The organism is Ensifer sp., from assembly GCF_035999135.1.
Classification (GTDB): Bacteria; Pseudomonadota; Alphaproteobacteria; order Rhizobiales; family Rhizobiaceae; genus Ensifer.
This window is the reverse complement of record NZ_DASYGZ010000079.1, coordinates 1-53911: the sequence shown is the minus strand read 5'-3', so window position 1 is coordinate 53911 and position 53911 is coordinate 1. Positions and strand designations below refer to the sequence as shown.

Sequence of the window (53911 nt, the reverse complement as noted above, 5' to 3'; positions counted from 1 at the left end):
CGTCTCGTTTGCCTGCGACTGGGGCCCGACCGACATGATCGCCGACGGCGAGGACGGCATCCTCGTGCCAGACGGCGACGTCACCGCGCTCGCCGACGCCCTCTCCAGCGTGATGGGCGACGAAACCCTCCGCACCCGCCTCGCCGCAAACGCCCAGGCCAACGTCCAGCGCTACGACGCAGAACACGTGCTTTCCCAGTGGGACGCCGTGGCGCTATCGGCTCTGGAACACGCAAGCGCGCGCAAAAAGCAGGTAAATCCTTATCCGGCCAAGGCGGCAGGTTAGGCAGCCAGATAGTCGCGGTCTACCGGCAGTCTGGCACTCAAAAAGTGAAGCCCCGCAGGGGATAGCGGGGCTTCGTGGTTGGAAGGTCGTCAAACCATAAAACGCAATGAAACAACAATAAGGTAGTGGGAGCACGCAATATTTCCACAACTGCAGAACAGCGTGGCGTGCGGCCACAGATGCATAGTTGCAGAATTTTGCCGGTTACCGCAATTAGGCCGAAGGGATAGTTTGCGTAATCAATTTGGATTACGCAGCAGGGCAGTGCAACGACGCTAGACGCACAGACACGCTCAGGACGTCTGTCACCCCGTGGGGTCTGGCAGCTGATAATCGGCCGGCCAGGAAAAAGGACGGGTTCATAGCAGTTTTCGAGCACGATAGATTTGCAGTTATCTCCGGTGCCTGGGACCCTCTCGCCGTTGGAATATAGAACGGCAGAATGAGCAGATTAGGAAGATGCCCCTGAGACGTAAGCCGACGAGTGCGGCGTATACGCTTGCGGTCTTTCTGCCCTCATTCCCGACGATACTTTACGCGATCTTCTGTAACGGCCGTTTCGTCAATGCCGCCCTACAAACCCGCATTCCGCCCGTTACACCATCTGTTAGAACATGCGTGCCGCTTTCTGGGCAATCCGTACAGCCAAGCAAAACCTCGGTCGGCCACCGCGGTTTCTCGGTTCCGCTGCAGATGCAGAGAGCCAATCTGGCTTCAGCACTTATCAGGCGACGGCCTGAGCACCGGTGATTTCCACCAGCGATCCACACATGAAGGCTGCCTCATCGGACGCGAGGAAGGCAACCAGGGCGGCAACCTCCTCCGGCTTGCCGATGCGACCGAAGGGCACGAGCTTGTCGAGGTCTGCGATCGTACGGCCTGAACGCTTTACGCCTGCCTCCAGCATGGGTGTGTGAATTTCGCCCGGGCAGACCGCATTGACGCGGATCTTGTTTGGCGCGTAGTCGCGGGCAAGGTTCTGCGTGAAGCTCGCGACAGCCGCCTTGGTCACATTGTAGGCAATGTGGTTTGGCGCCGGATACAATCCCCACTGAGATGCCGTATTGACGATGGCGCCGCCGCCCGCCTTGATCATATGGGGCAACACGGTCTGGCACAGATGGAACATGGCGTCGACATTGACCGCAAAGCTCAACCTCCAATCCTCCGGCGTCAACGAGAGAAGATTGCCGCGGCGGTTGATACCGGCATTGTTGCAAAGCACATCGACGCGCCCTTCAGTCGAGATGACATTTTCGATGATGGCACGGCAACCGTCAGCGACGGAGATATCGCTGGCGAGTGCTCGCGCGTTGCCGCCCTTCCCCACGATCTCGGCGACAGTGGCCTCCGCGCCCTCCTCATTCATGTCGGTTACAATCACCTTGGCCCCCTCGGCGGCAAAACGGGCGCTTATCGCCCCGCCAATACCCCCTGCCGCACCGGTGACGATAACGATCTTGTTCTCGAAGCGCATGGAGTTACCTCAGATAGCTGCCGCCGTTCACGTCGAGCACAGCGCCATTGAGGGAGGCCTGTGAGGGACGGAAGGCAAATGCGGTGATTTCGCCGATCTCTTCAGGTCCGGCCATCCTGGCGATGGGGATGCCGGCCAGTGCCGCAGCCTCGCCATGTTCGGCAATGTAGGCCTCGGCCATTTCCGTGCGCACCCAACCGGGCGCGAGCGCCACCGCCGTCACGCCTTCATGGCCGTGACTTTGCGCGATGGACTTGGTGAGGTTGATCAGCGCCGCCTTCGAGGCGCCGTAGGCCATGGCGCTGGAGGTGTAGCCGCGCTGTCCGGCGCGGCTTGCCATGTTGACGATCCGCCCACCGCCATGGGCGCAGAAATGCAGGATGGCAAGTTTCGACAGATCGACCGCCGAGAAGAAGTTGATGCGCATTTCGCGGGCCCACACCCGCTGCCACTCATCCATGGGCGCATCGATGGCGACCTCGGAGCGAATGCCGGCATTGTTGACCAGGCCGGTAAGCCTGCCGGCAACGGAGACGGCCTGATCCCACAGGGCTTGAGGGCCGGCCGGATCCGCCAGATCAGCCGGCACGCACCAGCCCCTGCCGCCAAGCGCGTTCACAAGCGCCTCGGCCGCGTCGCGGTTGCGGCCGTAGTGCACCACGACATTCGCGCCATCGGCCACCAGCGATTGGCAGATCGCCTGCCCTATGGCGCCGGTTGCACCCGTTACAAGAATGGTTTGTCCCAAGAGTTTCATAGTTCCCCCACCTGCGGCCCCCACGTGTCCGACATGGCAAAACCTTGCGAGAATGGATCATGCGGGTCCAGCCGCAACTGCTGGCGGCCGAAGACGTAGCCCTGGCCCGTGATGCGCGGCAGAACCGCGGGACGACCACCGACTGTGGTCTCGCCCAGGATTTCGGCGGTGAACGTACCTCCGATGATGCTGCGCGAAACACGCTTGTCGCCAACCCGCGCCTGCCCCCTAGCATGGAGGACGGCAAGATTGGCGGAAGATCCGGTACCGCAGGGCGAGCGATCCACGCGACCGGGCTTCAGCGTCGTGCATGTTATCACTGAGCCATCCTGCTGGTAGTCGCGGAACATCACGTACGCGATCTCGTTGAGGCCGGGGATATCAGGGTGGCTTACCGCGACCTGATCGGCGAGCAGCGACTTGATCTCGGTTCCGGCCTCGGCAAGCGCCCGGGCCGCATCCGGTGCTATGCGAAGCCCGATCTGATCCACGTCGATCTGGGCATAGAAGACACCGCCGAATGCGATGTCGCCGTTGATCCGCCCCCATCTCGGCGTGTCGATCGCGACGTCGAGCTGCTGAACAAATGCGGGAACATTGTCGAGGCTTACCGAAAGGCATAGACCGTTTTCGCAATGCGCCCGCGCAACGATCAGCCCGGCGGCCGTGTCGAGCCGCACGACCGTTTCCGGCTCACGCATTTCCACCCGGCCGCTTTCCAGGAGTGCGGTGACCACGCAGATGCAGTTGGACCCCGACATCGGATGAGCGCGGTCCGGCTGTAAGACGATGAAGGCAGCATCCGCGTCCGGCCGCGTCGGGGTGAGCAGCAGGTTTGTCGTATGGACGACCTGTGCCCGCGGCTCGCGCGTCAGGAACAGGCGCAATGACGGATCGACGTTGTTCAGATGGTTCATCTTCTCAAGAATGGTTCCGCCCGGAATGTCGGGCGCACCGCTGATCAGCACATTGCCGCTTTCGCCCTGGCAATGGACAAGCAGGATATCGAGAGCCTTGTCGAAGGTCATTTCAGGTACCACCCCCAGGGCTCATCGCTGACGAGGCGGGTGATCTGTTTGGTCTCGAGATAGTTGTCGAGGCCCCAGCGACCAAGCTCGCGACCGATGCCGGACTGCTTGTAGCCACCCCACGGCGCCTCGGTGAAAGTCGGCTGCGAGCAATTGATCCAGACGATGCCCGCCCGGAAGGCTGAGGCCACACGCTCGCAGCGTTCGTCATCGGCCGACATGACCGCTGCCGCAAGGCCGAAGCGGGAGTCGTTGGCGAGGCGGATCGCTTCCTCCTCGGTCGCGAACGGACGGATGCAGACCACCGGACCGAAGATCTCCTCGACCCAGGCATCACTCTCGAGCGTCATGTCGGTGAGGATGGTTGGGGCAACCCAGAAGCCCTTGTCGAAGCCGTCGTATCTGCCACCGCAGGCAACTTTCGCGCCCTGTTCGACGGCGCGCTCGATATGGCCTAGGACATCCTCGTACTGTCCTTTGTTGACGAGAGGCCCGAGTAGCGTGCCCTTATCGAGGCCGTTGCCGATCGTGATTTTCTTGGCTTCCTCGACCAGCCGCTCCAGGAGCTTTGGATAGAGCGGTGCTTCCACCAGCACCCGCGAGGTCGCCGAGCACACCTGACCCTGGTTCCAGAAGATTCCGAACATGATCCATTCGACGGCTTTCTCGATATCGCTGTCGGCAAAGACAACGAAGGGAGACTTGCCACCGAGCTCGAGGCTGATGCGTTTGATGTCCCTGGCGCCGGCGGCCATGATGCGGGAGCCGACCGGGCCTGATCCGGTGAAAGCCACCTTGTCCACCTGCGGATGCTCGACCAGCGCCTGGCCAACGACCGATCCCTTGCCGGAGAGGATGTTCAGCACGCCTTTGGGAAGGCCAGCGGCCTCTGCGATCGCACCCAGTTCCAGCGCGGTCAGCGAGGTCGTTTCGGCGGGCTTCAGGATCATGGTGCAGCCGGCCGCAAGCGCCGGCGCCACTTTCCACGAGGCCATGAGAAGCGGATAGTTCCAGGGAACGATGGCGACAGCGACACCAAGCGGCTCGCGAACGGCTTTGGAGACGAAGCGCTGATCCGCAAGCTTCACCTCCTCTGCCTCGCCATCGAGTTCCTCGGCGAGATCGGCATAGAAATCGAAGCAGCCAGCGGCGTCCGCCAGGTCCCATTCGGACTCCGGAAGCGGCTTGCCGTTGTCGCGGGTTTCTAGACGCGCCAGTTCGGGCAGACGATCACGGATGCCCCGCGCCATTGCGCGTAGATATGTGGCCCGTTCCTTGCCCGAAAGCCGCGGCCAAGGCCCATTGTCGAAGGCTTCGCGGGCCGCTCTCACGGCCGCTTCAGCCTCTGCAGCGCCGGCAGCGGCGATGTGGTGAAAGACCTCTTCGGTCGCTGGATCGATGACGGGAAGCATGCTTCCGTCAGCTGGTGCGGTCCATTGTCCGTCGATGAAAAGCTTATTCTGCATGGTGTCCTCACTGGATGCGTTTGCGCGGCTGCCTTTCAGAAGCGGTCGACGCGATATGGGCGCATGTCGATGGGCGGCGTGCGGCCGGTGATGACGTCGCCCATCAGGCGTGCGGTCGTTGCCGCATAGGTGACCCCCAGATGACCGTGGCCGGTGGCGTAAAACACGCCGGGTGTTTTGGCCGAGGCCGACATGACAGGCACGGTGTCTGGAAACGCCGGACGATGGCCCATCCACTCGGTAAAGTTCTCGCAGCGCAGGTTCGGCAATGCCGTTTGCGCCCGCCGCACGGTTATCTTCGAGCGGCGATAGTCGGGAGCGGCATCAAGGCCTGCCATCTCAACCGTGCCGCCAACACGGATACCGCCTGCCGTCGGCGTCACCATGAAGGCCCGGGCTGGCCAGATGATCGAGTGGCGCATGGAGACGCCGGGAGCCATGATCTGGGTGTGATATCCACGCTCGGTTTCGAGCGGCATCGGTTCGCCCAGCATCTTCGACAGCAGACCGCTATGGGCGCCGGCGCAAATCACGACCTCATCGGCAGAGATCGGGTCTCCGCCGACGAGGCGGACGGCGGTGACGCGGTCGGAGCAGTCGAAGCCAGCCACCACACCGCGGCGGAATTCGCCACCGAGTGCCGTGAACTTTTGCTCAAGGCTCGTGACCAGGCGGAACGGGTCGCGCAGGCTCCGGTTTTGCGGAAGGAGCACGGCGATGCCGATGCTATCCGAGAGTTCCGGCTCCAATTCCCGCGCCTCGGCACCCGTCAGGCGCCGATGCGGAAAGTCGAAACGTTCGAGGATTTCGATATGTTCACGATCGGCGCGGAACTCCGTTTCGTTGCTGTAGAGCGAGAGGCAGCCCTCTTCCGCCAATTCACCTTCCAGCCCCGTCTCGCGCAAGAGAGGCAGGAGGTCGTCGTAGACGCGCTTGCAGAGAACGGCACCCTCGGCTTCGAGCTGTCTGAGCTTGGCCGGCCTTGAGGCGGCCACAAAGCGCGCAAACCAGGGCAGCAATCTGGGCATATAGCCCGGGCGAACACGGACGGGCCCCTCCGGATCGAGCATCCAGCCGGGGATCTGCTTCCAGATCGACGGGCGCGATGCCGGCATGAACTCCGTCACGGCGATCGATGCCATGTTGCCATAGGATGCGCCGCGCCCGACCTCGCCCTTGTCGAGCAAGATCACCCGCCGCCCGCGCTTTTGCAGTTCGTAGGCAATGGTCGTGCCGATGATGCCTGCGCCGACAACCACGGTGGTCATGCTGGCCTTGCTCCTACTCGTTTTCCCTGGATGACGGCCAGACGTCAGCCCGGCCGCACTCGACTACCAATTGAGGATCGGCTCCATGGCGGCGCGGAATTCGGCCTTCTCCTCGTCGGTCAGCGCCCCGAGCGGTGCGCGGCATTCGCCGACCGGTGTGCCCTGCACTTCGCAGCCGTATTTAAGCTTCTGCACAAACTTGCCGGATTCCAGGATGTTCATCGCCTTGTAGAGCGTCGCCATCTGCTTCTTGGCCTTGGCGAGATCACCAGACTTGAAGGTCCGGTCGAGGTCGCAGACGGCCTTGGCCATGCAGTTGGCCGGACCACAAATCCAGCTCTCGGCACCCCAGATCATGAAATCGAGCGCGATGTCGTCCGACCCGGAAACTAGCTGGATGCGTCCCTCGTAGCGGGTCGCAATGCCGATAGCGCGCTGAAGCGAGCCGGAGCTTTCCTTGATGCCGATGATGCGTGGATCGTCGGCGAGCGCGTCGAGAACCTCCCAGCCAAGCTCCACGCCATCCTTGTCCGGATAGCTGTAGAGCACGATCTTCATGTCGGTCGCCTCAAGGACCGCCTTGAAGTGTGCCACCAGTTCGGCTTGGGTGGGCTTCGTGTAGAAAGGCGTTGCGAGAAGCACGGCGTCGTAGCCCATCGCCTTGGCGCGAAGCGTGTTGGCTATGACGCCGGCCGTCGACGGCGCGTTGGTGCCGGCGATCAGGATCTCGCCGGGCTTAGCGAATTCCTTGACGAACTTCAGCACCTCGTCGCGCTCTTCGTCGGACATGAAGCTGTATTCGCCCGAGGAGCCGCAAGGCACCCAACCCGTGACGCCCGCTGCCCGCAGATTGTTGAGGTGCTTTGCGAACGCCCCAAAGTCGATCTTGCCTTGGCGATCGAAGGGAGTGACGAGGGCGGGCATGACGCCTGAGAGTTTCATGGGAATGTCTCCGTTCATGGGATTGAAGGTTGGCATCAGACGGCCAGCCGTTTGAGGATGCGTCGCTCGATGATCGTGACGGCGCGCGTCAACGGAAAGGCGATGGCGAAATAGATGAGGGCGACGATCGTCAGCACTTCGATCGGCCGGGCGGTGTTGTTGGAGATGTTCTGGCCGACAAACATGAGATCGGCCATGCCAACCGCCGAGACGAGCGCGCTTTCCTTGAAAAGGCTGACGCAATTCGACAGCAGCGTCGGCACGGCGCGCAGCACCGCCTGCGGAAGGATGACGCTAGTCGTGCGCGCCCAGGAGGAAAGCCCGAGCGCTACGCAGGCATCAAGCTGCTCGCGACCCACGGATTTGAGCGAAGCCCGGAACGTCTCGCTGCTGATTGCACCCATGTAGAGCGTCAGCGCAATCACGCCGGACGTCATGTTGGACAGCTCGACGCCGAGGATCAACGGCAGACAGAAGAAGATCCAGAAGAGTTGAACGAGCACCGGCGTGCCGCGGAAAAACTCGACATAGACGCTTGAGACGCCCCGTAGGATGGCACTCTTCGATGTTCTTGCAAGTGCGAGGACGAAGCCAAGGGCACAGCCGAGCACAATGCAGATCAAGGTCAGCTTGAGCGTCATCCAGAGGCCGAGAAGAAGAGCCTCCTGGAACTTGAAGACGACGGCAAAATTGAAGGTCATCGTTGTCTCCTCAGCTTGCCAGGGCTTCGCGGCGCCGTTCCAGATAGCCAACGATCTGGGAAACCGGGAACGACACGGCGAAATAGAAGAGTGCTACGATCGTGAAGGTCTCGATCGGACGATAGGTCTGCGTGGCCAAGGTCTTGCCCTGGTACATCAGGTCCTGGACGGCAACGATTGCGACCAGTGCGCTCTGTTGGAAGATGCCAATTCCGTTGGTCAAAAGAACCGGTATCGAACCGCGGACCGCAGTCGGAAGCACGATGTAGAGCACCCTCTGGAACGGAGTGAGGCCGAGCGCCACGCCGGCGTCGAGTTGCTCCCTTGGCACCGCCTGGATTGCCGCGCGATAGGCCTCCGCGTTGAATGCCGCGAGATTGAGCCCAAGCGCCATGATGCCCATCGTGACCGATCCGAGGAACACATTGAACAGCATCGGCACACAGTAGAAGAACCAGACAATCTGGATGATCGCCGGCGTGCAGCGGAAGAACTCGATGAAGAGCGTGACCGGCAGCCGGACCAGCGGAAAACAGCTCATCACGAGCAACGCGAGCACGAAGCCGAAGGTCAGCCCGATGGCATTGGCGGCGATCGTCAGCTCGATGGTGACGAAGAGGCCATCCCACAGCGGTCCGAAATTGCGAAAGACGGACGCGAAGTCGAAACTGTAATTCATTGTCCGCCCCTTCAGTGCTTGATGTGGAAGACCCGCTCGATGAACTCGCGTGTCCGCTCTTCCTTCGGCGAGCCGAGCACCTGTTCTGGAGGTCCGTCCTCGACGACCACACCGCCGGCGCAAAAGATCACGCGGGATGCAATGTTCTTGGCGAACCACATGTCGTGGGTCACGATCACCATCGGCATCTGCTGCTGCGCGAGTTGCAAGATGACTTGCTCGACTTCGGCGACGAGTTCCGGATCGAGCGCCGATGTGACCTCGTCGAACAGCATGAGTTTCGGATCAAGCATGAGGGCACGGGCAATGGCGACACGCTGCTTCTGACCGCCGGAAAGCTGCGCCGGGTAGAAGCTGGCCTTCTGTGCAAGTCCGAAACGCGTCAGCAAAGCCATCGCTCTCGCCTCGGCCTCGGCCTTCTTCTCACCCCGCACCTTCATCGGCGCGAGGATCAGGTTGCCGATCACGTCGAGATGCGGAAACAGCGTGTAGTGCTGGAACACCATGCCGATGGAGCGACGGACCTTGGCGTCGATTGCCGTCTTGCCGGTGCCGTTGGTGGAGATGTAGGGCTTGCCGCCGAAGACGATGGAGCCACTGTCGATCTGTTCGAGCCCCATCAGCACGCGCAGGAGTGTGGATTTGCCGCCGCCGGACGGACCGATGACGACCACGCGGTCACCCGCTTTCATCTCGATGTCCAGGCCCTGCAGCACCTTTACGACGCCGCCGTAGCTCTTGTGCAGTCCTTCGATCTTAACCAGCGCAGCGGTATCCGACATCGTCCAACTCTCCACCTCAGGGTCCTGGAAGGGCAGCCGCCACCGGCGGCTCCCCATGCTCGGCGAACGGGCTCAGTTGCCAGCCTTCAGAACGTCGTCCACGGCCTTCTTGATCAGGGCGTCCACGTGGCCGGTCGCGACCCGCTCCTCTAGGAAGATGTTGACGACTTCGACATCTGACGCCGAAAGCTGATGTGGCAATCCGAACGCGACGCCCTGCTTGGCGAGCGCCGGCGCCGGATTGAGGGCGACCGCCCAGTCGGGGTTCGACTGAGTGAAGAGCTGGTTTGTGTCGGAGGCATCAACGAGGATGTCGGCACGACGCGAAACGACCGCAAGGCGCGTTTCGTCGTTGGTCGGCAGGCGCAGGATCGTCGCTGTCTTGACCGCGGCGGAAATCGCCTTGTCCTGGGCCGTGCCGGACATGACGGCAAGCGTGACATCCGCCTTGTCGATGTCGGCGACGGAAGCCGCACTCGCTGGGATCTTCGGGTTTTCCTTGTTGTAGGCGAGCGAGATCTGGTACTCCATCGCCGGGACCGAGAACTGGACCGCCATGGCACGGGCCGGCGTGCGGTTCAGCGCCAGTGAAACATCCCATTTGCCGGCCTGAAGGCCGGCAACGATGTTGTCCCACGTCGTGTCGACAAATTCGGGCTTCACCTGCAGCACTTCGGCGAATTCGCGGCAAAGGTCGGCAAAGAAGCCGGAATATTCGCCGCTTGCCGGATCGCGCATCACATAGGGCGGCGCAACGGCCGCTCCGCAGCGCAGCGTGCCGCTCTTTTGAACTCCCTGCCAGTATCCCTCAGTCATTTCGGCCATCGCCGTCGTTGAGAGCCCAACCGCCAGGGCGAGCGCGGTCGTCGCCCGCAGCGCGGACGTCATCACATTTCTGAGCATGTGCATTCCCCAATTTTGAGCGCGTGAGACGCGCGGTTCCACCTGTCGGCTTCGGCCGTTCTTAGTGTTTTCTTGTCGGCTCCGTGTCGACTGACGAAACTATGTCGTCTCCGTGTCGACAAAGTCAAGCGGAAAGTTTACGATTGCTGCGTGCCGATTTTTCTGGCCCAATGCCCCGGAGAGACGGAAAGGGACCTAAGTGTCTGACGAAATTGAAATGAAACGCGTGCGCGGCACTGGCTGGAAAAGCGTCTACGACACGTTGCGCAACGAGATCCTTGCGCTCACCCTGCCGCCGGGCCAGTTGCTCGATGAGATGACGCTCGCAGAGCGCTTCGACATGTCGCGTTCACCCGTGCGCGAAGCCTTGATCCGGCTCGCAGGCGAGGATTTGGTGGTGACGCTCTCCAACCGCAGTACCATCGTCGCCCCGATCGAGGTGGCAAGTTTTCCCAAGTATGTGGAGGCACTCGACGTCGCCCAGCGCATGAACACCCGGCTCGCTGCTGCGTTACGAACCGAGGCGGATCTGAAGATCATCGCGAAGCGGCAGAAGGAGTTCGAGGCAGCCGTGAAGACGGGCCAGCATCTCAAGATGTCGGAAGCCAACAAGCAGTTCCACATGGCGGTCGCCTATTCCGGCAAGAACACCTATCTCGCGGCTTTCTATGAACGGCTCTTGAACCAGGGCCAGCGCATGCTCCACCTGCATTTCGAGTATCTGGAGCGAACCGGCGACGGGTATCTTTTGACCGACGAGCACGAACTGATGCTCGAAGCCATCCGCGAAAAGGATGTCGAGCGTGCCGACGAGCTGGCGCATGCCCATACCCGCCAGTTCCAGGACAATTTCATCGCGTTCCTGCGTGAAAACTACACGACTGAAGTGTCTTTCGGGCCGCTTGCGGCCGCGGAGTAGCCATGTCCCTGCCCGAACGCATAGGCTTTATCGGCACCGGCGCGATCACAGATGCGATGGTGCGCGGCCTTCTGGCGGAACCTGCGGCAATTCCGCGGGTCGTCGTGTCTCAACGAAGCGCGGACATTTCGGCCAGGCTTGCCTCCGATTTCCCGCAGGTACACGTGTCTCCAGACAACCAGGCGATCATCGACGGCTGCGACACGGTGGTGCTGGCAATCCGTCCGCAAGTCGCCGAGGAGGTCCTTCGTCCTCTGCAGTTTCGCGATGGCCAGAAAGTCATCAGTGTCATCGCGGCAACCGACAGGCACGCACTTCTTGAATGGATCGGCGCAGGCGTGCATCTGACCCAGGCGATCCCCCTGCCCTTCGTTGCCCATCGCCAAGGCGTCACCGCGGTTTTCCCGGCGGACGCAGGGACCGCTGCCATCTTCGGCGTGCTCAGCAATGCCGTCGAATGCGAGACCAAGGCGGAGTATGAACTCCTCGCCGCAGCCAGCGCCTTGATGGCCACGTATTTCGGAATCATGCACCGAACCACCGAATGGCTCGCAGAAAATGGCCTCCCGGAAGAAAAAGGCCGCGCCTATCTCGCGCCGCTGTTTGCCGGCCTTTCCGAAGCAGCAGTTCTCGCCGGCCCAAAGGTCGATTTCATGGAGATGAGCCGCGAGTTTGCCACCAGAGGCGGCCTCAACGAACAGGTGTTGCAGGATTTCGATCGGAAGGGTGGAACGGACGCACTAAAGCGCGCCCTCGACAGGGTGCTCGAGCGTATCACCAATCGTTGACGGCACCATACCATAAGCGGAGGTGCATAGGGACAGCGGAACGGGAACCGGTTGGATCCAGTCGATACATTATGCGATCTTAGTGGCCCAAAGAGTGAACATCACAGCAACAAAGCTCGCAGGGCTCGTGAAAGCGGCCATCCGGGAACGCCGGGAAGATTGACCTGACTGCCGCCGCCATTGCCGCCCGAACGCCAGTGCCAAAGCATCCTGCCGCGGTTGGTGTCCGAACTGACGTGAGGTGCCCCTCAAGCTTCGCCAACGACACCTTCCTTTTTTGTTTTTTTGGAAGCTTTTTTTGCGTAATGCTCGACATCGGCCAACGCCTTCTGGACGTACTTCACGTATTTGCTCCGCATTGGTTCAGTGTCGTAAGGATTGTCGTCGCCCGTTTTCAGAAACGCTTCGTACAGATCCCGCATCTTCCGACTTTCGGCATAGCGTGCTCCAATAACTGCCATCTGCCGATCATAGGCAGCCTTGGTGGTTGCGACCTTCTTTTCCAGTTGCTTGCGAGTCTTACGCAGCTCATCTTCAGCCTTGAACCAAGCGCTCTGTAGGTGGGCCGCCTCGATGTCATAGGCGTATGCCAGACAATTGCGCTGATATTGCTCGAAGGTTAAAGCCGGCGTGCAGTCGCCCTCGGACGCCACCTTTTCGCCCGCGCGTGGCGGGCCATTAGCCTTTTCCCAGTGTTTGACGGCCAATGAAATAGCATGTGCGTAAGGCGTTGGGCGGCCCTGCTCCAGGCCGCGATAGGTCGTTAGCACTATGCCAAGCTCTTTAGCGGCTGTGGCCTGCGTCAGGCTATGTCGCGTTCGCCAAGAACGGAGATATTCGCTTAAATCCTGCACCCGCATTTTCCTTTCCGTTGCAGGATCACCGTTATCAGCAATTTGCGCAGTCAGCAATATGCTCACCTAGCTTCGTACCAGTCTTTCCAGCGCCACTTGCGCCTGGGTCGTTTCGGCTCGGTGCGCCAAGTCGGGAAAGGCGGAGTCGATCTCAAGCTTGCCCCAAACGACACGGCTCCGTATGCGGCACTGCTCGGGCATCCTCGCGGGACATGCCGCGCGGCATTGACACAAGCTGAATAAAACAATGACCTTTTCCTTCGAGAGCAAGGGAAAGGCGTGAGCATCGAGACCGCAACGATCAGACGAAGTCTTCAGCTCTCATCGTTCGCCAGTTTGTCACTGTGGTCCGATATCGACGTATTGGAAATGCGGGCCTGTCTATGCAGTTGACACGTAGCGAACTTTACAGCCGGGTATGCAACGCACGCCTGAGCAAGCTTGCCCCGGAACTTGGTCTCACCGGCACGGCATTGGCCGCCGTGTGCAGGCAACATCAGATACCATATCCCGGATCGGGTTACTGGACACGCAAGTCCCTTGGCCTTCCCGCGGAGCTGCCTGCGCTACCTGACGGCTCTGACGAGGTCATCGAAATTGTGCCGGTGACCCCGAAGCCGCGGAAGCAGAAGGCGCCTGAAGCCAATACACGCCCAAAGACGAGATCCGTTGTGAGGACCCGCCGCCTCGAGCATCACCCGTTGCTTATTGGCGCCGAAGAGCATCTGAGGAAATCGCGCGCTGCAAAAGACGGAGAGTTCCTTCGGCCCTACAAGCGAATTCTGCCAGACGTGATTTCATCAGAAGCCGCCCTGCTTCGAGCGCTATCGATCGCCAATGACCTATACCTCGCGCTCGACAGGCAGGGCTATCGGGTACACATCGCCCCGGCCGGAGAAGACCACCGCCGCATTCATGTTCAGGAGCAGGAGGTTGAGCTGAAGGACCGAAAGTACGGTCGATATAATTTCGGCAGTATCTGGAGACCAGACAGGCCAACGATTTTCTACATCGACACAGTGCCGATCGGTCTCGCTATAACTGAAATGACTGAGCGGGTGACGATGCGGTATCTAAACGGCGACTACCATCGTGAGGACAGCAGGCTCGTCCGGTCGTGAAGGCCTGGCAGCTGACGCACTCCTGGACAACCGAGCAGGATATGCCTTCAGGGCGCTTCCGGATAATTGCCTATTCTCCGAAGAATGGCGTTGAATGGTCTCTGAGCTGGCAGGATGCGGAAACGGAGCCACTAACCAAAGCAATTCCGAATATTGTCGAGACGTTACGGGCAGCGGGAAACAAGCTGCAAACCCTTATGACAGCAGAAGATGAAGCTGAGGCCAGAAGGAAAAAAGAGCGGCAGGAGGAGTGGGAACGCTACCAGCGGCGCGAGGATGAACGCAAAGTTGCCCAGGCGATCAAGGATAGCCAGCAACAATTGGCAGAGATTATCGAGAGCTGGGGCAAGGCGATGGTTGTTGAACGCTTCTTCTCCGATGTCGAGCAACGGCTGGAGGGGGTCGATGAAGCGCTACGACAGCATCTGGAAGAACGGCTGAAGCTCGCTCGCCAGATGATGGGTAGCATAGACCCACTGGACTTCATGGCAAACTGGCGGGCACCTGACGACAGGTACCGGTCTAAATATGACCCGTCGTGTCAACCGCCGTCAGGCGGGACCCACAAAAGAGCAATGAAGAGTACCGGAGAAATCAGCATGGCGCCGCCTCTGGCGGGATTTCGGGAGTTCTCGACACGGGACAGACGGGAACAGGCCAGCCGCAGGAGCTTCAGCATAGCGGTCGCCAGAGAAGCGGGACCGACTGGCCCCGTATGTCCCGTTCCGTTTGCCGAGCGGCGAGCCCGAAGCAGGACCGTCACACGGTTCTGTTGAAAGCCTCCGGATTTATAGGCACCTGGAGGTGCTCAGGGATCCTGCCGCGACCGGACGACGGCGATGAAACCGGCGACATCCATCAGCCACGCCTGTTGCGTCAGCCGATAGGTGTTGTGCAATCGGCGAGGCAACACGAGCTGAAGCTTCTTGGCCTGCATCTCATCTGTCTGGTTTTCCGATATGGCGGGCTCAAGGGTCAACAGGTGCTTTTCAGAAATCCTGGTGGCCTCTGACAGGACCTGACGCCAACGATCCTTCAGCGTGGATTTGGCGCCCAGCATCGTCAGTCTTGCCTCGGGGAACAACGGATCGCGGTATTGCGGTTGCCCTGGAAAGAGAAAATCTGGCCTGTTGCGGTTCTCGGTTTCGGCGCCTCGAACATAGCGGATACGTTGGGCTTCGAAAACGGCCTCGAGGTGGTTCTCCAGTGCCTGCCCCGCCCTCGCCTTCCGCCGGTTCTGCACACTCAACGAAAATGAAAGGAAGCCATCGACATCAGCTCCGCCAGATCCTCGAAAGCCGTCTCCGATTCGCGCTGCGACGATGCGCCTTTCCAGCCGCCTGAACAATTGTTCCTCCCGGTCCATCCATGCGACAAGAGCCAGATCAGGATCATCGGCTGCCGAAATCTCCGGCATTGAGGAACGGGCGAGTTGCGAAAAGACCCGTGTCTTTGGAAACTCCAGGCCGAACCGCTCGATGATGCTATCCAACCGGTGCGCCTCCGGCTCTTCGGGCTCGATGCCGAGTTCATCGAGAATATATCGGGCGACGAAATCAAGTTCCGCGTCGGTATCCGTCCCGATTTCGCGCGGCTCGAACACGAGACCAGGCTGCTCAGCCAGTCCAAACAACCAGATCAGCTGGTTTTGCATCGTGCTTCCATCAGGAACCACGATGAAGAACAGATGATCCTGAGGTGTGCGGGCCACAAACAGCGTATCACCCGGCCGCATCATCTCGGTAACCGCGTTGGTCTGGTAATAGAGTCGCCACTCTGGGGAGCGCGTCGCATCGTTGCGCCGGGAGTCGTACCAGGAAAGTCGGGCTTCCTCCGTGAGAGCCTCCTGCTCGGCGCCAAGCCAGATGTATGTTGCGAAGAAACGTGTATCCTCGCCGCCTCGCGGCTGTTTGCGATCCCTGTCTCCCAGAATTCGCAGCAGTGGTTTCGAGCCCGTCACTTCATGCTGATTCGAAGAGGAGGCATCCGCATCGACTGCTGCAAGTCGCTTCGCGCCCACTCCGACAAAATAATCCGACAGCAGCCCTCGTCTCACTCCTCTCTCCCCCTGATTTCAAGTCGCGGCCGGTCAGATTTCAGCCACTCGGCGCAAGACAGAATTACCTCTTCGAGTGGCAACCGCGTTTTGCCTTTAAGCGCGCACTCCCAGACGGTCGCCTGTCGCCAACCCGCCTCCGAGAGGGCCGCATCCGCCCTCTCATCGACCGTGCGGTTGCGCGCTATTTTCGCCTGCCAGAACTCGGGCCGGGTTGATGGCCATTTGAACAGATGGCAGTCGTGGCCATGCCAAAAGCAACCGTGCGCGAAAATCACGGCTTTATAGCGCGGCAGAACTATATCCGGCTTCCCAGGAAGCGAGCGATCATGGAGCCGGAAACGAAAACCAAGCGCGTGAAGCCCTTTGCGCAGCTGCAGTTCCGGTTTCGTGTTGGTGCCGCGAATCCCCGACATCATCCGGCTGCGAACCTCAGCCGGGACGATATCAACCATGAGCGGATACAGGCTCGCGATCGGGGCGGGTGACGGTTACCGGTGCCTCCATCGAACGGCCCGCCTCTCTCAGAAGAGCGGATTCGATGAAGGGTTTCATGGCATCGGCAAGGAACTCGACTACCGGCACGACCACAGCATTGCCAAACTGGCGATAGGCCTGCATATCGGAGACCGGTATCTTCCAGCGCCGCTCCCCACGATCAAAACCCATGAGACGGGCGCATTCCAGCGGGGTCAGCCGGCGTGGTCGTTTACCGGGCTGTGCCACAAGGATTTCTGATCCGTCCTTGTAGTAGCGGGCTGATAGCGTCCGCGTGACATCATCTGGGCCAAACAGGCTGTATCCAAACCCGTTGCCTTTTGACGTGTGCTTCTCCTTATATGCCTGCAGATACTCCCAGAGGCGAGGCGTCAGGGTGTATTTCGGATCGACTTCATCGTGCGGCTCGAGGATGCTGCCAAGTGTCGGTCCGTTATCCGGGAGCTTGAGAGATTTCAGATCGAAATCGGTCGGCTCGCGGAAACCGACAATGAAAATGCGTTCGCGACGCTGCGGCACCCAGTGCTCGGAGCTGATCACGCGTGTCTGCACATGATAGCCAAGCTCGTTTGTCAGGACGTTTATGATCGTCGCGAACGTCCGTCCCTTGTCATGTCTTTCGAGGTTCTTCACGTTTTCGAGCACGAAAGCTGCGGGCCGATGGTGCGCGATGATCTGGGCGGTATCAAAGAAAAGCGTACCTTGCGTATCACACAGGAAGCCGTGAGGGCGACCAAGCGCGTTCTTCTTCGAAACGCCGGCAATCGAGAACGGCTGGCAAGGGAAGCCGGCAAGCAGGATGTCGTGCTCCGGAATCAAATCAGGGTTTTCGGAATATTCCCGGACATCTCCCGCCAGGCGATGATTGTCACGGAAATTCAGACCGTAGGTCTTCTGGGCGTTGTGGTCCCATTCCGATGTGAAAACGCAATGCCCACCGATGCCCTGGAAACCAATGCGCAGACCGCCAATGCCCGCAAACAGATCGACGAAGCGGAATGAGATCGGTTCCTTGCCCGCACATTTGCGATCGGCCAAATCCTTGAGAACCCTGAGTGCAAGTTCATTCGGGCGGCCCTCGCCGTTCACGTAGCGAGCAACAGTGCGATCGGAAACCGAAATGAAGGAAGCAGCTTCAGCGGGCGTCAGTCCGGCTCGCTGACACAAATGATTGAACTCGTTGTCGTCCGAATGCGTCTGCTGCACGAATCACCTGCCATTCTCTGGGTCATTTTTTGCCAAGCTGACAAAAAAAATCCTAGATAGCAAGGATTGTTCTTCAAATGTTCCAGGCCATCCAGAGAAAGATGGCGTCAGCCAAAGATCATGACAAGGGCGGCTCCGCATTGCGATATCGTCAATGCACGCGTCGAAACCCCTGCAGACGGATCCGGCCGAGCCCAACGTCGGCGTCGGCGAGGTGGATAACAGACCGAGATCTTGGCGGTCGTCCGTCTGGATAACCTGTGAACACAGCCCACAGCGTCGGCGCTGCAGCATTCATCTCTTGGCGGCTAACTCGCCAGCGCCACGCAAGACTGTCAGCAAAGTCATCATAGTCGTCACGGGACTGCTCAAACGTCTCACTCGCTTCGTCCCACCAACGCAGCCAGGTGCCGTCCAGCCAGACGTGCAGGCTGCAAAATTCTCGACCTACAAGCACGTCGTTTAGCCAAGCAAGGAGTATAGTTTCCTCGCGCTTGATCGAAGAGGCGAACGTGCCGAGCTCTTCGCCAACTTGGTGGAGCGTCATCCGTTCGCGGGCCTCCTTTCCAGTGCGGCGCCGGAATATTTCGACGGCTCTCACGCTGACTTCATGGCCTCGCAGTAGGTTCTCAGTATCCTGCGTCAAAGTGCGGACGAAATCAGCCGGCGTTGCGGGCACAGTCTTAGGCAGGCAGTCGAGTTTGAGTATGGCCCGATAACCGGCCCAGTCTACGCTGCCTTCATTGAGACAGGAGGCAACAAGGTTAAAGTGATCCGTAACCCGCTTGACGGGCGCGACGCCCATTCTTTCCAAATCACCTGAACGGAAACTGTGAACGACATCTCCAAATCGCTGCATTCCCGCCTCTGCTAGTCGGATAGCAACTTTGTCCATGCGCAGCTTCAGCACAGGAAGATTGTTCAGCTCTCCGCTGCCCTCTGTGAACAGTCGCGGGTCGAGCGCAGTAAAAGCGCGGAATCCCGGTGCCATTTGCGGCTCACCGGTCACGACTGCCACCAGCGCGGGGAGCTGTTTCATGACGGCTGCCTGAGGGATGCTCCATACGTTGGAAAGAAGCTTCACGAAGTTTTCAACGTCTATTTCCTCAACGTCTGCAAGGGCATCCGCGGCCTTCCGCCACCAAAAGGCAAAACCGGGATGAAAGTGGATCCCGAGACCTTCGTAGGTTTCATTGAGCAGTCCGCCCGTGATCTGGCCCAGCAATTTGCGTTCCTTCTGTCGGACGCGTTCCCGGGTTAAAGCCGGCACAGCCGCGGCGCCGATCTCCTCGAGCGTCTTCTGGCTGGTCGTGGGTTTGGAAATCCTGTCCAGAAGAATGGTCGCGAGGATTCTATCATCCAGGGCATCGGCTAGCGCTGCGAAAAACGAAGGAAGGCCCGCGAGGAACTCGCCGCCATTTACAGGAGGCCGGGTGGGTAACAGCGGAATTCCCACTGCCGCGCAGTAGATCTCCCAGTTAACGGAACCATCCCTGTCTACAGCGTTGAGCAGCGCGTTGTGATTGTGGACAAACTCATCGACAGTACGGCGTCCGACCGACGGTATTTGAGAGAGCAGCGTTGCATCCAGGTCTCTTACGTCTGCCAGCGTCAGGAACCCGGCTTCCTCAAGCAGCCTCGTCTTGGCTCCTAGATGAAGGACGCCGATTGTTAGGTTATCGACATCGTTTGGCTGTGCCGGGGCGACTGCCTGATCCAACTGGCTCGCTCCCTCAATACACGCGCTGCCAACCGCGCAGGCGAATTCGAACAGGCGCCGACGGCTCGGCTTCAATCGTATTATTTGGGTTGCGAACCGAGACATCGTATCGCCAGGTGCCAGGCTTGCCCGACAGCACAAGCATATCTCCCGCCGCTGCCCCCGCAGACCGGAAAAAGCCCGTCATATGAGTTATGCGGAATTCATCACGCGTGCCACCGGGGTCGTGATGGCTGTTATTGTAGTGGATGTACCGGAAGCGCCAGACGACACCTGCGTTATCCTTCATCTCAATCCATGCATCGGGGTTTTTGATTGAGGGGTCTAACGGAGGCAAGAACGAGAGCAGGTCGATTTGTGATTTGGGAATGTGGACCCCTGCCTGGTGGGCGCCCGTCTCGCCGGTATCGTTGGCGGTGAGCTCCTTCTGATAAGTCTGGATTGTCATTGCCCGTTCCTTTCCGGCCGTATTGTGAGGGCGCGCTGCAGATCGTCGGCGTCGCGCGTCGAGACAGGCACGGCCTCGTTGCCCATCTCGCGTCGCCACGCCGACCGGTCGATCATGACCCGCTCGACGGTGTTCTCATAAAACAGGCGGTAGACGCGGACAGGCTCGGTCTGGCCGCGGCGGTGCGCGCGGGCACTCGCCTGAGCCTCAAGCGCAGGGTTCCACGCCTGGGTGTAGTGGATTACAATCGTGGCCGCTGTGATGTTGAGGCCCGCGCCCGCGGCTTTCGGATTGAGGAAAAGGCAGGCAGGCCCTGAATGTGCCGTAAAAGCATCGACGATCGCCTGTCGGTTATTCTGCGGAGTCGATCCGTTGATCGCATCCCAGAATGCGGTAGGAAACCGATCTCCGACGGCTTCGCGGATAATATCACCACAACGGTTGAAGATTGCGAAAACAAGCACCTTCTGGTCGGTGCGGAATGCCTCATCGAGAATGGCGAGAGTCCGCTCGATCTTGGGCGTAACAAGCGGCAATCCCGGCATTCTACGGCAAGATGCGTCATCGTTGCTATCCGCTTGTCCATCCTTCCCCTGGAGCCATGGATGCGCACAGAACAGCTGGAGCTGGCCGGTCGCGACCAGAGCCCCGGCCACAGGATATTTCTGCAGCGTATCGGCAAGCACTGCGTCGTAGAGCACCGACAAATCCTCGCCGAGCTCGAGGGGTAAGTCGATGTCGATGCGCTCGGGAAGGTCACTCGCTACATCCCGTACCTTACGACACAGGACAACCGGATCTGTCAGGTGCGCGAGCCGGCGGGCTGAGTCTTCCGAATCAGAGAACTCTGCCTCAAACCCCGTTTGGCTGCCCAGCAGGCCCGGAATGGCGAGATCGGCCAAGGACCACAGGTTAAGAAGTGAAGTTTCCACTGGCGTGCCGGTCATTGGAATCGTCCGCCGCCGCGGAATAGCTGCGATCGCCTTGCGACGGGCAGAGTCAGGGTTCTTGAGCGCCTGAGCCTCATCACAGATCACCCAACTCCAGGTCATGCCGGAAAAAACCGCGATGTCGTTCACGACGGTGTCGTATGTTGCAAGCACGATCTGCGCTCGCTGCAGCCCCCTCGTGATACCAGCGCGATGAGGCCCGCGGTGAATGAGCACCGACAGCTCGGGACCAAATTTCAGGATCTCGTTGCGCCAATTGGCGATCAGGCTTGTCGGACAAATGATAAGGGCCGGCTCGTCGTTCGACGGCTGGTCACCAAGCAACAACGCAATGATCTGGATCGTCTTTCCGAGACCCATCTCGTCTGCGAGAATGATGCCGCCGGTGTGACGAACCGTCCGGCCCATCCATTCGACCCCCTGAGCTTGGTAACGGAAGAGTGTCGCATTGAGACCCGGAACGGCCGCGTCGTCAGCCAGCTCTGCCGCTGCCTTGCCAGCAGGCTGAAAAACATCTGCATCGGCAGCGACCGGAATGTGTGGGTTATCGATCCGCAAAAGGCGAATGACGTCCGCGAAAACAAGATCCTCGGGGTCCGCATCACCTAGCATCTGCTGCACCAGTTGCGGGGCATCGCGGGGGATCGGTCGGATCACCGACCCATCATCGACCCAGTTGCGATCGCGACCGGTCACGTACCAGATCGCCTTTTCGCCTCGAACCGTGCGGGTACCGGCAAGCGTTGCGACAAAGCGTCCACCCAAGCGACGTACACGAAGCTCCGCCTCCACAAGCCGGTTGGACAGCTCCCTGCCAGCCGGAGGGTGCAAAGCAAGTTGCCTGAAGTCGGCGGGAAGGTCCGGAGGAAGGTCAGTCATGACACATCGCCCGGAGTTCGTCTGGGCTCCATGGTAGCGGGCGCTTGGTGTGAGCTGCGCGGTGGCAGTTGGGGCAAAGCGGGATTAGATCCACGGAAGGGTCGTAAGCGCGCGGCTCCCCCAGCGAGGATAACGGCTGGATGTGGTGAACTTCGATAATCGAGCGGAGACCGGGATATTGGCGAGCCGGATCGAACTCGCAAACCTTGCAACGCTCACCATGAATCCGGAGTGCGAGCAGGCGGTTTCGCGGATTTCGTTCGCGTCGTCTAACGACCGAGATCGAAAGCGCACCCTCGATCTCGCCTGCCGGCGAAGCTGCTTCTTCTATCGGATCGTAGCCGTAAAGTTCGGCCATCGCTGCAAGAATAGGGATGACAAGTTCGCGACATGTAGTCGCGAGCGCATCGTCCTCAAAGCGCTCAACAATGTTGCGCTTTTCGGCGGTAAGCGAAAAGCTACCATCGTGTATGCGCCAGGTGTCGAGCGACTGGTCTCCCGCGAAGCGTACAACAGCACTGTCGGCGATGGAGGCCACGAGGGCGCGGGCCAACTGCACTTCCTCGGCATCGGCACGGTTCATCTGGCCGATGGTGTCTGACGCAAAATTTCCAAAGGTGAGCATCGCCCGGAACCGGTTCAGGCCCACGGGCCGCAAGGTTACGATCGGGCTATGGGTTCGTGGAAGATCCGCGAACCAGAGCCGCAATCCGGCCTGCATCCCGGAACGATCCTCCTCAAGTCCGATTGCCGCCCCGGTCCCTTCCTCGACTTCGCGGAGAATGAACGACTGTTTTGCCGCTAGCATCTCAATCCTCGTCGTCCTCACCGCCGTTCAGCTCGTTTTCGTCGGGCAGCGGAACATCGCGCAGCAGCTTCCGGAGATTGGTTGAAATCTCGTTGCGGATATCCTCGAAAATCGGCTCGAGTTCTTCGTTGATATTGTTGTTTTCTGCGACTGCAAATGCCCAGAGCAGCAGATCCATACCTTCGACTGCATAGCCGCTGGCGGCCGCTCTCTGGTAAATCTTGAGATAGAAGTCGTGGTGCTTGTTGATGCGAACACCCGCGACAAAGCCGGAATCTCCGTCGCTGCGCATCGCAGGCTCCCAGAGATCGCCCGACGTGATGGTCTCCACTGCCTCGACGTGGATGTTGCCTGGTCGGACGTTGGTATCGACGGGAACGCGCAACTTGATCCCGGACCCCCGATTGTTCGAGACAGTTGCAGTCTTCTTCGATGGATCAGCGGATACAACGCTCGGTCTTGCCGTCGCTGGTGTGTTGTCGATGGCTTTATTCGCGCTGCCATGATCCACGCCACGCTCGACCGCTGCCTTTCTTTCGGTTCGGCGGTAGCGGTTCCCTGCCTCACGATAGACGGGTTGCAGAAGCGTGCGGAGTGCCTCCTCAAGCGCCGGGTCGAATAGTATCTTCGACTTCTTGACGTCGACCTTGAATGCTTCATCGAGTTTGTGGGTAAAATCAAACTCCACCCTTAAAAGCGAATAGTGCGGTTCGATGACACCAAAAACGCCAAGCCATCCGCCCTGCTGAATGACGCGTCCCTCGCGGTAGATGTAGAACCCCTGCCCGCGATTGGTGATGTTGGCGACCTTCTGCTCCTCTTTCGTCATGTCCCGGCGATGCGGCAGGATCCATGCCTTGATGTGCGCGGTTTCAACGCTACCGTCCTCAAGCTCGATCTCCAGCTGCTGCTGCTGGACCGACAGGACTTGGTCCGACTTCTCGGGATAGAACGGGTTCCAGGCCCGGACAGGTTGACCATTTACCGAAATCGAGACCTTGCGCTCGCGGGCGTCGCCAGCATCAAGAAACCGATGGTAAATCAGGGCGACATGCTCGATCAGGCGCTCACCTAGGCGTCTGATTGCAGCCTGTTCGCGTGCCCCGCCTGGATCGTCATATTCCTTAGCGAGCAGTCGATCACACTTGGACCATACGACGAGCGTTCCTTTTTCTCCGCAAAGCTCCTCAAAGATCTCGTATTCGTCAGCAGTGATCGGCTCACGCAACATCTCCCACTGGTTTTGCTTCTCGACGTGCTCGAGATCCCAGGAAAGCTTTGCGAAATCGGCATCGGGCCCGGTTCGCGAGATCACCGTAAACTTGATACAAACCGAGCTTGAGGCAGTTTTCAGGCCGAGACCGAACTTGCCGAGGCTCGCAAGATTAGCGCGCGCGGGGGCACCGTATCGCATCGCCGAAAACAGTGTAGCGCCGTTCATGCCGTCACCGTTGTCGCCAAAAAATACAAATTTGCGACCGTCCTCAGCAAGCTCGATCCTGACACTTACTTCGGTGGCCCGGGCAGCAATGGAATTGTCGATAATGTCAGCGGCCGCGGTGTTGAAGCTGTATCCCGTGTCCCTTAGTCCATAGATAAGACGCGGTGCATCAGGCTGATTTATAAGATCGTCCACTGAACTTGGCTCCCTGCGCCACCGCCCGCAGTTGCAGGCGTTTCCCCCATTCTTACTCATGCCTAGATTGCACACGCCAGAGTTAAAAAAAAGAGTCCGTCGGCTATGCGACACCGGAAAGATCGTCGCTCGTATTTCCAACCGTTGCTCATTGACCTACACTATAAATTGTACAAATCTGGCGTGATATGGGTTGGTCGCTGAAGTGACGAATTGAACCAACGCCCCAGCTGTTTCGTTCACCACTTGAAAACACTGGATGATCGTCTGGCCGCGAAGCACCGCGTACGTGTTCAGCAGCGACCGGTGGTTTCCTGATCGGCAATCGCCCTGACGACCTCGAAGTCCGTCTCGGCACGCGGTTCGATCCGCGCGACTTCGCTGGCGATCCTGGACCAATGCCAGTAGTCACCGGCATTCCCTTGTGCTCGGCTGCACGCGGCCCTTCGCTGCGCCTCGTAATAGGCATTGACCGGGTGACAGCAGCAACCCGAAGCCGCTTGCATCTTCCTGCCAACGGCGGCGGATCGCCCGACGGTGTTCGATCCATTGCCGCAGGAGTTTGATGCATGGCCGGCTCCGCTGCGCTGCCAGAAGCTCTGATCGGGGAGGCTCCAGATCGCAGAGGTCTCGTCTCCGAACGGCATGGCAACTCCCTCGAAGGCGCATATCCCGCCCATGCGCGGATGACCGCGTCGAGGATGTGTCACTCTCGAATTGTTAAGGACTACCCGACAAAGTTGTTTTTTGGCTAGCAGAAGTTCGCAATTTGTTCGAATACGATGAAAATACCGCAGAGTCAGACGCAGGAAGGGTTACTAATTGAGAATTTCACGGGTCAAGATAAGCAATTATGCAAATTTTTCCAATGTCGATGTTCAAACCGGTGACAGTATTGTCATTGTGGGCGAGAACAAAGTTGGAAAGAGCAATTTCGTTCGTGCTCTGCAGCTGATACTCGATCCAGGCCTTTCCGAGCGTGATCGTCAACTCGGGATCGAACACTTTTGGGATGGTCTTGGCGAAAACAAGCTCGGCGAAACGGTCGAGGTCGCGGTTGAATTCACCGACTTCACTGATGATCCGCGTTTGATGGCACATCTCGACGATTGTGTGGTTGATCCGGGACCGCCAATGGTGGCGCGTCTGACCTATCGCTTTCAGCCGAAGGCGAACCTCGGACGGGCTGCCGAGAGCTTGGCAGACTATGAGTATATCGTTTTTGCAGGCACCGATCCCGACATGTCGATTGGATCGTCCTTGCGACGAATGCTGCCCATGGACGTACAGGTTGCGTTGCGCGATGCCGAAAAGGACTTGGCGAACTATCGCAACTCTCCGCTGAAACCACTGATCCAAGAGCTTGTGAACTCTCTGGGCGAGGCCACCCGCACCCAAATTCAGAACCAGGTGAACGATGCGCAGGCTCAACTGGTGAGCCATCCCGAGGTCGTAGCGACCGCCCAGCGAATTAGCGACCGTCTAACCGCAATAGCCGGAGAGCAGCATGCTGTACCACTAACGCTTGGTCTGGCGCCGACCCGGGTAGACGCACTATTACGCAGCCTGCGATTGCTGATAGACAATGGCGCACGTGGCGTTTCCGACGCTAGCCTAGGCACAGCGAACCTGATTTTTCTTGCGCTAAAGAGCCTGGAACTGGATCGCCTTGTGGACGAAGGCGAGCGCGATCATACGTTCTTCGTCGTCGAAGAGCCCGAGGCGCATCTTCATCCGCATGTTCAACGTCTAGTATATCGCTATTTTCTTGGTGATAACGCAGACGCAGAAGCATCGGCGCCACCCCTGACAACGATCTTGACGACGCACTCACCGCACATCGCCAGTATCACGCCGGTCCGGTCGATAGTGCTGCTGCGTCATGATGAGGCAACGAATGCGACCGTTGCCGTTTCGACAGCGAATGCACCTCTTACCGCGCGAGACGAGGCGGATCTTCAACGGTATATCGATGTCAGCCGCGGCGAGATCTTCTTTGCGCGTGGTGTGATACTGGTGGAGGGAGACGCTGAGCGTTTCCTGGTGCCTGCTTTTGCCGAGGCCCTGAACATCCCGCTTGACATGCTCGGGATTACGATATGTTCGGTCGGGGGCACCAATTTCACGCCCTACGTCAAGCTATTGGGCCCTCGGGGACTCAGGATTCCACACGTCGTTCTCACGGACCGAGATCCCATTGTAGGAGGTAATCCACTTGTCCGAACCCGATTGATTAATATTCTGCGGCAAGTTGAGGCCGGGGTGAACTACACGCCGCTGAGCGCGGATGATGTCATCGCACGGGCTGAACCGTTCGGTTATTTTGTGAACAGTAATACGCTCGAACCTGAGCTCTTCGTTGGTGGACTCGACGAGGCAATGCAGACCGTCTTAGGGCAAGAGCTGAATCTCGCTCCCGCCACTATTGAGGCGATCCAACATTGGGTAGACGGCACCAATTCTCTCGACCAGGATCGATTGCTCAGGCTAATTGAGCGGATCGGCAAAGGCCGCTTTGCGCAGGCGCTGGCTCCGCATGTCAGCGAGCAAACATGCCCGGACTATATCCGGCGGGCGTTGGAGCATATCCGCGATGCCGTTTCGTAGTGTCAGCAATGCCTATCTCGCGCAAGCGGCAGATCTGGCCGGAAACGAGGGTCAACAGGCGGCCTATGATTCGGTGGGCAACTGTGTTGTTCTTGCTGGCCCCGGAAGCGGCAAGACGAAAACACTCGTTCTCAAGCTTGCGCGGATCATGGCGGAGGACGTCCGCGCGCCGCGGGGGGCGGCCTGCATAACATATAGTCAAGAGTGCGCACGGGAGCTGACGCGCCGGCTGGAGCGCCTCGGCCTTCGAGAGGCGTCCAATCTTTTCATCGGGACTGTCCACGGCTTCTGCCTCAGGCATTTGCTCATGCCCTATGGCCGCTTGGCCAACCTGCCCGTGCCATTTCCGCTCGCGGTCGCCACGCAACGCGAGAGTGAACAGGCGATGAGGCGCGCGGGCGATCGGCTTTTCGGTGTCGGCCATCCCCACAAGCCAATGGAGCTCGGGCGACATCGGCGGTCCATCCTTGATCGGGCCTCGATCGCTTGGAGGAGCAAAGAGGAGCTCGCCGCATGGACGGACGAATATGAGGCTGAGCTGCGTCGAACGGGGCTTGTCGACTTCGACGACCTCGTGATCTTCGGACAGCGGTTGGTGTCGGAGCACGATTGGGTACTGCCACTGCTACAGGCGAAGTTTCCGGTCCTTGCGGTCGACGAATATCAGGACCTTGGCGTTGCTTTGCACCGAATCGTGAAGCGTCTGGCATTCGAAGGCGGTATTCGGCTCTTTGCTGTCGGCGACCCGGACCAGTCGATCTACGGTTTCACCGGCGCGGACGGCACGCTGCTACAGGAATTAGCCGAACGGCCTGACGTTCAGCCCGTTCGGTTGCAGCTCAACTATCGGTCGGCCTCTCGCATTGTCAGTGCGTCCGAGATGGCACTCGGCGAAGAGCGCGGTTATCAATCGAGTGATCCCAATCGGCGGGCGGTCATCGAATTCGTCGAATGTGACGACGGGCTTGCTGGACAAGCCGCTCACGCGGTTGCGGAGATCATACCTGCGGCGCTTGCTGCTAAACCCGGTCGTACGCTCGGTGACATCGCAATCCTCTATCGGGACTATCGTTCCGGCGATGTCATCGCGGAGGCCGCCGTTGCCGCTGGGCTAAATTTCGTGCGCGTCGACACCGCGGCGCCATACAAGAAGGTTGGGCTCACGAGTTGGATCGAAGATTGCGCAGCGTGGTGCGCAGGAGGATGGCGCATAGCGCGGCCGCAATTGCGTGGGCTACTCGATCGTTGGCTCGGATTCCATCGAGCCCGGGTTACACAACAGCAGGCCAGAGACGAGTCTCGGCGGCTAACACAGCTGCTCTGGTCGCTCCGATCTGATGATAGCCTTGCCCGGGACTTCGTCTCGGGTTTGCGTGTGGGTATGCTGGATGGGTTGATCGCGGCAGAGCCGAGCCTCGCCGACCAAGCCGAACAGGTGGATCGGATGACGGGCGCACTCGCAGTCGGAGGCGCGCTGGCTGATCTGGTGCTCGCCGATCTCAGCGGGAGTGAGGGTTCCCCACATCATTTGAATCTTTTGACGCTGCATTCGGCCAAGGGATGCGAATACGACGTGGTGATTATGGTTGGTCTCGATCTCGGTGGGTTGCCCTGGCGCAATGAACTGCCAGCGGCGCTGAGAGAGAGCCGCCGTCTGTTTTACGTAGGTCTTACGCGTGCTCGGGACGAAATCCATATGCTCTATTCCGGCTTTATGGATACAAGATTCGGCAGAAAATATTGGGGGCGCTCTCCATTTCTGGATGAGCTCGAAGCGCGCATGGAGGCCGCGGAGACCGAATAGCCCATGCTTTAGTCGAAGACCTAGCGGATCTCTTCTACGGCTTTCTGCGAAGAAGCGGAAGCAACAGAACAGCCTTCCCCCTGCTGCGCGCGCAGGCGGGCGTTGCGGAATTCCGGATGCATGGCAGCAAGCGGCCGGCGGTTGTTCAGCTCCTGACCGCGACGCTCGGACGTACTTCACCATCGCAAGCTAACTGGTCTGCCCCCTGAAAGTGATCCCTCTTGAAGTATGGCTTATGAGCCTCAGAAGGACATTCAACAGCCAGACCTCGGAGGAGCGGCCGCTTTCCTACGATTAAATGCCAAACGATAGAACCACCCAAAGGCAGAGTTTCATTGGTTTGCGCGTCGGCAAAAACGTCAAGCAAACCTGGTCGACCAGTTTAAGCGCGTCGCCCTTTCTGATGGTGATGATGCAGGCGGATACCCAATATCTCCCGATGGCGGGTTCAACATGGTGGTAAGCGAGCTGATGACCGCTGATGACCAAATCAGCGACTTGAATAACGATTCCGATATGCTGGGCGTTCTCTCCTAGAGGAACCCTCTCCTACCGTCATCTGCGAATGGGCCCGTAAAGGTAGTAACCCTGCAGTCCTTCGGAAGATCAGTAGGCGGTGGATCGTTTTCTACAATAATGAACTGCCCATTCTTCGCCCGCTTCACCAAATCTTCGTAGAAATAAGTATTTAAATTTGCGTTTTTCACCGCGACTTCATCATCTGATAGCTCACCGTGTCTAGATTTGTGCGGATCGCGATAGCTTAGCAATGGGCTATCAAGAGCTACGATGCCGGGATGTGGCAATTCTCTTTGTCTGCAATACTCGAACACACCGATTTTGAATGCAGCGTTCATCAACGCCCGTACACCCTTACCGTTGCTCCGACGATCGGCGCCATTAAGCAATATGTCATGGGTTCGTCCATCGAAGGCGACAACGGGCTCTCCGGGAAACTGCCAAGCCCTTAGCACGGACTGAACCACCATTGCGAAATCATGGCCCGTCGTACTGGAAATGCCGATCGTAACTGCATCCTTCGATTGACGGCTGGGCTTGAAGCCTGCCAACTCGGCTCGTCGAGTCTGCAGAGCTTGGATCCGGCGCTTCAATGAGAGACCGCTTCTGATTCTCTGCCGTTCGCGATCAAGGCGCTCGTACTCCCTACGAGCCTGAGCCTCATTTGGTCGAGCAGTTGCGATTGAAATGTCTATCTCCACTAGAGACTCGGCGATGGCCTGTTTTCGAGCATAGACCCCTTCCCTCTCCAACGAAAGTGAACGGACCGCGCGAGCGAGATCAGCCTTCTCGGCGCTGATCTTCGCCATTTCGGCAGAAACTGCCTTCTGCGATAGCTCGACGGCTTCGTAGCCATGAGAATGACGCTGGTTTTCCGGATCGGCTCCGCACAATGGACACATTCGACGTGCACCTGCCAAAAGAGCCTCAGCTCCTTCCGCTAATCCATGCAGACGCTCAAGGTCGTTGTCGTAGACTGACCTCAGCAACTCGAATCTCGACAAAGTGAGGTCAATTTGCTCAGCGCGTGTTTCAAAGTCTGCGAGGCTGTCTCGGCGAGAGCGCCTTTCTGATACCAATGCGTCAAGTCGCGTTTGCCTAAGAGAGAGGGTCGACTGCCAAGAAGAAATCGTTTCTCTGATCCGCTCTTCCTGTGAGTCGAGATCGAGGTTTTCGAGATCCTCGTCTTCCGGAAACATGCGGCCGAGCTCGTCCAGTGCGACGGAAATCATCTCATCGACTATTTCAATTTTCCCGACATTCTCGTTGCGCTGCTCTTTGGCTGATTTCGCAACAACTAACAGGCTGTCATCAACGCCGGTCAGGAGGAACTTGAAAACATTCTTGTCAAAGGTAGGCCCGCTTTGTGCCGAGATTTGAATTGGGCTCCACTCAGCCATCATCGGGGTTTCTTCGGTAAACATGTAATGCGCGAAATGACGGAAAGTGAAATTGCTTTTTTTACCGTCGGTATTATTCGCAATCTGCTTTCTCGATATACCTAATTCTTCGAGGAGCAGACCAGAAATGCTCGGTGAGGTGGCCGAATGGGTCGCGGATATTACCCGAGCACTTTCGCTATTTCCGACTTGCTCAAGAGGTTTATCGAAAATTGATACTCCACCGCCAGAAAGTGAGCGTCGCAGCGTGACCGGTCCCGCGTTCGGAAGATCAACTTCAAGCCAGCACGCTTCCATCCCTTCACGCTGCTTGATTTCCGGCAGGAGCGATCCAGAGCCGAACATGTAGTCGAGCGACTTGATGATGAAGGTCTTCCCGGCATTGGACGCCCCCCAAATTACGTTAAGGCCGGGCACAAACTGTAACTCGCGGGTCTCCCGTTCAGGGCCTGTCATAGCAAGCCGCTTTATGATGATCCGGTTTTCCATCATGCGCCTCGGTAGAAGGAGTCGGTCCAGTCACCGAGCTCCTGTCGCGCGAAGGCATTGAAACCGGGTTTGGTTCGTTTTCGGATTTCCGATGCCAGCCAAGCCGCACAGTGTTTCAAATGCAGAGAATACGGCGTCTCAAGCAGTTCTACGTACGAGGCCGCATCGTCGGCTGCTCTCCAGATAAAGCCACGTTCATCGGTGGCTTTCTCCAATAGGTGGCACCGTCGCATAAGTTCTAGTCCAGCCTCGACCAAGCGCCGACGTACCAGCAACTCCCCTCGCCTTTCGGGAATCTGCGCGTGAAGGGATCGAGGTCCACCGAGATCAGCGGAATGGACCACCACGTGATCGAAGAGAACCATTTCGGTAATATCTGCATGCAAAGGTCTCAAGGACTCAAGAATGACGACGGAGCGTATTCCAGCTTCCAAGCGCGAGTTGAACAGCTCGCTGAATTCATGGGCTACTGGTTCCATTTTAGGCGCCCATCGGTTGCGAGATGGTGGCACATCCCTTGCCGCACCGGAGGGCGTGACATCCTGCCTAACAGAGAAACCTGTGTCATTCCGATGTGCTTCATCACAGCATTGATTCTATCTAACCGCGAAGAGTGTGATTCGCGGTAGACGTCAACCACGGTATGGAAAATGTCCTTCTTAAAGGTTTCCATTGCTCCGGGAGCCGTGTTGTCTCGGTGAAAGCGGTCAAATGCGGCAGCTTCAAAGAACCTTGTACGTTGAAGCTGCAGGTGGCCGGCGTGATCCGGGTGAGCGAGCACGTCGTCGATTGTAGGAAAGGCCGTGCCGGATGTCTCCCCGTACACCTCGCGAAGCTGATCGAGATAAATCATCTCCACCTCGCTGATCGTCTCAGGTGCATCTGCCTCGGGCGCCTCATCAGGAACTAGGCCAAGGATCTTGCTCAAAGCAGGCCCAACGTCAGGTTCCTTTGCGAGCAGTGTCCCCGATAGATAGTCGATGCGGGCAAATTCGTAGGTATTTATGAGCGTTCTGATTTCGTCGCTCAGGAGAACTTCTTCGTTGCGAGTTATGCCGGTTTTACAGGTATCATCCCATTGTTCCAGCAGCGCGGTGCGCAATTGCTCCTTGTTGAGAAGCAGGGTCTGGAGAGGGCCAGTTATCCCACGGGGGGAGACAAAGATATATCGCTTGGGAAGAGTTGCGTATTCACCCTTTAAGTGGTGATAGAAGATCTTGCCGAGCTCTTTAAGCGCTTCACCGATCCCCAGCTTCGAACCCCGCGTTTTCCGCTTGCACTGATAGAGATCCCAATCGCCTTCATGTAGCTTGTCGGTGGCAAATCCCACCACATCGCGGCCTTTATCACTCGACTTGCCGAGTCGCTCGGTTCGATAATACTTGGTGGAGCGGTTATGGAGCCAAATATCGACAAATTCCTCTAGCTCGTCGTCGTCAAGCTCTTGCAATCTGATCGCGACACTTCGCATGTAAATCTCACAATATAGCCGTACTGAGCTTACATCACGGTTATGGCCGTGCAATCTCCGAGTGCAGTCGTCGGCAAAATAATGTGCCGACTTTGGCTCAAGTGCTTCTGAAGGCGAAAAGCAATTAGATCACCCCCATGCTCGAAACCTCGCCCTGTCCATCATCTCCCGCAAGCCTAGTTCACCAACTACCCGCCGCGCCGCCTGCGGTGTGACCTCGAGCGTCTTCACGACCATGCCGGCCGAGACGAGCGGTTTTGCCATAACCAGCTCGATCAGTTCCGCAGCTTTGACGATATTCGCCGCCCGGTGAGCTTTCGCTCCATCATCTGCCGCGCCAGCGCCAGGCGGTCGTGCTCCTTGAGACCTAGCTCGGCGACCGCGAACATCCCGTCGGCGATGGCGAGCAGCCTTATCTCGCGATTGCGATGTCGGCGGCGATCGACGGGAATGGATATCAGGCCAAGCTTGAAAGCGGCGAGACGCGCCGCAATCGTGATGCTGGCCTCGCGCAGTAGCGACACCGCCAGCAACCGCGGGCGCATTTCTACCGCGAGATCCGCGACTTTGTCCGCAGATACAACCAGCAGCGCGAACGCTTGGCAATATGCCCAAATTCTGGAGGCCGTCCATTGACCGGCTCACGCGAGCGCCGCTCCTAACCCGCCGCGCCTTCCTCGCCTCGCTGGCGGCGCCCCTCGCCCTTGCGGCCACCCCCAACGACGATCAGCGGTCACTACAACTCAGGGAGCCTCACCTCCCCACGCAACCATGTAAACCAAAAGCCCCCTTCGCTTGTGCCTGTCCTACGCGACTCCCGTTCATCGCCAACCTCGCGGCAATAACCTGAATCCCCTCTCATCGGCGCCGCATCAAGTTGTCCAGCGGGCGTGCCGGCCCAGCTGCGCCCTTCCTGGGAGGGTGCGGCCCCTGCGCCTACTTGGGTTCGGGTTCGCTTGATGCTGTCTTTTCAACACTGTCTCGAAGGATGCGCACGCTAGTCTTCGCCCGCCGCATAGTTCTCAGCACATCAATTAGTGCAAAGAGCGCCGCCCCGAGTGCAGCAATGGTCAACAGCATCTCCATCGTCGTGGACTTGGCGGATGCGGGAACTTCGACGACGATAAATGCTTGGGTGAACCAGGTCGTGGCAACGCCGACTGCGATTGAGAAGGATGCCAGCACAGCGACCAGCCACTTCTTTCTTCGCTTGTCCGCTCCGTTGATGGGTTTTTCAGGCTGGGCGCTTCTGCCGCTTTCCTCGATAATCTTCAGCACGTCGGCCTTCGCGGCTTTATCTAGGAATTGGTTTTCGATCGCTTCACACGTCACCAAGTCGAGCACATCGGAGTAGCTGCTCAAGTGGTTGCCATCTATTTGCGCCTTGTACGCCTTTGCCTTTCGCATCGCTGAGAAATGGCCCAATGAGAGCGACTCCCTTTCCACCGCTATTCGTCGAAACACGGAAGCAACAAGCTCAAGGTTCGTAGCACGGAGACGCTCTTCTCGCGCGCCTTCAGTCTTGCGATAGGCCACGTAGAACGTTGCGAATGTCGCGGCCAAACCCAAAACCGTCGAGAAGACAGTTCCGCCATCCATCTCAGGCAGCCAACTCCATAGCCAGCTCAAGTCAGTCAACCTCGTCCCCCTCCCCTCGCGCCTTAATTGAGTGCTCCTCGCAACTCAGAACTTTGAATTACACGCGCACTAATTAAGAATGCGTCTCAAAGTAGAGAGACCTGCCCGCAATGCGCCTAGCCAGCCAGCCGCCGGCAATGGTCAATTCGTGGGTCGGAGCGCGGATGTCGTGACAGCGCCGTGCCGCGTCAGGTACTTGAAAATCGTTCGATCCAGCCCGCTCTAGCCCCCCAACGTGGATTTGCTCATCGTAGAGGTGAAAACGCATGACGCGACGCGACGCCCAGCGACGGTCGTTGGCATCACCGGATACGCCTCTTCGTCAACTATTAACCATATGAATTAACGTCGTTAATATTGTAAACAGAAGCTATAATGCATTAAGCTTCCGTCATTCGAACGTCAAATCTCATGCTCCATCATTATCGATAGGTTTCAAGTATCGATAGTGATAGTTTTGGAGTCGCAAATCAGCTAGATCCGGTAAAGGCCCAAAGCTTGATGGAGCCGCGAAAATGGCGAAAAAGACACCGTCCGATGCCGTCCACCGGCGTGCCGAAGAACTCGACGCGCTCGACGCCATCCTGCCGTTCGATCGCCGTGATCAGCTCGCCACCCTTCTCACCGACGACGACGTCGCGACGCTCAAGCACCTTGCCAACGAAGGCATGGGCGACAACACGCTCAGGGCGCTTGCCTCCGACATCGGTTATCTCGAGACCTGGTGTCAGCTTGCCACGGGAAGCCCCCTCCCCTGGCCGGCGCCCGAGAGTCTGCTGTTGAAGTTTGTCGCCCACCATCTCTGGGATCCGGCCAAGCGGGCAGAGGATCCGTCCCACGGCATGCCGGCGGAGGTTGGAGCTGGCCTGCGGGGCCAGCGCCTCCTGCGCGCCGACGGCCCGCATGCGCCCGAGACCGTACGACGACGGCTGACGAGCTGGTCGATCCTCACCCGTTGGCGAGGCTTGGCGGGTGCCTTCGATGGTCCCTCGTTGAAGTCGGCGTTGCGGCTTGCGGTCCGGGCCAGCGCCCGGCCGCGACAACGAAAGAGCAAAAAGGCGGTGACCGGTGATGTCCTGGCAAAGCTGCTCTCGGCCTGCGCCGGCGAGCGCACGGTCGACCTACGCGATCGGGCACTGCTTCTGACGGCATTTGCATCCGGCGGACGCCGCCGGTCGGAACTGGCGGGGCTGCGTGTCGACGATCTCAGCGACGAGGATCCCGTGGAGGCCGATCCGACGGATCCTGGCTCCCCTCCCCTCCCCTGCCTGTCGATCCGCGTCGGCCGTACGAAAACGACGACAACTGACGACGACGAACGGGTGGTCCTTATCGGCCGGCCGGTGCTGGCGTTGAAAGGTTGGCTGCAGGAAGCCGGCATCAACAACGGGCCGGTGTTTCGACGCATCGATCAGTGGGGGAACATCGATCGCCGGGCGCTGACGCCGCAATCCGTCAATCTGATCCTGAAGGGCCGCTGCAGGCAGGCGGGGCTCGACCCGACCCTGTTTTCGGCGCATGGACTGCGATCAGGCTACCTGACCGAGGCCGCCAATCGCGGCATACCGCTGCCTGAAGCGATGCAGCAGTCGCTACACAAGTCGGTCACGCAGGCCGCGAGCTACTACAACAACGCCGAACGCAAGAACGGACGAGCGGCGCGACTGATCGTCTAGGAGGAATACGGGCGGAACGGTGCTAACAGCTATCAGTAAACCAATCGCGTTCGTATCGTTCCAGGAATATCGCGTAGAGCCTGAAGAATTTCATCGGTACTTCCGGAAATTCCTTCGGCCTCGACCACCACATAGCCCGTGTCGCCATGCGTCTGAAGGAACTCGGCGACGATGTTCAGCCCGCGCGATGAGAAGATCTCGTTGAGCTGGATGAGCATGCCCGGGCGGTTTTCATGCACGTGAATGAAACGCGTGCCGTTCGGGCGCTCGGGGAGTTGCACCTGCGGAAAGTTGACGGCGCCCATCGTCGAGCCGATGTCGGAATACTCGACCAGCTTCCTTGAAACCTCCCCGCCGATGCGCTCCTGGGCTTCCTCGGTGGAGCCGCCGATATGCGGTGTCAAAATGACATTGCTCAATCCTTGCAACGGCGTCTCAAAACGCTCGTTGTTCGATGCCGGCTCCTTGGGGAACACGTCCACCGCGGCACCCGCCAGATGGCCGTCCTTCAGGACTTTCGCAAGCGCATCGAGATCGACCACCGTGCCGCGAGAATTGTTGATGAAGATGGCGCCCTTCTTCATGCGGCGCAATTCGGTTTCGGTGATCATGTTATGCGTCGAGGGTGTTTCGGGAACGTGCATTGTCACGTAGTCAGAGATCTCGAGAAGGTCGCCGAGCGAGGCCATCGACTCCGAATTGCCCCGGCGCAGCCGATCGGAAAGATCGAAATAGCGCACCACCATGCCCATGCTTTCGGCAAGCGCGCTGAGCTGCGAGCCGATATTGCCGTAGCCGACAATTCCGAGCGCCTTGCCGCGGACCTCCCGGCTGCCGACAGCGGATTTCTCCCACCCACCCTGATGCGCGGAAGCCGAGCGCGGAAAGATCTGTCGTGTCAGCATGATAATCTCGCCGATCACAAGCTCGGCCACTGATCGCGTGTTTGAATAAGGTGCATTGAACACCGGAATGCCGCGCCGCCGCGCTGCATCCAGATCGACCTGGTTCGTACCGACGGAAAAACAGCCAACGGCGATCAATTTCTTGGCGGATTCGAAAATCTCGTCCGTAAGCTGCGTGCGGGAACGAATGCCGATGATATGAGCGTCGGCGATGTGGCGCTTAAGATCCTTGTCGTCGAGCGCCTTCGGCAAATGAATGAGGTTGGTGTAGCCCGACGACGAAAAGTGGTCCACGGCAGTCTGGCTAATGCCTTCCAGCAGAAGCACGGAAATGCGCTCGCGTGGGAGAGAAAGCTGGCGGGTCATAACTATTGCTCCGATCTGCGGAAGGCTATGCGGCTGCGGCGCAAACGCGCCAGTCTTTCGAATCTGCTGCTCACACGACGATTGGTCAGTGGAGGCGTCTGGTGCTACTCGTCCGTGTCAAATGAAAACCGGTCATCGATGCCGCGATGCCCTTCGATGATATTGACCACCTCGAAACGTTCGTCGACATAGCGGAAAAAGATAACGTATCCCTTGAACGTCATGCTCCGCACATCAGGGCGCAATTCCGGCCGTGCTCGACCGAGAGTGCCCGGGAGATCGGCCAGTGTCCTGCATTTTTGCCGAAGTTCCCCGACAAACCGTCGCCCAGAGACCAAACTACCGCTCTGTCGAGTGATGTACTCGAGAATACTGACCAGATCTGTGAGTTCCGAAGGCAGCATACGAAGCTGCGGCACCCTTAGAAGCCTTCCTTGGTCAGTTGAGCGGCCCTGGCTTCAAGCGCCGCGTCAATATCTGCGTCGGACACTTCGCCACCGTCGGAGATAGATTTGTTGAGCAGGCTGGTCAGAGCCCTCAACTTCTGTTCGCGCTCCTCGACCAGCCGAAGCCCTTCGCGCACGACTTCGCTGGCCGAACCGTAACGGCCGTCCTTCACGATATTGGATACAAAGGCTTCCCAACGGTCACCAATGGAAACGTTCATGTCACACCTCCGACATGCCCACAGCATGTCACAATAACAGAATTTGAGCAATTATTGACATCGGGCTTTGTGAGCGCTCTATCCCGCATTCGAGTAGCGTTGAGGTTTGGTTGACCGATCATGTGGCGCGAACATGGGGTCGATGGGCTTCGAAGCAGTTATACCTTTTTTGTGGAAAGGTATAACCATAGAAGCGATCGGAAAGTGAGGTATGGGGAGCCTCCTCCGCCAATCAAGCGCCGAACAGTCACAGGCTTAGGCACTCGCCTTTCTAGGCCCGGTACTCGTCCGCATCAGCGCCATCAGCATCGGTCCCAGCGAAAACTCCCCGCGCTCGGCCCTCCTCGTCAAGTCGCGCAGGTAGCCACCGGCCGAATTGATGTGCCCTGCCCTTTCTAGAATGCACGCCATGACGGCGGCCGCGTTCTCTGCCCCAAGGATTCCGCGGGCCTCCTCATAGGCACTCGGACTGACGCCGAGCATGGATCGAACCACGACGGCGGCCGACAGCAGGTCGCGCCAGCTGCCGATCGCGCCGTTTGGCCCGTAGTCACGGATTGCCGGGCAGGCCTGCAGCACTATTTCTAAGGGGAACGCCTTTACCGGCTCGCGCATTGGCCGGATTTCAGGTCTCAGCTTCGCCCCCAGCTCCTTTCCAGAGCTAGGTTCAAGTTCATTGGTGGATTCGGTATTTGAATTCTGTATGTGGTGTTCATTTCGGACATCATTGATGTCCATATTTTCGGAATTTTCCTGAATTTCCAGCCGGTTAATGATCTCGTCGCGTAACTTTTGCATTTCATCGAGGATCGGCTCGATATCCGCAACCGTTGGCGTGCGTGGGATGCGTCCAATCAGCTCGACAAACATGTCCTCGATACCTCTCCAATCGCGGGCAGCTCCCTCTTCGATCGCCGCGGTGAGCAATTTGCGAACGTCTCGTCGGCAAATCGACAGGGCCTCTTTCGTCGCACGGAAACGCCTGCGTTCGGCAGCAATCTGCTGAGCCAGATGTGCGAGTTCTTCGGCGCGCGCGAGCAACGGCGCCAGGCTGAAGCCGAAGGCCTCCTCGATCGTGCCTGCATTGCCCTTGCGCGCGTAGCGCTTGCCGTTGGCACTGTCCTTCCGCTGGATCAACCCGGCCTCGACCAAGGCCGCCAGATGCCGGCGCAATGTCGTTCCGGCAATGCCGTGAGCGCGAATAGACAGTTGCTCGTTCGACGGGAATACGACCAGATCACGGTCTTCGGAAAGTTCGCTCTCCGGATAGAAGGTCAGCAGCGCATTCAGCACTGCCAAGGCGCGGTCCTGGACACCAAGCGCGGCCCTTGCCTCGCAAGCGGCACGAAACACCTTCCATTTGTCTACAGACTTTCCAACATTGATCTCGGCGGTCCGCATTTGCCCTCTAATATGGGCAAGCGAAACCGACCGCCGCCCAAAGGGCGTCGTCACATTTCCACCTTGCATCTTCCTTCACCTCTTTTCGAAGGCAAAAGAAACTTGCTCACCAAAAACGGTGCCAAAGACTCTTGACGGGGATTCGGGGAAATGCGATTCTCGGTTTGCTACAACACAGAGAAGGGCTTCCACGACGGCAACGTTTGGGGGCCTTTTTCTTTTGCGGTTATCCTCCAGCTTCCAACTTCACGGCCTATCGGGCATTCCTCTGCATGAATTGATCATGCAACTGTTCAATTTGTTCAGCCACGAAATCGACGAACCCACTCGGTACGGACTTGTTGAATGCAAGCTTCGAACCGGACTTTCCGTGGCTCACCTGCCCAAGCACGAGACCGTGCGAAACGAGCTGGGGCACGTCAACGGACAAAAGTGTCCCCTCTGTCTTGCCGGTAAGTGCTTCGAAGACGCTTGTAAAACGGGCGTTGGTGTCAGCGCTGCGAACTTCTTCTTTCACCAGCGCCGACTGTGCGACTTGAAGCGGCGCGTCATGGGATGACCACTTCGCTTCAAAATCCACCCAACGCCGACGGCCGACGTCCGGCGCGGCGCCGATTTCCTGAAGCACGTCATGGGGTAATGCGCTTGCCAGCCGGATCATCTCCGAGACGTGAGACTTTCCGGTACTCAGCGACTTGCTGATGACGTCGCGGCTGAAGCCGGCGAGCTCCTGCGCGCGTGCAAACAGGCACCGCTCGATAAACGAGAGATCGAAGCGGTTGCTGTTTTCTTCGCCCTGCAGGACGATTGCATCTTCATCGTTCAAATCCCGGGCTATCGCCTTGAACTTGACACCCAGCAGCCTGGCGGCGGCAAGTCGACGGCGCCCGAACACGATCTGAAACGGCCTGGGCGCGCCCTGCACCGACCGAACGAGACCCGGAGTGCTCTGTCCGTGCTCAGCCATCGACTGAACAAGTTCTGCAAGATTGGCAGCTTCGTATGCCGTGGCGAAACGATCGGGAATGGCGGAATCAAGGATGTCTTCCGGATCGATCTCAATGATCTGTCCGCCATCCTTCAAGAGCCGCTCTGCAAGCTCGCTACGCTCCTGGATCTGCCTGACCCCAGCTGCGACTTTCAGCAGATGCGGAGACGTCGTCCTTTGCGCCCCGGCCCTATCGGGTGACGCGTCGAGTTGGTTGAGGACGTTTGCAAAAAGACCTTTGGAATCCTTACGACTCATTCTCTCCCCCATGCCTTCCAGAAGAGGGCCTCCAGTTCGGCATTCGCAGCATTGATGGACTCGATGGCGCGGTCATAGGTCTTCGGCGCGGAGAAGCGCGACCGTTGTACCTCGTAGAGGCTTTGCTTCCAGGTGAGCGCATCTGCAACGGCAGTCGACTTGATGACGGAGTTCAGGAGCAGATCCTCACCGAACACCTGACGCATGAGCGCGGACATATTGGCCTGGGGATGGTCATTGGGCTCGAACTTGGTGACCAGGAACTTTGCGAAATCCCACTGAGCCGATGTTCCCACCTCGTCGAGGATCTGCATGTAGGAGGCGGCGAGCTCGAGGAACTTCGCCGTAGAGTCGACATCCAGCATGTGTGCTGGAACCGGAATGACAACGCCGGTAGCCGCCGTGAGTGACGATAATGTCAGGAAGTTCAGCGACGGTGCGGAATCCATCAAGATGAAATCATAATCGTCGGCAACCTGTTCGAGAGCCTGCGATACGCGAAGAAGAAAGCCGGTCCCTCCGGCGCGCCGCATTTCCAACGCTACGGACGTCTCGAATTCGGTCAGTTCCAGCCCGGCGCAGATAACGTCGAAGCCAGCGATATGCGTCTGATGAACTATCGCTTTCGTGGGGATCGGGTCTTCGAAACGGATCGCGGAATAGAGCGTGTCGCCTTCCCTGTAATCGAAACTCGGGAGGTTCCCGTGAAGCGCGGTCAACGAGGCCTGCGGATCGAGGTCGACAGCCAGAACCCGATAACCTCGGAGTGCCAGATAGTGGCCAAGGTGGATCGTCGTCGACGTCTTGCTCGACCCGCCCTTGAAGTTAGTAACCGCGATGATCTGGCACTGCTCGTTACCGGTGCGGCGCGGGTTCATCCACTTCTTGCGTCCGTTGGCGGCGAGTGCCAAGCGCAATTCGAGGACTTGCTCAAGCGTGTAGAGACGACGACCATTGGCGATTTCAGGAGAAGGCCCCTGCTCTTTCGCAGCAACCTGACGGATATAGGCTTCGGTCACACCGAGGAGCTGCGCGACCTCGGTCGACGTGAACTTGCGCATGCTGCGCCGCGCGTCTGGCGGAAACTGCGCCATGCTCAGATTGCTCAACGCCAGCTCGAGCTTGCTGGAGAAATTCTCCATAAAGGAAAGGCTGCTGAGATGTCGCGTCATGAATGAGAATCCTTGGTGGTCACTGTCGCTACTTAACGGGCGTTGTGGTTAACGGTCCGCAAACAAGCACGTAACTACTCAAAAACCCGAAGTTTCGGATTTTCTTCGCAACTAAGGGGTACTCCGATTCGGGTGGGATCATCAATTATGGCATGCCGGAGCGATAGACCTGAACAGGCCTTGTCGAAAAGTTCCCCGCGGGGAACTCCGGATGGCATCTCGTAGCCAGCCTTTCCATGGGCCGCCGTGCAGGGCGTCTCGTACAGACGGCCAACAGCGGGCAAGCAAGATCTAATGCGGACTACCTCCGCTTGGCTTTCGCAAAAGTTCCCCGCGGGGAACTTTCAGTTTCGAGAAGCACTAAAATCACCCACGGTGGCCGTCAGGCGCCATGACCGCATTTCCCGCGCAAGACTGCGCCAACGATCGCCAATAACGACCGGCCTCATCTTTATGAGCTGCCTCACTTGGTGCCGGTTTGTCCGCAGTAGACCATCAATCGAGACCCATCAAAACGACCTCCCGAATAGGGTTCCTCGCGGGGAACAACCGCACTATGGACCCCCTTCTCATCGACGCGGCCCAGATCAGGCAGCACACCCAAAGTTCCCCGCGGGGAACTTCCAGACCATCACCGATAAGAATGCCCCTCCTTTTCCGTAGACCGCTCCAGACCGAGCGAGCCTCGAACAGGCGAACACCACCTGCCTAAACCGCTTGTGGAAGGTCTTGCCGAAAAGTTCCCCGCGGGGAACTTTGACGAGATCACCCTGACGAAGCATGACGCCGTGCAAGAGGTCCCGCCAGAGACTCGACAGAGTGCGGTACGCCCGACAGGTCTAGGGACCGGTCTGGCCCAAAAAAGTTCCCCGCGGGGAACTTTCAAACGCAAAGTCGAGACGAAGACCACTTCGACCCCGTTTACCGTGACTAATGGCGCTCGAATCCACTGCAATTGATGAGGCGAAATCTCAGAGACATTTTTGCCCCTCGCAGCGGTACCCTCGGTCGTAGAATTTCTCCTGCAACAACGGAGGAAGACGACCGATGAAGATCATTGCGATCAAGAATGGCAGTTCGGCGATCCTCCTCGATCGGATGTTCGCGCTCCGCGCAAAGGTTTTCGATGGGCGTTTGGGCTGGAAAGTTCTTGCCCGCGACGGTCGTGAGCGCGACCTGTTCGATGAATTCGACCCTGTTTACGTCCTGGCGGTAACCGCAAGGAATGACGTTGTCGGCTGCGCGCGCCTTCTTCCGGCAATGGGAAAGACGATGCTTTCGTCGGTGTTTCCGCAACTCGTTCAAGACCAGACGTTTTCTTCGCACGCTCGGATGGTCGAGAGCTCGCGCTTCTGTGTCGACACCACGATCCAACGAAAGGGCCGCAGCGGGCTTCATCACGTTACGCGCTTGATGTTCGCCGGCATCCTCGAATGGTGCCTTTCGCGCGGTCATACCGAGGTGGTCACCGTGACCGACCTTGCGGTCGAGCGCATTCTTGGACGTGCGGGATGGCCGCTTCGCCGTCTGGGACCAGTGCAGACAGTAGGCAAAGGCAAGGCACTAGCCGGCGTTCTCGCCGTGGACCGGGAGATCTTCGGGCGGGTCAAACCGCATGGATATATGTCGGATCTCAACCGCTTTTCGCAACACGGCCCAACGGTGTCGTCATGACACATAGCCGCTCGCTGCCCCGGCTCGTCCGCAAGCTCGAGGATGCACTTGGTCCGGCCATTCGCGCAGCGCTTGATGACCCAAACGTCATCGAGATCATGCTGAACTCGGACGGCAACCTCTACGTGGAGCGCCTCGGCCAGTCGATCGCGCACCTTGGTCAAATGGCTGCTGCTGCTGCCGAGATCGCGATCGGTAGCATCGCCCATGCAACCGGGACGGCGGTCGACGAACACAGGCCAATCGTGTCGGCCGAGTTGCCGATCGGTGGCCACCGCTTCGAGGGTTTGCTGCCGCCCATCGTCGCTGCCCCATCCTTCTCCATACGCAAACGCGCTTCGCGCCTTATTCCCCTCGAGCAATATGTGGTCGACGGTTTCATGACTGCTAAACACGCTCGGCTTCTGACGAGAGCTGTAGCCGAACGCCTCAACATTCTCGTCTCGGGTGGGACCGGCTCTGGCAAGACGACACTGGCAAATGCGCTCATCCTGGAGATCGCGACCGTCGCGCCGGATGACCGCCTTATCATCCTTGAAGACACGGTCGAGATCCGTTGCGGCTCGCAAAATGTGCTTGCGCTGCGCACCAGTGACGACATCGACATGTCGCGCCTGCTCAAAAGCACACTCAGGTTGCGACCCGATCGGATTATCGTCGGCGAGGTCCGCGACGCGGCAGCTCTATCGCTCCTCAAGGCATGGAACACCGGACACCCGGGAGGCATCGCGACTGTGCACGCAAATTCCGCGCGTTCGGCACTTCGCAGACTTGAGCAGCTCACGGCGGAGACGACCCGGCAACCGATGCACGACGTTATCGTCGAAGCCGTCGATCTCGTCGTCTCGATCGAACGCACAGCGACTGGTCGCCGGCTCGGAGATCCAATGCGCGTCGTCGGATACGACGGGGCGACCTATCGGCTCGAGCCCTATCAGGAAGGGGAACGACATGCGGCATGAAAGACGCTTTATCATGATGGCTCTCACGGGCCTCCTGATTTTCTCCGGCGGGGAACCTGCGCTCGCCGGTTCGGGCGGAGGCCTTCCCTGGGAAGGCCCGCTTGAGCAAATCCAGCAATCGATCACGGGCCCCGTCGCGGGTTTCATCGCTCTTGCTGCGGTCGCCGTCGCCGGCGGTATGCTGATCTTCGGCGGCGAACTCAACGATTTTGCCAGGCGCCTATTCTACATCGTGCTCGTCGCCGGCCTGCTGCTCGGCGCGACGCAGATCGTCCAGCTGTTCGGTGCGACCGGTGCGTCGATCGGCGACCATGCCTTGGCCACCACCTTCGGCCTCGACAAGCTGGGGGGCGTCGGCGATGCCTGAGGCGTTCTCACACCTTGAACGAAACCGTATCCATCGTGCGCTGTCGCGCCCAAACCTGTTGCTGGGCGCCGATCGTGAGCTCGTTCTCGCCACGGGGCTGGCAACCGTCATCCTGATCTTCGTCGTGCTGACCGTCTACTCGGCGCTGATCGGCCTCATCCTCTGGATCCTCACCATCGGCGCCCTCAGGTACATGGCAAAGGCTGACCCCCTCATGCGCAAGATCTACATGCGTCACGTGGGCTATCGGCGGACCTACCGTCCGACTTCGACCCCGTGGCGGAAGGGCTGACGGTGTCGCGATGGTCAACCTGGCGCGTTTCCGTTCCCCCGATCCTTCCTTTGCCGATCTGGTGCCTTATGCCGCCCTCGTCGACAACGGGGTCATCCTCTTGAAAGACGGCTCGTTGATGGCCGGCTGGTACTTCGCAGGCCCCGACAGCGAAAGCGCCACGGACCTTGAACGCAACGAAATATCCCGGCAGATCAACACGGTTCTCGCTCGCTTGGGTTCTGGCTGGATGATCCAGATAGAAGCGGTCCGCCTGGCCGCCGCCACCTATCCGGATGCCTGCCGATCGCATTTTCCAGATCCGATTGCACGTGCGATCGATGGCGAGCGCCGAGCACACTTCGAAAGGGAAGGGGCGCATTTCGAAAGCCGCCATGCCCTCATCCTCACCCAACGTCCCCTCGAAGCTAGCCGACGCGGACTCGGGAGATATGTCTACGCCGACCCTGAAAGTCGCAAGAAGGGTCCCGCCGACACGGCGCTTGATCTCTTTCGGACCCGCACCCGCGAGGTTGAGCAGTATCTGGCAAACTGGATCTCGCTTCGCCGCATGCAGACGCGCGAGCTCGGTCAAGGCGAGGGGGCGCGGCGGCACCGCTACGATGAGCTCTTCCAGTTCATCCGCTTTTGCATCACCGGGGAAAACCATCCGGTCAGACTGCCCGACATCGCAATGCGCCCTTGGATGCCGCTCCTTCGGAACGGCCGGGATGATCGTCAAAGGCGTTGGCCAAGCCAACGGACACTTTTGTCCCTGGATGGACGGGCCCATCTGCTCGAATTTCGTGCCGTTCCAACAACGCACGAAAGGACGATCGGAATGAAAAAGCCTTCTTCGAGGATTCGCGAAGAAATCGCCAAGCTTCAGGAACAGTTGAGGCAGGCTGAAACCCGCGAAGCTGAACGGATCGGCCGGATTGCCTTGAAGGCCGGTCTCGGGGAGATCGAGGTCGATGAACTCGAACTGCAATCCGCCTTCGAAAAACTCGCGGCACGGTTTCGGGAAAGCGGGAGAACGGCAGTCCAAGGGACCAAGACGCCGTCGCTCAGGCATGGCGCGCCTCAGGGCGGCGCTGAAGGGGCTTGAGCGAATGGCGCGCGCAGGCACAATCGACGCCCGGAGGAAGGACACGCGGGAGAAGATCGAACTCGGCGGTCTCTTTGTCAAAGCGGGCTTGCGCTACGAGACGCGCGCGCTCCTCCTTGGAGCCTTGATCGATATTGGCGAGCGCCTGAAGTTCGACGATGGCGAGCGTAGTCGGCTGACGAAACTTGGCGCGGAGGCCTTTCGAAATGGGTGTGAGTAGGATCGCGCTTGCGGCCTCGCCACTTGCCTTGATGATCCTTGCTCTTGTCGCAACGCAGGGCGTCGGCGACTGGCTGTCGTCTTTCGCAGGGCGGGAGGCCGGACGCCTGGCGTTTATCCAGGCGGGCATCGCGATTCCCTCTGTTTCAGCGGCGCTCGTCGGCGTCATTTATCTGTTTGCGGCGGCCGGATCCGCCACCGTCCGCCTTGCGGGTTGGGGCGCATTCGGGGGAGGGTTGACCGCTGCCGCTGTCGTCCTCATTCACGGCTTTCCACAGACGGGCCACGCTCAGTCCTGGAAGTTCCACACGCTGGACCTCGAACCGGCAGCGCTCGTCGGAGCCGTGGCGGCGCTTCTATCATCGACCTTCGCATTGCGGGTCGCGATGACAGGAAATGCCGCCTTCCCCAAATCTGCGCCGAAGCGCGTTCGCGGAAAGCGCGCCATCTACGGTGAAGCCGAATGGATGAAGCTCTCATCCGCGAAGCGGCTCTTTCCGGAGGTGGCGGGCATCGTGATCGGAGAGGGCTACCGGGTCGATGAGGACGGCGTTGCGGCCACGCCATTTCGAGCAGACAAGCGCGAGACCTGGGGCGCTGCCGGCCGATCGCCGCTCCTATGCTTTGACGGTTCTTTCGGCTCGTCGCACGGCATCGTTTTTGCCGGGTCAGGCGGGTTCAAGACGACATCGGTAACGGTACCGACGGCGCTCAAGTGGGGAAGTACCCTCGTCGTGCTTGACCCCTCCAATGAAGTGGCTCCGATGGTGATCGACCATCGCAAGGCCGCCGGCCGGGACGTTCGGATCCTCGATCCAAAGAAACCCGACGGAGGCTTCAATGCGCTGGATTGGATCGGCCGCTACGGCCGAAGCAAGGAGGAGGATATCGCCGCGGTTGCCTCCTGGATCATGAGCGACAGCGGTCGCGCGATCGGGGTGCGTGACGATTTCTTCAGGGCGTCCGGACTGCAGCTGCTGACCGCGCTCATTGCCGATGTCTGCCTCTCTGGGCATACGCGCGAGGAAGACCAGACACTCCGGCAAGTTCGAAGGAATCTCGCAGAACCGGAGCCGAAGCTGCGCGAGCGGCTCCAGACCATTCACGCCAACTCGGGCTCGGACTTCGTGAGGGAAAACGTCGCCGCATTCGTCAACATGACGCCGGAGACCTTTTCGGGTGTCTACGCCAACGCGGTCAAGGAGACCCACTGGCTCTCCTATGAGAACTACGCGGGCCTGGTCTCCGCCAGGAGTTTTTCGACCGAGCAATTCCTGGCCGGATCGCTTGATGTCTTCATCAACATCGATCTGAAGACGCTGGAAACACATTCGGGTCTTGCTCGCGTCATCATCGGATCCTTCGTGAACGCGGTCTACAATCGCAATCGCTCAAGCGACGATCTGGTTTTGTTTCTTCTCGATGAGGTTGCCCGCCTCGGTTACCTGCGCATCCTCGAAACGGCACGCGACACCGGCCGCAAGTACGGAATATCACTTACGCTGATTTTTCAGTCGATCGGCCAGATGCGCGAGACGTTCGGCGGCCGCGACGCGACCAGCAAATGGTTCGAGAGCGCAAGTTGGGTCTCCTTTGCCGCCATCAATGATCCCGAGACGGCCGAATATGTTTCAAGGCGCTGCGGCACGACGACCGTCGAAGTCGATCAGGTCAGCCGCAGTTTTCAATCTCGAGGGGCGTCGCGCACCCGCTCAAAGCAACTTGCTGCCCGGCCGCTCATCCAGCCGGACGAAGTGCTGCGCATGCGTGCCGACGAGCAGATCGTGTTTACGGCGGGCAATGCGCCCCTTAGATGCGGTCGCGCCATATGGTTCAGACGCAAGGACATGCGTGGCTGCGTCGAGCAGAACAGGTTTCATGCTCCGTCGGAGCCCACCTGAACTTTCCAGGCGCCCCATCACGAACATGAATCGATCAGGCCGGATCGATTCAAAACTCTCGTTGGACCAGATTCCGAGCATGAGCGACTCTCATCCCATGCTCACTCAGCCCTACCACCTTTATGCCGAACGCAAGGATGGCGAAGAACATGGCCAGGTATTGCGCCATGGACATTTCGCTGGACCTGTTCGGTCAAGCATGTCTCACGAGGCGGTGAGGTCGTAGTTGCTGGATCAAATGAGGCCCCGCCCGAAGGCGGGGCCAGTTGGGCTTAATCCCTGTTGGGCCGTGACCAGATCAGCTGGTAGCCATCCTCGCCTTCGACTGCCGCAAGCGTCGCGTAGATCGGAGCGGGAAAGCTTGGATCATCGAGCTTGACCGAGAGGTAGTCGCGACCGGTCTGCTCGGAGCTTTTCTGCCAGGCCGCCCCGAACTCGACGTTGCCGGCGTAGATGCGGAAGTGAGGGCCTTTGTCGGAGGGAGATTCGATCCGGGCGATGCGGGCCTTGACGTTGAGGGCCAGGGTGCGGATCGAGCCGTTGAAGCCATTTTCGGTCGAGGTGAAAGTGCCGATGGTTGCCATGTCGAAGTTCCTTTCTGTTGTTTCGGGCCGCGCCCTTCGCGGCCTCGATGGCTGTCGAAAGGACCGGGGACGATCGGACCGCACCCATTGGGCCGCAACGAAATGGAGGACGGCAAGGAGCACTTTTGTTGGCTGGTGGGAATGGCGGCCTGCGCCGCCAAGGGCAAGAAAAGAGCGCCTGCCGTTGCGGGCAAACGAGCGAGGCTTCAGCCGTTTTCCGGTCAGACGTGCCTCATCGAGCCCGCGCAGGGAGCGCCGGAGCACAGAGGAAACATCTCGTTGGAAACGAGCCCAATCACTGGTCCGGAACTGTCGGCGGCTCGCCACTACCGCCGAATGTCGTCGGCGCCGACTTTCACAATGGATGTCTCCATCCTCGATCAAGGCACAGCTGCGACTGCATTGCTGCGCCAAATCGTTTTGACAGCGATTCGTGGCTTGGAGGAGACATGCGTCAGCAGACAAGACCGTTCATCGTCGAAATCAAACAGTCCAGAAAGCCGCAGAACAAGGCGCAAAAGACGTCGATCTGGGGAAGTATGGATCTCAGCATAGCCGACGAACCACGTGTAGCCATGCCGGCAGAGGGTCCGTCGGCCGCCACCGAGGTCGTCAGTCAACTTCCTGGTAAGCGCCCTTCCGTTACCTGATGGATGCTCCCAGCGTCCTTCCAATCCGAGCTTCTGCATTTGCGGTCCGGCCAGCCGGTCGAACGTTTTCGTTCGCCATAGGCGGCATCCGGGGCCATTTGTTAGGGGTGGGCAGGGGAGTTTGAGGGGCGGGGCTCTGGGGCGCCCCTCAAGACACGGGATGGCCTCGCGTCCAGTTGGATCACCGGACGCAAGGATATCAATCGGCCGCGAGAACGTCAGCGGCGGAGCAACGCGGCCATCCTTTCCCCAATCAGCCAAAGAGCTTTGTTGAGCTTGATGTCCTGATCGATGCCGTTGATCGGTCGAGACGTCGATCGACGCGCTCTGCCGAATTCGTCACGCCTTGTACCGCGCAATCCGCCCTTGATGCTGTTCTCCTGAACGACATTCCACACGGTCCAAAGATCTTCTGCCCGATCCTCGACGCGGCGAGGCGCCAGTAATTGTTCCGGCTTGATCGGGGTCGTCGCCAAGCCTTCGGCGTCACCAAAACGGACGAGGTGCGCGGCCTCGGCCAAGACTTCCCTTGCCTCACGCCTCATGTTCAAGCCCGACCAGTCCTGCGGCGCCGCGAGGGTGCGTTCCGCTTCTCCAAGCACGCGATAGGTTCCATCGATCACCTTGCCTTGAACATCACCGGAGTGTCGGACCTTGATCGCATCGATCGTTCCGGTTTGTGCAACGAGCGAATTGAGGCAGCACACGCGGAAAAGCCCCGCGAGTAATTCGTAAGCGCTTGTTCCATCGTTTGCGTTCTTGAGAAGGATTTCGCATACGGTATCGCCGACGTGATAGACGTTGCCATCATCGAGACGGCGAAGCCGGATGAGGTGCTTGGTAAAATTCGCCTTCCCCTCTGTGCGGCTGACAGACTGGCGCGCTCCGACCGGCATGAAGCCCTCTTTCATGAGGCCACGCAGGATCTCAATTGTCGGGATCGGCTTGAAGCGATCGGAGCGGCTTTCGTGCGCCGAGGTGGCAAAAATCGAGGGTGCGATGCCACGCATCTCGTCTTCGGTGAGAGCACGTCCAGTGTCGAAGCGGGCGGTTCTAGCGTACATGCTCATTGTCATTTCTCCTTTTCCTTAGGACTGGGCAGCAGGGCCGCGTCCTGCTTCCCGGGGCCGCGCGAGCGGTGGGGACGGAAGGGGAAACAGTCTTTGCGGGGAACCGCCTGCACGAGAGCGGGAGCGAAGGAAGGTGGGCGAAAGGCTGTTTGGGGGAGAGAAGGGGCAAAGATCCTCGGCCCCCTCAGCCGATCGACCCGATCGGCCAACCAACAATGAAGCGTATCGGAGCTTTCAGCATAGCGCCGCCTCAGCGGGAAAGCGGGAATTCGCGTCACGCGAAGGGCGGAAAAAGGGCCGCCGCAGGAGCTTCAACATAGTGGCCCGAAGGGGAAGCGGGACCGACTGCCCCCGCCTTGAGCGTTCCCCAATCCTGTCATCCGACTGTCTCGCACAGTCGCTCACGAGCAGTCCACCGCAACCAGATGGGCGGCTGGCGGTAACGATTCTCGAAATGACCCGGCAACGGTGTCTACCGACGCGCTCAACCTATCAGATATTTATCGCAAACCTGTCATACATGTTTGACAAGTTTAGCGACATCTGCCTATTGTCACATTAGACAAGTTAGCGCGATCAAATCGTTGCTTTTCGCATACCGGAGGAACAATGATCATCACCGACGTCGACGTGCGGATCTTCCGCACGACCACACGCCGCCACTCGGACAGTGCTGGTCACGCGCATCCCGGCCCGCCGCACCAGGTCGAGCAGGCGATGCTGACAATCCGCACCGAGGACGGTCACGAGGGGCATTCCTTCACGGCGCCGGAGATCGTCCGTCCGCATGTCATCGAGAAATTCGTCAAGAAGGTCCTGATCGGCGAGGACCATCGCGATCGCGAGCGGCTGTGGCAGGATCTCGCTCACTGGCAGCGCGGTTCCGCAGCACAACTGACTGACCGCACCCTGGCGGTGGTCGACTGTGCGCTGTGGGATCTGGCTGGGCGCACCTTGAACCAACCTGTCTACAAGTTGATCGGCGGCTATCGCGACAAGGTTCTCGCCTACGGCTCGATCATGTGCGGGGATGAACTCGAAGGTGGCCTTGCAACGCCCGAGGATTATGGTCGGTTCGCCGAGACGCTGGTCAGGCGCGGCTACAAGGGCATCAAGCTGCACACCTGGATGCCGCCTGTCAGCTGGGCACCGGATGTGAAGATGGACCTCAAGGCCTGCGCCGCCGTTCGCGAAGCGGTGGGACCGGATATCCGCCTGATGATCGACGCCTTCCATTGGTATTCCCGCACGGACGCGCTCGAGCTTGGGCGGGGGCTGGAGAAGCTCGGCTTCGACTGGATCGAAGAGCCGATGGATGAACAGTCGCTGTCCTCCTACAAGTGGCTTGCCGACAATCTCGATATTCCCGTCATTGGTCCGGAGAGTGCCGCCGGCAAGCATTGGCACCGTGCCGAGTGGATCAAGGCTGGCGCCTGCGACATCCTGCGCACCGGCGTCAACGACGTCGGCGGCATCACGCCGGCGCTGAAGACGATGCATCTTGCCGAAGCCTTCGGCATGGAGTGCGAAGTGCACGGCAACACCGCCATGAACCTGCATGTCGTTGCCGCCACCAAGAACTGCCGCTGGTACGAGCGCGGCCTGCTCCACCCGTTCCTCGAATATGACGACGGGCACGACTACCTGAAGTCTCTGTCTGACCCCATGGATCGCGAGGGCTTTGTGCATGTCCCGGATCGCCCGGGTCTGGGCGAGGACATCGACTTCAATTTCATCGAAACCCACCGCGTTCGGTAACGGGCGAGGGAACCTGTGATGAAGACCGTACTTGCCTTCGGAGATAGCCTGACCTGGGGTGCAGACCCGGCAACGGGCCTGCGTCACCCGCCGGAAGGCCGCTGGCCCGAGGTGCTTAGCGAAACGCTTGCGGGGCGGGCAAAGATCATCCCCGAGGGGCTCGGCGGGCGCACCACCTGTTACGACGATCACGCCGGTCCCGCATGTCGCAATGGCGCCAAGGCGCTGGAAGTGGCGCTTGCCAGCCACATGCCGCTCGACCTCGTCATCGTCATGCTTGGTACCAACGACATCAAGCCCGTGCATGGCGGGCGGGCGGAGGGAGCGGTTTCCGGCATGCGCCGGCTCGCCCAGATCGTCGAAACCTTTCCCTACAAACCCAAGGGAGCGACGCCGAAACTTTTGATCGTCGCGCCGCCTCCCTGTTCGACCGGTCCCGGCGGACACCCGGCGGCGGGCCGCAGCGTGGCTGAATCCGAGCGGCTGTCACCGCTCTATCGCAAGCTCGCGGACGAGCTCGGCCATCGGTTCTTTGATGCCGGTTCGATCGCGCGTGCGTCTGAAACAGACGGTGTGCATCTCGAAGCCGCAGACACGGCCGCCATCGGACGGGCGCTCGCCGTACCCGTCGGCGAGATTCTGGGCTGATCCGGTCTCTGCCTGTGGAGGAACAGGCGGGCGGATCTTTTATTAGGAAGGTCGGTTCCCGCGTGGACGGCCGCAAAGGAGGAAGCATGAAACACTTTCTAGCAACGGTCGCATTCGGCGCGCTTCTTGCCACGTCGATGCCCAATTTCGTCCTCGCCGAAACGCCTGAGGATCAGCTCGTCGTTGCAACGACCATGAGCAACATCCTCACCCTCGACCCGGCCGCTATCACCGGACGCGAGACGGTTCAGGTGCTGAACAACATCTATGACACGCTGGTGGTGCTCTCGCCTAAGGACCGCAGCGTTCAGCCTCGGCTGGCCGAACGCTGGGAAGTGGCCGACGACCGCATGTCGATCCGCTTCCATCTGCGCAGCGACGCCAAATTCGCGTCCGGCAATCCGGTCACCGCCGAAGATATTGCATGGAGCCTGAAGCGGCTGCTCGCACGCAATCTGGCGCAATCGTCCTTCCTCAAGACCCGCGGTTTCACACTCGAGGCCGCCGACAAGGCATTCGTTGCCGAAGACGATCGCACGTTCGTGCTGCATCTGCCGAAACCTGACGACCCGAACCTGCTGCTGATGATCCTTGCGCAGAATGGCCCCGGCTCCATCTTCGACAGCAAGACGGTGCTCGAGAACGAGAAGGACGGCGACCTCGGTGCCGCGTGGCTGACCCTGAACTCCGCGGGTTCCGGTCCTTTCACGCTCACGCAGTGGAAGTCGAACGAATACATCATCCTTACGCGAAACGACGACTACTGGGGCGAAAAGGCTGCAATGAAGCGAGTGCTGATGCGCCATCTGCCCGAATCCCAGTCACAGAGGCTCCTTCTTGAAAAAGGCGACATCGATGTTGCCTACTCGCTGCAGGCACCGGACCTGAAGTCGCTCGAGACCGATGAGGCTGTTGCCATCGCCTCGACGCCGGGCTCCGGCTTCTACTATCTCAGCGTTTCGATGAAGGACGAGAAATTCGCCAACAAGAAGGTTCGCGAGGCGCTGCGCTATCTCATCGACTATGAAGGCCTCGACAAGGCCGTGATGCCTTACTATGGCAAACTGCATCAGCGGCCGCTGTCGACGGGTGTGCTCGGCGCCTTGCCGGACGAAGGCTACAAGCTGGACGTCGCAAAAGCCAAGGCCCTGCTCGCCGAAGCCGGC

Annotated in this window: 51 protein-coding genes and 2 pseudogenes; 20 read left to right on the top strand and 33 right to left on the bottom strand. The window is 59.2% G+C overall.

Annotated features, from left to right (window positions below; translation table 11 throughout):
• A partial coding sequence (locus tag VGO12_RS09065; protein WP_327512405.1) for a glycosyltransferase occupies positions 1–286 on the top strand: 286 nt, incomplete at its 5' end.
• Positions 287–1010: 724 nt separating this feature from the next.
• Here the strand turns inward: VGO12_RS09065 and VGO12_RS09060 are convergent.
• The 10 genes from VGO12_RS09060 to VGO12_RS09015 all read right to left on the bottom strand — a co-directional run bounded on the left by VGO12_RS09060 (position 1011) and on the right by VGO12_RS09015 (position 10289).
• Positions 1011–1763 carry an SDR family NAD(P)-dependent oxidoreductase gene (locus VGO12_RS09060; RefSeq protein WP_327512404.1) on the bottom strand — a complete coding sequence of 251 codons (753 nt, stop codon included), beginning with the start codon at positions 1761–1763 and terminating at the stop codon, positions 1011–1013.
• A 4-nt stretch (positions 1764–1767) separates the two neighbouring features.
• A complete protein-coding gene (locus tag VGO12_RS09055) occupies positions 1768–2520 on the bottom strand; it encodes an SDR family oxidoreductase (RefSeq protein WP_327512403.1) in 753 nt (250 codons plus the stop codon).
• Positions 2517–3548, bottom strand: a complete 1032-nt coding sequence (locus VGO12_RS09050) for a proline racemase family protein (protein WP_327512402.1) — start codon at positions 3546–3548, stop codon at positions 2517–2519. Before VGO12_RS09050 ends, VGO12_RS09055 begins: the two co-directional genes overlap by 4 nt.
• On the bottom strand, positions 3545–5014 hold the full coding sequence (locus tag VGO12_RS09045) for an aldehyde dehydrogenase family protein (RefSeq protein WP_327512401.1): 1470 nt from the start codon (positions 5012–5014) through the stop codon (positions 3545–3547). The genes VGO12_RS09050 and VGO12_RS09045 overlap by 4 nt, the downstream gene beginning before the upstream one ends.
• A 35-nt stretch (positions 5015–5049) precedes the next feature.
• Positions 5050–6282, bottom strand: a complete 1233-nt coding sequence (locus tag VGO12_RS09040) for an FAD-binding oxidoreductase (RefSeq protein WP_327512400.1) — start codon at positions 6280–6282, stop codon at positions 5050–5052.
• Between the two features lie 63 nt (positions 6283–6345).
• A complete protein-coding gene (locus VGO12_RS09035) occupies positions 6346–7224 on the bottom strand; it encodes a dihydrodipicolinate synthase family protein (RefSeq protein ID WP_327512399.1) in 879 nt (292 codons plus the stop codon).
• Positions 7225–7259: 35 nt separating this feature from the next.
• Positions 7260–7925, bottom strand: coding sequence for an amino acid ABC transporter permease (locus VGO12_RS09030; protein WP_327512398.1), 666 nt, complete (start codon positions 7923–7925; stop codon positions 7260–7262).
• A gap of 10 nt (positions 7926–7935) precedes the next feature.
• On the bottom strand, positions 7936–8604 hold the full coding sequence (locus tag VGO12_RS09025; protein WP_327512397.1) for an amino acid ABC transporter permease: 669 nt from the start codon (positions 8602–8604) through the stop codon (positions 7936–7938).
• Positions 8605–8615: 11 nt separating this feature from the next.
• On the bottom strand, positions 8616–9386 hold the full coding sequence (locus tag VGO12_RS09020) for an amino acid ABC transporter ATP-binding protein (protein ID WP_327512396.1): 771 nt from the start codon (positions 9384–9386) through the stop codon (positions 8616–8618).
• A gap of 72 nt (positions 9387–9458) precedes the next feature.
• Complete coding sequence (locus VGO12_RS09015) at positions 9459–10289, bottom strand: substrate-binding periplasmic protein (protein ID WP_327512395.1); 831 nt, start codon at positions 10287–10289, stop codon at positions 9459–9461.
• A 199-nt stretch (positions 10290–10488) separates the two neighbouring features.
• Between VGO12_RS09015 and VGO12_RS09010 the strand changes: the two genes are divergently transcribed.
• Both VGO12_RS09010 and VGO12_RS09005 read left to right on the top strand, forming a co-directional pair.
• Positions 10489–11208: a GntR family transcriptional regulator gene (locus VGO12_RS09010; RefSeq protein WP_327512394.1), complete on the top strand. Its 720-nt coding sequence runs from the start codon at positions 10489–10491 to the stop codon at positions 11206–11208.
• 2 nt (positions 11209–11210) lie between these two features.
• Positions 11211–11996, top strand: coding sequence for a pyrroline-5-carboxylate reductase (locus VGO12_RS09005; protein ID WP_327512393.1), 786 nt, complete (start codon positions 11211–11213; stop codon positions 11994–11996).
• Positions 11997–12244: 248 nt separating this feature from the next.
• On the opposite strand, the gene VGO12_RS09000 is transcribed toward VGO12_RS09005, so the two are convergent.
• A complete protein-coding gene (locus tag VGO12_RS09000; RefSeq protein WP_327512392.1) occupies positions 12245–12916 on the bottom strand; it encodes a hypothetical protein in 672 nt (223 codons plus the stop codon).
• A gap of 317 nt (positions 12917–13233) precedes the next feature.
• Here VGO12_RS09000 and VGO12_RS08995 point away from each other — a divergent pair, with 317 nt between their 5' ends.
• Together VGO12_RS08995 and VGO12_RS08990 are read left to right on the top strand one after the other, a co-directional pair.
• The gene (locus VGO12_RS08995) at positions 13234–13971 is read left to right on the top strand and encodes a hypothetical protein (protein ID WP_327512391.1); all 738 of its coding nucleotides are present in this window, start codon (positions 13234–13236) and stop codon (positions 13969–13971) included.
• A complete protein-coding gene (locus VGO12_RS08990) occupies positions 13968–14747 on the top strand; it encodes a hypothetical protein (protein WP_327512390.1) in 780 nt (259 codons plus the stop codon). The genes VGO12_RS08995 and VGO12_RS08990 overlap by 4 nt, the downstream gene beginning before the upstream one ends.
• Before the next feature lie 32 nt (positions 14748–14779).
• On the opposite strand, the gene VGO12_RS08985 is transcribed toward VGO12_RS08990, so the two are convergent.
• The 9 genes from VGO12_RS08985 to VGO12_RS08945 all read right to left on the bottom strand — a co-directional run bounded on the left by VGO12_RS08985 (position 14780) and on the right by VGO12_RS08945 (position 24819).
• Complete coding sequence (locus VGO12_RS08985; protein ID WP_327512389.1) at positions 14780–16027, bottom strand: type II restriction endonuclease; 1248 nt, start codon at positions 16025–16027, stop codon at positions 14780–14782.
• On the bottom strand, positions 16024–16482 hold the full coding sequence (locus VGO12_RS08980) for a very short patch repair endonuclease (protein ID WP_327512388.1): 459 nt from the start codon (positions 16480–16482) through the stop codon (positions 16024–16026). The genes VGO12_RS08985 and VGO12_RS08980 overlap by 4 nt, the downstream gene beginning before the upstream one ends.
• Positions 16475–17731 (bottom strand): DNA (cytosine-5-)-methyltransferase, encoded by a 1257-nt coding sequence (dcm, locus tag VGO12_RS08975; RefSeq protein WP_327512387.1) that lies wholly within the window; start codon positions 17729–17731, stop codon positions 16475–16477. The genes VGO12_RS08980 and dcm overlap by 8 nt, the downstream gene beginning before the upstream one ends.
• 151 nt (positions 17732–17882) lie before the next feature.
• Positions 17883–19451, bottom strand: coding sequence for a hypothetical protein (locus VGO12_RS08970; RefSeq protein ID WP_327512386.1), 1569 nt, complete (start codon positions 19449–19451; stop codon positions 17883–17885).
• A gap of 13 nt (positions 19452–19464) precedes the next feature.
• A complete protein-coding gene (locus tag VGO12_RS08965) occupies positions 19465–19899 on the bottom strand; it encodes an EcoRII N-terminal effector-binding domain-containing protein (RefSeq protein WP_327512385.1) in 435 nt (144 codons plus the stop codon).
• Complete coding sequence (locus VGO12_RS08960; protein WP_327512384.1) at positions 19896–21728, bottom strand: DEAD/DEAH box helicase; 1833 nt, start codon at positions 21726–21728, stop codon at positions 19896–19898. The genes VGO12_RS08965 and VGO12_RS08960 overlap by 4 nt, the downstream gene beginning before the upstream one ends.
• Complete coding sequence (locus VGO12_RS08955; protein WP_327512383.1) at positions 21721–22536, bottom strand: HNH endonuclease; 816 nt, start codon at positions 22534–22536, stop codon at positions 21721–21723. The genes VGO12_RS08960 and VGO12_RS08955 overlap by 8 nt, the downstream gene beginning before the upstream one ends.
• 1 nt (position 22537) lies before the next feature.
• The gene (locus VGO12_RS08950; RefSeq protein WP_327512382.1) at positions 22538–24172 is read right to left on the bottom strand and encodes an ATP-binding protein; all 1635 of its coding nucleotides are present in this window, start codon (positions 24170–24172) and stop codon (positions 22538–22540) included.
• Between the two features lie 293 nt (positions 24173–24465).
• Positions 24466–24819, bottom strand: a complete 354-nt coding sequence (locus tag VGO12_RS08945) for a hypothetical protein (protein WP_327512381.1) — start codon at positions 24817–24819, stop codon at positions 24466–24468.
• 175 nt (positions 24820–24994) lie between these two features.
• On the opposite strand from VGO12_RS08945, the gene VGO12_RS08940 reads away from it, so the two are divergent.
• Entirely contained in the window at positions 24995–26779 is a 1785-nt protein-coding gene (locus VGO12_RS08940; RefSeq protein ID WP_327512380.1) for an ATP-dependent nuclease, read from the top strand.
• Complete coding sequence (locus VGO12_RS08935) at positions 26766–28583, top strand: ATP-dependent helicase (protein ID WP_327512379.1); 1818 nt, start codon at positions 26766–26768, stop codon at positions 28581–28583. Before VGO12_RS08940 ends, VGO12_RS08935 begins: the two co-directional genes overlap by 14 nt.
• Before the next feature lie 533 nt (positions 28584–29116).
• Here VGO12_RS08935 and VGO12_RS08930 read toward each other — a convergent pair.
• The 5 genes and pseudogenes from VGO12_RS08930 to VGO12_RS08910 form a co-directional block, all read right to left on the bottom strand.
• Positions 29117–30994 carry a hypothetical protein gene (locus VGO12_RS08930; RefSeq protein ID WP_327512378.1) on the bottom strand — a complete coding sequence of 626 codons (1878 nt, stop codon included), beginning with the start codon at positions 30992–30994 and terminating at the stop codon, positions 29117–29119.
• A complete protein-coding gene (locus VGO12_RS08925; RefSeq protein ID WP_327512377.1) occupies positions 30991–31470 on the bottom strand; it encodes an ABC-three component system middle component 2 in 480 nt (159 codons plus the stop codon). The genes VGO12_RS08930 and VGO12_RS08925 overlap by 4 nt, the downstream gene beginning before the upstream one ends.
• Positions 31458–32462, bottom strand: a complete 1005-nt coding sequence (locus VGO12_RS08920) for an ABC-three component system protein (protein WP_327512376.1) — start codon at positions 32460–32462, stop codon at positions 31458–31460. The genes VGO12_RS08925 and VGO12_RS08920 overlap by 13 nt, the downstream gene beginning before the upstream one ends.
• A gap of 129 nt (positions 32463–32591) precedes the next feature.
• Positions 32592–32998, bottom strand: a pseudogene (locus VGO12_RS08915) (helix-turn-helix domain-containing protein); the annotation flags it as partial.
• A 400-nt stretch (positions 32999–33398) separates the two neighbouring features.
• Positions 33399–34100, bottom strand: a complete 702-nt coding sequence (locus VGO12_RS08910; protein WP_327512375.1) for a hypothetical protein — start codon at positions 34098–34100, stop codon at positions 33399–33401.
• 515 nt (positions 34101–34615) lie between these two features.
• On the opposite strand from VGO12_RS08910, the gene VGO12_RS08905 reads away from it, so the two are divergent.
• A complete protein-coding gene (locus VGO12_RS08905) occupies positions 34616–35776 on the top strand; it encodes a site-specific integrase (protein ID WP_327512374.1) in 1161 nt (386 codons plus the stop codon).
• 32 nt (positions 35777–35808) lie between these two features.
• Here VGO12_RS08905 and serA read toward each other — a convergent pair whose 3' ends face one another.
• From serA to repA, 6 genes are all read right to left on the bottom strand, one after another.
• Entirely contained in the window at positions 35809–37047 is a 1239-nt protein-coding gene (gene serA / locus VGO12_RS08900) for a phosphoglycerate dehydrogenase (RefSeq protein ID WP_327512373.1), read from the bottom strand.
• Positions 37048–37151: 104 nt separating this feature from the next.
• Entirely contained in the window at positions 37152–37451 is a 300-nt protein-coding gene (locus VGO12_RS08895; RefSeq protein ID WP_327512408.1) for a type II toxin-antitoxin system RelE/ParE family toxin, read from the bottom strand.
• A gap of 17 nt (positions 37452–37468) precedes the next feature.
• Positions 37469–37714 carry a type II toxin-antitoxin system ParD family antitoxin gene (locus VGO12_RS08890; protein ID WP_327512372.1) on the bottom strand — a complete coding sequence of 82 codons (246 nt, stop codon included), beginning with the start codon at positions 37712–37714 and terminating at the stop codon, positions 37469–37471.
• A 255-nt stretch (positions 37715–37969) separates the two neighbouring features.
• Positions 37970–39184 (bottom strand): plasmid replication protein RepC, encoded by a 1215-nt coding sequence (repC, locus tag VGO12_RS08885; RefSeq protein ID WP_327512371.1) that lies wholly within the window; start codon positions 39182–39184, stop codon positions 37970–37972.
• 184 nt (positions 39185–39368) lie between these two features.
• Entirely contained in the window at positions 39369–40361 is a 993-nt protein-coding gene (repB, locus tag VGO12_RS08880) for a plasmid partitioning protein RepB (RefSeq protein WP_327512370.1), read from the bottom strand.
• A complete protein-coding gene (gene repA / locus VGO12_RS08875) occupies positions 40358–41533 on the bottom strand; it encodes a plasmid partitioning protein RepA (protein WP_327512369.1) in 1176 nt (391 codons plus the stop codon). Before repA ends, repB begins: the two co-directional genes overlap by 4 nt.
• A 1047-nt stretch (positions 41534–42580) precedes the next feature.
• Between repA and VGO12_RS08870 the strand changes: the two genes are divergently transcribed.
• From VGO12_RS08870 to traG, 8 genes and pseudogenes are all read left to right on the top strand, one after another.
• The gene (locus VGO12_RS08870) at positions 42581–43207 is read left to right on the top strand and encodes an acyl-homoserine-lactone synthase (protein WP_327512368.1); all 627 of its coding nucleotides are present in this window, start codon (positions 42581–42583) and stop codon (positions 43205–43207) included.
• Positions 43204–44169: a P-type conjugative transfer ATPase TrbB gene (gene trbB / locus VGO12_RS08865; RefSeq protein WP_327512367.1), complete on the top strand. Its 966-nt coding sequence runs from the start codon at positions 43204–43206 to the stop codon at positions 44167–44169. Before VGO12_RS08870 ends, trbB begins: the two co-directional genes overlap by 4 nt.
• On the top strand, positions 44159–44536 hold the full coding sequence (locus tag VGO12_RS08860; RefSeq protein WP_414650695.1) for a TrbC/VirB2 family protein: 378 nt from the start codon (positions 44159–44161) through the stop codon (positions 44534–44536). Before trbB ends, VGO12_RS08860 begins: the two co-directional genes overlap by 11 nt.
• Complete coding sequence (locus VGO12_RS08855; protein WP_327512366.1) at positions 44529–44828, top strand: conjugal transfer protein TrbD; 300 nt, start codon at positions 44529–44531, stop codon at positions 44826–44828. Before VGO12_RS08860 ends, VGO12_RS08855 begins: the two co-directional genes overlap by 8 nt.
• A gap of 10 nt (positions 44829–44838) precedes the next feature.
• Positions 44839–45504: pseudogene (locus tag VGO12_RS08850) on the top strand (conjugal transfer protein TrbE); the annotation flags it as partial.
• A complete protein-coding gene (traC, locus tag VGO12_RS08845) occupies positions 45502–45915 on the top strand; it encodes a conjugal transfer protein TraC (RefSeq protein WP_327512406.1) in 414 nt (137 codons plus the stop codon). The pseudogene VGO12_RS08850 and the gene traC, both read left to right, overlap by 3 nt.
• A gap of 4 nt (positions 45916–45919) precedes the next feature.
• Entirely contained in the window at positions 45920–46135 is a 216-nt protein-coding gene (locus tag VGO12_RS08840) for a type IV conjugative transfer system coupling protein TraD (protein WP_327512365.1), read from the top strand.
• Positions 46122–48035, top strand: a complete 1914-nt coding sequence (gene traG, locus VGO12_RS08835) for a Ti-type conjugative transfer system protein TraG (protein WP_327512364.1) — start codon at positions 46122–46124, stop codon at positions 48033–48035. Before VGO12_RS08840 ends, traG begins: the two co-directional genes overlap by 14 nt.
• A 272-nt stretch (positions 48036–48307) precedes the next feature.
• Here traG and VGO12_RS08825 read toward each other — a convergent pair whose 3' ends face one another.
• Positions 48308–48619, bottom strand: a complete 312-nt coding sequence (locus VGO12_RS08825; RefSeq protein WP_327512362.1) for a DUF736 domain-containing protein — start codon at positions 48617–48619, stop codon at positions 48308–48310.
• Positions 48620–49068: 449 nt separating this feature from the next.
• On the opposite strand from VGO12_RS08825, the gene VGO12_RS08820 reads away from it, so the two are divergent.
• The gene (locus tag VGO12_RS08820; RefSeq protein WP_327512361.1) at positions 49069–49269 is read left to right on the top strand and encodes a hypothetical protein; all 201 of its coding nucleotides are present in this window, start codon (positions 49069–49071) and stop codon (positions 49267–49269) included.
• Between the two features lie 218 nt (positions 49270–49487).
• On the opposite strand, the gene VGO12_RS08815 is transcribed toward VGO12_RS08820, so the two are convergent.
• Complete coding sequence (locus VGO12_RS08815) at positions 49488–50339, bottom strand: DUF932 domain-containing protein (protein WP_327512360.1); 852 nt, start codon at positions 50337–50339, stop codon at positions 49488–49490.
• Positions 50340–50948: 609 nt separating this feature from the next.
• On the opposite strand from VGO12_RS08815, the gene VGO12_RS08810 reads away from it, so the two are divergent.
• The 3 genes from VGO12_RS08810 to VGO12_RS08800 form a co-directional block, all read left to right on the top strand.
• Positions 50949–52097, top strand: a complete 1149-nt coding sequence (locus VGO12_RS08810) for a mandelate racemase family protein (RefSeq protein ID WP_327512358.1) — start codon at positions 50949–50951, stop codon at positions 52095–52097.
• 18 nt (positions 52098–52115) lie between these two features.
• Positions 52116–52745, top strand: a complete 630-nt coding sequence (locus tag VGO12_RS08805; protein WP_327512357.1) for an SGNH/GDSL hydrolase family protein — start codon at positions 52116–52118, stop codon at positions 52743–52745.
• Between the two features lie 86 nt (positions 52746–52831).
• A partial coding sequence (locus VGO12_RS08800) for an ABC transporter substrate-binding protein (RefSeq protein WP_327512356.1) occupies positions 52832–53911 on the top strand: 1080 nt, incomplete at its 3' end.

Coding starts and splice junctions, on each gene's coding strand:
- VGO12_RS08860 (WP_414650695.1), top strand. CDS start 44,159: ATGCGGCATGAAAGACGCTTTATCATGATGGCTCTCACGGGCCTCCTG.
- VGO12_RS08815 (WP_327512360.1), bottom strand. CDS start 50,339: ATGAGCATGTACGCTAGAACCGCCCGCTTCGACACTGGACGTGCTCTC.
- VGO12_RS09030 (WP_327512398.1), bottom strand. CDS start 7,925: ATGACCTTCAATTTTGCCGTCGTCTTCAAGTTCCAGGAGGCTCTTCTT.
- VGO12_RS09025 (WP_327512397.1), bottom strand. CDS start 8,604: ATGAATTACAGTTTCGACTTCGCGTCCGTCTTTCGCAATTTCGGACCG.
- VGO12_RS09050 (WP_327512402.1), bottom strand. CDS start 3,548: ATGACCTTCGACAAGGCTCTCGATATCCTGCTTGTCCATTGCCAGGGC.
- VGO12_RS08820 (WP_327512361.1), top strand. CDS start 49,069: ATGCGTCAGCAGACAAGACCGTTCATCGTCGAAATCAAACAGTCCAGA.
- VGO12_RS09060 (WP_327512404.1), bottom strand. CDS start 1,763: ATGCGCTTCGAGAACAAGATCGTTATCGTCACCGGTGCGGCAGGGGGT.
- repB (WP_327512370.1), bottom strand. CDS start 40,361: ATGAGTCGTAAGGATTCCAAAGGTCTTTTTGCAAACGTCCTCAACCAA.
- traG (WP_327512364.1), top strand. CDS start 46,122: ATGGGTGTGAGTAGGATCGCGCTTGCGGCCTCGCCACTTGCCTTGATG.
- VGO12_RS08995 (WP_327512391.1), top strand. CDS start 13,234: ATGCAGTTGACACGTAGCGAACTTTACAGCCGGGTATGCAACGCACGC.
- VGO12_RS08930 (WP_327512378.1), bottom strand. CDS start 30,994: ATGATGGAAAACCGGATCATCATAAAGCGGCTTGCTATGACAGGCCCT.
- VGO12_RS09005 (WP_327512393.1), top strand. CDS start 11,211: ATGTCCCTGCCCGAACGCATAGGCTTTATCGGCACCGGCGCGATCACA.
- VGO12_RS08810 (WP_327512358.1), top strand. CDS start 50,949: ATGATCATCACCGACGTCGACGTGCGGATCTTCCGCACGACCACACGC.
- VGO12_RS08925 (WP_327512377.1), bottom strand. CDS start 31,470: ATGGAACCAGTAGCCCATGAATTCAGCGAGCTGTTCAACTCGCGCTTG.
- VGO12_RS08855 (WP_327512366.1), top strand. CDS start 44,529: ATGCCTGAGGCGTTCTCACACCTTGAACGAAACCGTATCCATCGTGCG.
- VGO12_RS08905 (WP_327512374.1), top strand. CDS start 34,616: ATGGCGAAAAAGACACCGTCCGATGCCGTCCACCGGCGTGCCGAAGAA.
- VGO12_RS08965 (WP_327512385.1), bottom strand. CDS start 19,899: ATGACAATCCAGACTTATCAGAAGGAGCTCACCGCCAACGATACCGGC.
- VGO12_RS09055 (WP_327512403.1), bottom strand. CDS start 2,520: ATGAAACTCTTGGGACAAACCATTCTTGTAACGGGTGCAACCGGCGCC.
- VGO12_RS08955 (WP_327512383.1), bottom strand. CDS start 22,536: ATGCTAGCGGCAAAACAGTCGTTCATTCTCCGCGAAGTCGAGGAAGGG.
- VGO12_RS08960 (WP_327512384.1), bottom strand. CDS start 21,728: ATGACTGACCTTCCTCCGGACCTTCCCGCCGACTTCAGGCAACTTGCT.
- trbB (WP_327512367.1), top strand. CDS start 43,204: ATGACACATAGCCGCTCGCTGCCCCGGCTCGTCCGCAAGCTCGAGGAT.
- VGO12_RS08870 (WP_327512368.1), top strand. CDS start 42,581: ATGAAGATCATTGCGATCAAGAATGGCAGTTCGGCGATCCTCCTCGAT.
- serA (WP_327512373.1), bottom strand. CDS start 37,047: ATGACCCGCCAGCTTTCTCTCCCACGCGAGCGCATTTCCGTGCTTCTG.
- VGO12_RS08890 (WP_327512372.1), bottom strand. CDS start 37,714: ATGAACGTTTCCATTGGTGACCGTTGGGAAGCCTTTGTATCCAATATC.
- repC (WP_327512371.1), bottom strand. CDS start 39,184: ATGCAAGGTGGAAATGTGACGACGCCCTTTGGGCGGCGGTCGGTTTCG.
- VGO12_RS09020 (WP_327512396.1), bottom strand. CDS start 9,386: ATGTCGGATACCGCTGCGCTGGTTAAGATCGAAGGACTGCACAAGAGC.
- VGO12_RS09035 (WP_327512399.1), bottom strand. CDS start 7,224: ATGAAACTCTCAGGCGTCATGCCCGCCCTCGTCACTCCCTTCGATCGC.
- VGO12_RS08895 (WP_327512408.1), bottom strand. CDS start 37,451: ATGCTGCCTTCGGAACTCACAGATCTGGTCAGTATTCTCGAGTACATC.
- VGO12_RS08920 (WP_327512376.1), bottom strand. CDS start 32,462: ATGCGAAGTGTCGCGATCAGATTGCAAGAGCTTGACGACGACGAGCTA.
- traC (WP_327512406.1), top strand. CDS start 45,502: ATGCGCCCTTGGATGCCGCTCCTTCGGAACGGCCGGGATGATCGTCAA.
- repA (WP_327512369.1), bottom strand. CDS start 41,533: ATGACGCGACATCTCAGCAGCCTTTCCTTTATGGAGAATTTCTCCAGC.
- VGO12_RS08935 (WP_327512379.1), top strand. CDS start 26,766: ATGCCGTTTCGTAGTGTCAGCAATGCCTATCTCGCGCAAGCGGCAGAT.
- VGO12_RS09040 (WP_327512400.1), bottom strand. CDS start 6,282: ATGACCACCGTGGTTGTCGGCGCAGGCATCATCGGCACGACCATTGCC.
- VGO12_RS08805 (WP_327512357.1), top strand. CDS start 52,116: ATGAAGACCGTACTTGCCTTCGGAGATAGCCTGACCTGGGGTGCAGAC.
- VGO12_RS09045 (WP_327512401.1), bottom strand. CDS start 5,014: ATGCAGAATAAGCTTTTCATCGACGGACAATGGACCGCACCAGCTGAC.
- VGO12_RS09015 (WP_327512395.1), bottom strand. CDS start 10,289: ATGCTCAGAAATGTGATGACGTCCGCGCTGCGGGCGACGACCGCGCTC.
- VGO12_RS08980 (WP_327512388.1), bottom strand. CDS start 16,482: ATGGTTGATATCGTCCCGGCTGAGGTTCGCAGCCGGATGATGTCGGGG.
- VGO12_RS08825 (WP_327512362.1), bottom strand. CDS start 48,619: ATGGCAACCATCGGCACTTTCACCTCGACCGAAAATGGCTTCAACGGC.
- VGO12_RS08945 (WP_327512381.1), bottom strand. CDS start 24,819: ATGCCGTTCGGAGACGAGACCTCTGCGATCTGGAGCCTCCCCGATCAG.
- VGO12_RS08840 (WP_327512365.1), top strand. CDS start 45,920: ATGGCGCGCGCAGGCACAATCGACGCCCGGAGGAAGGACACGCGGGAG.